This is a genomic window from Enterobacter sp. BIDMC 30, from assembly GCF_000534355.1.
In the GTDB taxonomy this organism is placed as follows: Bacteria; Pseudomonadota; Gammaproteobacteria; order Enterobacterales; family Enterobacteriaceae; genus Enterobacter; species Enterobacter ludwigii.
Genome location: NZ_KI973169.1, coordinates 3,272,215 through 3,329,885, shown reverse-complemented (window position 1 = coordinate 3,329,885; position 57,671 = coordinate 3,272,215). Strand labels below are relative to the sequence as shown.

The 57,671-nt window shown below is 52.0% G+C and carries 50 protein-coding genes and 2 tRNA genes (1 of these 52 running past the window's edge); 39 read left to right on the top strand and 13 right to left on the bottom strand.

The features are described from left to right. The 5 genes from L466_RS06635 to rmf form a co-directional block, all read left to right on the top strand. Nucleotides 1-548, top strand: the 3' portion of a protein-coding gene (locus L466_RS06635) for an ABC transporter ATP-binding protein (RefSeq protein ID WP_014169423.1). It extends 1,360 nt beyond the left edge of the window; the window shows 548 of its 1,908 coding nt (coding positions 1,361-1,908); its start codon lies off the left edge, out of view; the stop codon is at nt 546-548. A 13-nt stretch (nt 549-561) separates the two neighbouring features. Next, nucleotides 562-1,815, top strand: a complete 1,254-nt coding sequence (gene pqiA / locus L466_RS06640; protein ID WP_020884797.1) for a membrane integrity-associated transporter subunit PqiA — start codon at nt 562-564, stop codon at nt 1,813-1,815. 4 nt (nt 1,816-1,819) lie between these two features. Next, a complete protein-coding gene (gene pqiB / locus L466_RS06645) occupies nt 1,820-3,460 on the top strand; it encodes an intermembrane transport protein PqiB (protein ID WP_020884796.1) in 1,641 nt (546 codons plus the stop codon). Beyond that, nucleotides 3,457-4,023, top strand: a complete 567-nt coding sequence (pqiC, locus tag L466_RS06650; protein ID WP_025204538.1) for a membrane integrity-associated transporter subunit PqiC — start codon at nt 3,457-3,459, stop codon at nt 4,021-4,023. The genes pqiB and pqiC overlap by 4 nt, the downstream gene beginning before the upstream one ends. A 257-nt stretch (nt 4,024-4,280) precedes the next feature. Continuing rightward, complete coding sequence (gene rmf / locus L466_RS0122630) at nt 4,281-4,448, top strand: ribosome modulation factor (RefSeq protein WP_013097261.1); 168 nt, start codon at nt 4,281-4,283, stop codon at nt 4,446-4,448. A gap of 72 nt (nt 4,449-4,520) precedes the next feature. On the opposite strand, the gene fabA is transcribed toward rmf, so the two are convergent. After that, on the bottom strand, nt 4,521-5,039 hold the full coding sequence (gene fabA, locus L466_RS06655; protein ID WP_014169427.1) for a bifunctional 3-hydroxydecanoyl-ACP dehydratase/trans-2-decenoyl-ACP isomerase: 519 nt from the start codon (nt 5,037-5,039) through the stop codon (nt 4,521-4,523). Nucleotides 5,040-5,107: 68 nt separating this feature from the next. Continuing rightward, nucleotides 5,108-6,868 (bottom strand): AAA family ATPase, encoded by a 1,761-nt coding sequence (locus tag L466_RS06660; protein WP_032681323.1) that lies wholly within the window; start codon nt 6,866-6,868, stop codon nt 5,108-5,110. Nucleotides 6,869-7,054: 186 nt separating this feature from the next. Between L466_RS06660 and matP the strand changes: the two genes are divergently transcribed. Beyond that, a complete protein-coding gene (matP, locus tag L466_RS06665) occupies nt 7,055-7,507 on the top strand; it encodes a macrodomain Ter protein MatP (protein WP_014169429.1) in 453 nt (150 codons plus the stop codon). Between the two features lie 69 nt (nt 7,508-7,576). Here the strand turns inward: matP and ompA are convergent, their stop codons facing one another. Together ompA and sulA are read right to left on the bottom strand one after the other, a co-directional pair. Beyond that, nucleotides 7,577-8,632: a porin OmpA gene (gene ompA, locus L466_RS06670; RefSeq protein ID WP_020884794.1), complete on the bottom strand. Its 1,056-nt coding sequence runs from the start codon at nt 8,630-8,632 to the stop codon at nt 7,577-7,579. Between the two features lie 354 nt (nt 8,633-8,986). Beyond that, complete coding sequence (sulA, locus tag L466_RS06675) at nt 8,987-9,496, bottom strand: SOS-induced cell division inhibitor SulA (protein WP_032677816.1); 510 nt, start codon at nt 9,494-9,496, stop codon at nt 8,987-8,989. A gap of 217 nt (nt 9,497-9,713) precedes the next feature. On the opposite strand from sulA, the gene L466_RS06680 reads away from it, so the two are divergent. Continuing rightward, a complete protein-coding gene (locus L466_RS06680; protein WP_020884792.1) occupies nt 9,714-10,340 on the top strand; it encodes a TfoX/Sxy family DNA transformation protein in 627 nt (208 codons plus the stop codon). On the opposite strand, the gene yccS is transcribed toward L466_RS06680, so the two are convergent. Continuing rightward, nucleotides 10,297-12,459, bottom strand: coding sequence for a YccS family putative transporter (yccS, locus tag L466_RS06685; protein WP_020884791.1), 2,163 nt, complete (start codon nt 12,457-12,459; stop codon nt 10,297-10,299). The genes L466_RS06680 and yccS overlap by 44 nt on opposite strands. A gap of 19 nt (nt 12,460-12,478) precedes the next feature. Further along, entirely contained in the window at nt 12,479-12,925 is a 447-nt protein-coding gene (locus L466_RS06690; RefSeq protein ID WP_025204535.1) for a YccF domain-containing protein, read from the bottom strand. Between the two features lie 122 nt (nt 12,926-13,047). On the opposite strand from L466_RS06690, the gene helD reads away from it, so the two are divergent. Further along, nucleotides 13,048-15,102 (top strand): DNA helicase IV, encoded by a 2,055-nt coding sequence (gene helD / locus L466_RS06695; protein ID WP_032681322.1) that lies wholly within the window; start codon nt 13,048-13,050, stop codon nt 15,100-15,102. Nucleotides 15,103-15,161: 59 nt separating this feature from the next. Here helD and mgsA read toward each other — a convergent pair whose 3' ends face one another. Both mgsA and L466_RS06705 read right to left on the bottom strand, forming a co-directional pair. Continuing rightward, nucleotides 15,162-15,620, bottom strand: a complete 459-nt coding sequence (gene mgsA / locus L466_RS06700; protein ID WP_020884788.1) for a methylglyoxal synthase — start codon at nt 15,618-15,620, stop codon at nt 15,162-15,164. Nucleotides 15,621-15,700: 80 nt separating this feature from the next. Beyond that, a complete protein-coding gene (locus L466_RS06705; RefSeq protein WP_032679662.1) occupies nt 15,701-16,363 on the bottom strand; it encodes a curli synthesis inhibitor in 663 nt (220 codons plus the stop codon). 172 nt (nt 16,364-16,535) lie between these two features. On the opposite strand from L466_RS06705, the gene L466_RS06710 reads away from it, so the two are divergent. Further along, entirely contained in the window at nt 16,536-16,952 is a 417-nt protein-coding gene (locus L466_RS06710) for a CoA-binding protein (protein ID WP_025204532.1), read from the top strand. A gap of 34 nt (nt 16,953-16,986) precedes the next feature. Here the strand turns inward: L466_RS06710 and hspQ are convergent, their stop codons facing one another. After that, the gene (hspQ, locus tag L466_RS06715) at nt 16,987-17,304 is read right to left on the bottom strand and encodes a heat shock protein HspQ (RefSeq protein WP_013097248.1); all 318 of its coding nucleotides are present in this window, start codon (nt 17,302-17,304) and stop codon (nt 16,987-16,989) included. Nucleotides 17,305-17,364: 60 nt separating this feature from the next. Next, the gene (gene rlmI, locus L466_RS06720) at nt 17,365-18,555 is read right to left on the bottom strand and encodes a 23S rRNA (cytosine(1962)-C(5))-methyltransferase RlmI (RefSeq protein WP_032677819.1); all 1,191 of its coding nucleotides are present in this window, start codon (nt 18,553-18,555) and stop codon (nt 17,365-17,367) included. Nucleotides 18,556-18,730: 175 nt separating this feature from the next. Here rlmI and L466_RS06725 point away from each other — a divergent pair, with 175 nt between their 5' ends. The 3 genes from L466_RS06725 (at nt 18,731) to yccX (ending at nt 20,380) form a co-directional block, all read left to right on the top strand. Beyond that, complete coding sequence (locus L466_RS06725; protein WP_032681321.1) at nt 18,731-19,288, top strand: kinase inhibitor; 558 nt, start codon at nt 18,731-18,733, stop codon at nt 19,286-19,288. A 70-nt stretch (nt 19,289-19,358) separates the two neighbouring features. After that, nucleotides 19,359-20,087, top strand: coding sequence for a helix-turn-helix transcriptional regulator (locus L466_RS06730; protein ID WP_198922322.1), 729 nt, complete (start codon nt 19,359-19,361; stop codon nt 20,085-20,087). Nucleotides 20,088-20,098: 11 nt separating this feature from the next. Further along, nucleotides 20,099-20,380, top strand: coding sequence for an acylphosphatase (gene yccX / locus L466_RS06735; RefSeq protein WP_020884783.1), 282 nt, complete (start codon nt 20,099-20,101; stop codon nt 20,378-20,380). Here yccX and tusE read toward each other — a convergent pair. Together tusE and yccA are read right to left on the bottom strand one after the other, a co-directional pair. Further along, entirely contained in the window at nt 20,377-20,706 is a 330-nt protein-coding gene (gene tusE, locus L466_RS06740; protein ID WP_020884782.1) for a sulfurtransferase TusE, read from the bottom strand. The genes yccX and tusE overlap by 4 nt on opposite strands. A gap of 88 nt (nt 20,707-20,794) precedes the next feature. Beyond that, nucleotides 20,795-21,454, bottom strand: coding sequence for an FtsH protease modulator YccA (gene yccA, locus L466_RS06745; protein ID WP_014169445.1), 660 nt, complete (start codon nt 21,452-21,454; stop codon nt 20,795-20,797). 269 nt (nt 21,455-21,723) lie between these two features. On the opposite strand from yccA, the gene L466_RS06750 reads away from it, so the two are divergent. From L466_RS06750 to L466_RS06760, 3 genes are all read left to right on the top strand, one after another. Continuing rightward, nucleotides 21,724-23,352, top strand: a complete 1,629-nt coding sequence (locus L466_RS06750) for an ABC transporter substrate-binding protein (RefSeq protein ID WP_025204529.1) — start codon at nt 21,724-21,726, stop codon at nt 23,350-23,352. 144 nt (nt 23,353-23,496) lie between these two features. Then, nucleotides 23,497-23,584 (top strand) — tRNA-Ser (locus tag L466_RS06755). Nucleotides 23,585-23,717: 133 nt separating this feature from the next. Continuing rightward, nucleotides 23,718-23,805: transfer RNA gene (locus L466_RS06760), tRNA-Ser, on the top strand. A gap of 109 nt (nt 23,806-23,914) precedes the next feature. Here L466_RS06760 and L466_RS06765 read toward each other — a convergent pair. Beyond that, nucleotides 23,915-24,166: a DUF4942 domain-containing protein gene (locus L466_RS06765; RefSeq protein WP_311776240.1), complete on the bottom strand. Its 252-nt coding sequence runs from the start codon at nt 24,164-24,166 to the stop codon at nt 23,915-23,917. A 728-nt stretch (nt 24,167-24,894) separates the two neighbouring features. On the opposite strand from L466_RS06765, the gene tssB reads away from it, so the two are divergent. From tssB to L466_RS06870, 24 genes are all read left to right on the top strand, one after another. Further along, on the top strand, nt 24,895-25,395 hold the full coding sequence (gene tssB / locus L466_RS06770; protein ID WP_032681318.1) for a type VI secretion system contractile sheath small subunit: 501 nt from the start codon (nt 24,895-24,897) through the stop codon (nt 25,393-25,395). Nucleotides 25,396-25,428: 33 nt separating this feature from the next. Continuing rightward, a complete protein-coding gene (gene tssC / locus L466_RS06775; RefSeq protein ID WP_032681317.1) occupies nt 25,429-26,976 on the top strand; it encodes a type VI secretion system contractile sheath large subunit in 1,548 nt (515 codons plus the stop codon). Nucleotides 26,977-26,989: 13 nt separating this feature from the next. Then, the gene (tssK, locus tag L466_RS06780) at nt 26,990-28,339 is read left to right on the top strand and encodes a type VI secretion system baseplate subunit TssK (RefSeq protein WP_025204525.1); all 1,350 of its coding nucleotides are present in this window, start codon (nt 26,990-26,992) and stop codon (nt 28,337-28,339) included. Next, nucleotides 28,336-29,025, top strand: coding sequence for a type VI secretion system protein TssL, short form (gene tssL / locus L466_RS06785; RefSeq protein WP_032681316.1), 690 nt, complete (start codon nt 28,336-28,338; stop codon nt 29,023-29,025). Before tssK ends, tssL begins: the two co-directional genes overlap by 4 nt. Then, complete coding sequence (locus L466_RS06790; RefSeq protein ID WP_032681315.1) at nt 29,025-30,704, top strand: OmpA family protein; 1,680 nt, start codon at nt 29,025-29,027, stop codon at nt 30,702-30,704. Before tssL ends, L466_RS06790 begins: the two co-directional genes overlap by 1 nt. A gap of 2 nt (nt 30,705-30,706) precedes the next feature. Further along, the gene (locus tag L466_RS06795; RefSeq protein ID WP_001007312.1) at nt 30,707-31,198 is read left to right on the top strand and encodes an Hcp family type VI secretion system effector; all 492 of its coding nucleotides are present in this window, start codon (nt 30,707-30,709) and stop codon (nt 31,196-31,198) included. Between the two features lie 162 nt (nt 31,199-31,360). Then, the gene (tssH, locus tag L466_RS06800; RefSeq protein WP_032681314.1) at nt 31,361-34,033 is read left to right on the top strand and encodes a type VI secretion system ATPase TssH; all 2,673 of its coding nucleotides are present in this window, start codon (nt 31,361-31,363) and stop codon (nt 34,031-34,033) included. Further along, entirely contained in the window at nt 34,030-36,387 is a 2,358-nt protein-coding gene (locus tag L466_RS06805) for a type VI secretion system Vgr family protein (protein WP_032681313.1), read from the top strand. Before tssH ends, L466_RS06805 begins: the two co-directional genes overlap by 4 nt. 15 nt (nt 36,388-36,402) lie before the next feature. Then, entirely contained in the window at nt 36,403-39,102 is a 2,700-nt protein-coding gene (locus tag L466_RS06810; RefSeq protein WP_032681312.1) for a glycoside hydrolase family 19 protein, read from the top strand. Beyond that, a complete protein-coding gene (locus tag L466_RS06815) occupies nt 39,089-39,949 on the top strand; it encodes a hypothetical protein (protein WP_032681311.1) in 861 nt (286 codons plus the stop codon). Before L466_RS06810 ends, L466_RS06815 begins: the two co-directional genes overlap by 14 nt. 6 nt (nt 39,950-39,955) lie before the next feature. Next, complete coding sequence (locus L466_RS23835) at nt 39,956-40,828, top strand: pesticin C-terminus-like muramidase (protein ID WP_254695867.1); 873 nt, start codon at nt 39,956-39,958, stop codon at nt 40,826-40,828. A 1-nt stretch (nt 40,829) separates the two neighbouring features. Further along, entirely contained in the window at nt 40,830-41,225 is a 396-nt protein-coding gene (locus L466_RS23725) for a lysozyme inhibitor LprI family protein (protein ID WP_138613697.1), read from the top strand. 83 nt (nt 41,226-41,308) lie between these two features. After that, a complete protein-coding gene (locus tag L466_RS06820) occupies nt 41,309-41,785 on the top strand; it encodes a hypothetical protein (RefSeq protein ID WP_081750650.1) in 477 nt (158 codons plus the stop codon). A gap of 309 nt (nt 41,786-42,094) precedes the next feature. Further along, nucleotides 42,095-42,805 carry a hypothetical protein gene (locus L466_RS06825; RefSeq protein WP_050594881.1) on the top strand — a complete coding sequence of 237 codons (711 nt, stop codon included), beginning with the start codon at nt 42,095-42,097 and terminating at the stop codon, nt 42,803-42,805. Between the two features lie 141 nt (nt 42,806-42,946). Continuing rightward, a complete protein-coding gene (locus L466_RS23265) occupies nt 42,947-43,210 on the top strand; it encodes a PAAR domain-containing protein (RefSeq protein ID WP_071993110.1) in 264 nt (87 codons plus the stop codon). A 2-nt stretch (nt 43,211-43,212) separates the two neighbouring features. Continuing rightward, nucleotides 43,213-44,421, top strand: a complete 1,209-nt coding sequence (locus L466_RS06830) for a hypothetical protein (protein ID WP_032681310.1) — start codon at nt 43,213-43,215, stop codon at nt 44,419-44,421. Next, complete coding sequence (locus L466_RS06835) at nt 44,414-47,785, top strand: ImcF-related family protein (RefSeq protein ID WP_032681309.1); 3,372 nt, start codon at nt 44,414-44,416, stop codon at nt 47,783-47,785. Before L466_RS06830 ends, L466_RS06835 begins: the two co-directional genes overlap by 8 nt. 400 nt (nt 47,786-48,185) lie before the next feature. Next, nucleotides 48,186-49,793, top strand: coding sequence for a type VI secretion system protein TssA (gene tssA / locus L466_RS06840; protein WP_032681308.1), 1,608 nt, complete (start codon nt 48,186-48,188; stop codon nt 49,791-49,793). A gap of 33 nt (nt 49,794-49,826) precedes the next feature. Further along, complete coding sequence (gene tssF, locus L466_RS06845) at nt 49,827-51,596, top strand: type VI secretion system baseplate subunit TssF (protein ID WP_032681307.1); 1,770 nt, start codon at nt 49,827-49,829, stop codon at nt 51,594-51,596. Then, nucleotides 51,560-52,642, top strand: a complete 1,083-nt coding sequence (gene tssG, locus L466_RS06850; RefSeq protein WP_032681306.1) for a type VI secretion system baseplate subunit TssG — start codon at nt 51,560-51,562, stop codon at nt 52,640-52,642. Before tssF ends, tssG begins: the two co-directional genes overlap by 37 nt. 35 nt (nt 52,643-52,677) lie before the next feature. After that, nucleotides 52,678-53,202: a type VI secretion system lipoprotein TssJ gene (gene tssJ / locus L466_RS06855; RefSeq protein ID WP_032681305.1), complete on the top strand. Its 525-nt coding sequence runs from the start codon at nt 52,678-52,680 to the stop codon at nt 53,200-53,202. 4 nt (nt 53,203-53,206) lie between these two features. After that, the gene (locus L466_RS06860) at nt 53,207-55,618 is read left to right on the top strand and encodes a type VI secretion system Vgr family protein (protein WP_032681304.1); all 2,412 of its coding nucleotides are present in this window, start codon (nt 53,207-53,209) and stop codon (nt 55,616-55,618) included. Nucleotides 55,619-55,629: 11 nt separating this feature from the next. Beyond that, nucleotides 55,630-56,424: a hypothetical protein gene (locus L466_RS06865; protein ID WP_050594880.1), complete on the top strand. Its 795-nt coding sequence runs from the start codon at nt 55,630-55,632 to the stop codon at nt 56,422-56,424. A gap of 704 nt (nt 56,425-57,128) precedes the next feature. Further along, on the top strand, nt 57,129-57,671 hold a 543-nt coding region (locus tag L466_RS06870; RefSeq protein WP_032681303.1), incomplete at its 3' end, for a contractile injection system protein, VgrG/Pvc8 family.

The window sequence follows — 57,671 nt, the reverse complement described above, 5'->3', positions numbered from 1 at the left end:
TGTTCCTGAAGCCAAGTAACCTGCTGATCCTCGATGAACCAACAAACGACCTGGACGTGGAAACGCTCGAACTGCTGGAAGAGCTGATCGACGGCTATCAGGGAACCGTGATGCTGGTAAGCCACGACCGTCAGTTCGTCGATAACACCGTGACCGAGTGCTGGATCTTCGAAGGTGAAGGGCGAATCGGACAGTATGTGGGCGGCTATCACGATGCGAAAGGACAGCAGTCGCAGTCTCAGGCGCTAAAACAGGCTAAATCCAGAACCAGTTCCGAACCTGCTGTAACAAAAGCAGAAACTGTCAAGAAAACCTCGGTTAAACTAAGCTATAACCTGCAGCGCGAACTGGAAGGACTCCCTCAGCGTCTTGAAGAGCTGGAAGCCGCACTTGAAGATCTGCAGGCGCAGGTCGCTGATGCGTCATTCTTTACCCAATCGCATGACTATACTCAAAAAGTACTGGCAGAACTGTCCGCGGCTGAAAAAGCCCTGGAAGAAGCATTTGAGCGCTGGGAGTACCTTGAGTCTCTGAAGAACGGCGCATAAACAGGGATACAATATGTGTGACCAGCACCATGCCGACAGGCATATATTATGCTCTCAATGCGATATGCTCGTGGCGTTGCCAGAGCTTGGTCACGGACATAAAGCCCTGTGTCCCCGTTGCGGTACGACGTTGACAACCGAGTGGGACGCACCAAGGCAGCGTCCCACTGCTTATGCGCTGGCGGCGTTGTTCATGCTGCTGCTTTCCAATCTCTTCCCCTTCATTTATATGAAGGTGGGAGGGATGACCAGCCAGGTCGATTTGCTTGAAATTCCGGGGGTTATGTTCTCGGAAGACTATGCCAGCCTCGGCACCTTTTTCCTCCTGTTCGTACAGATCGTCCCGGCTTTTTGTCTGGTCGTCATTCTGTTGCTGGTGAACCGCGTCGCGATGCCCCTCGCGCTTAAAATCTGGCTCGCGCGTATCCTGTTCCAGTTAAAAAGCTGGGGTATGGCCGAAATCTTTCTGGCAGGTATCCTGGTCAGTTTCGTCAAACTGATGGCGTATGGCGATGTGGGTATCGGCAGCAGCTTTGTACCCTGGTGTCTGTACTGCGTGCTGCAACTGCGCGCCTTCCAGTGTGTGGACAGACGTTGGGCGTGGGACGATATCGCGCCGGCACCGACGCTGGTACAGACGGTAAAGGTGGGGGTGCCAGGCATTCGTCAGGGGCTTCGTTCTTGCCCATGCTGCACCGCTGTGCTGCCAGCCGATCTGGATGTGTGCCCGCGCTGCGAAACAAAAGGATACGTGCGACGTAAAAATAGCCTGCAGTGGACAATGGCGCTGCTGGTGACTTCCATCATGTTGTACCTGCCGGCCAATATCCTGCCGATTATGATCACCGATTTGCTCGGTGACAAAATGCCCTCGACAATCCTTGCCGGGGTAATACTGCTGTGGGGTGAAGGCTCCTATCCCGTTGCGGGGGTGATCTTTATTGCCAGTATTATGGTACCCACGTTAAAAATGATCGCTATTGCCTGGCTCTGCTGGGATGCGAAAGGCCATGGCAAACGCGACAGCGAACGCATGCACCTGATTTATGAAGTCGTCGAGTTTGTTGGACGCTGGTCAATGATTGATGTGTTTGTTATTGCCGTTCTCTCTGCACTGGTGCGGATGGGCGGATTGATGAGTATTTATCCCGCGATGGGGGCATTAATGTTTGCGCTGGTCGTTATTATGACCATGTTCGCGGCCATGACCTTCGACCCTCGTTTATCGTGGGATCGTGAGCCTGAATCAAGCCATGAGGAACAGTAAGAGCATGGAAAATAAGAGTGGAGAGGCGAAAGTGCAGAAGGTCAAAAACTGGTCGCCGGTGTGGATTTTCCCCATCGTGACCGCGCTGATCGGTGCATGGATCCTGTTTTATCATTACAGCCATCAGGGACCGGAAGTGACGCTCATCACCACCAATGCCGAGGGGATTGAGGGCGGTAAAACGACCATCAAAAGCCGTAGCGTCGATGTGGGCGTGGTTGAAAGCGCAACCCTGACCGACGATTTAACCCATGTGGAAATCAAGGCACGCCTGAACGCGGGCATGGAAAAACTGCTGCACGGTGATTCAGCTTTCTGGGTGGTCAAGCCGCAGGTAGGACGTGAAGGGATCAGCGGTTTGGGTACGCTGCTCTCCGGTGCCTACATTGAACTGCAGCCGGGTAAAAAAGGAAGCCAGCCGGCGCAATACCAGCTGCTTGACTCGCCACCGCTTGCGCCGCCAGATGCGAAAGGCATCCGCGTGATCCTGGACAGTAAAAAAGCGGGCCAGTTAACGGCGGGCGATCCCGTGCTGTTCCGCGGTTATCGCGTGGGATCGGTTGAAACAAGTACCTTTGATCCGCAAAAGCGCACCATCAGCTATCAGCTGTTCATCAACGCGCCAAACGATCGGCTGGTCACCAGCAACGTCCGTTTCTGGAAGGACAGCGGGATCGCGGTTGATCTGACGTCAGCGGGAATGCGCGTGGAGATGGGCTCCCTGACCACGCTGTTTGGTGGCGGTGTAAGCTTTGATGTGCCGGAAGGGCAAGATTTGGGACAGCCAGTTGCAGAGAAAACGGCGTTCAGGCTCTTTGACGATCAACGCAGCATTCAGGACGCACTCTATACCGATCACATCGACTTCCTGATGTTCTTTAAAGATTCCGTCCGTGGCCTTCAGCCGGGCGCGCCTGTCGAATTCCGCGGCATTCGCCTGGGTACGGTGGGGCAAGTTCCGTTCTTTGTACCGGGTCTACAGCAGGTACTGGATGACGATTACCGCATTCCGGTGCTGATTCGCATTGAGCCGGAACGTCTGCTCAACCAGATTGGCGAGAATCAGGATATTGGTACGCATATTACCGAACTGATGAACCGGGGTCTGCGTGGGTCGCTGAAGACGGGTAACCTGGTGACCGGTGCGCTGTATGTGGATATGGACTTCTATCCAAAAGCCCCGCCGATTACCGGTATCCGGGAGTTCGGTGGTTATAAGATCATCCCAACGGTGAGCAGCGGCCTGGCACAGATCCAGCAGCGTCTGATGGAGACACTGGATAAGATTAACAATCTGCCACTGAATCCGATGATTGAAGCCGCGACCAGTTCGCTCAGCGAAAGTCAGGCAACGATGCGTCGCCTGCAAACTACGCTGGATAACATCAACAAGATCACCGCAAGCCAGAGTATGCAGCAGTTGCCGCAGGATATGCAGAAAACGCTGCGTGAGCTTAACCGCAGTATGCAGGGCTTCCAGCCTGGCTCGGCGGCGTACAACAAGATGGTGGCAGATATGCAACGTCTTGATCAGGTCTTGCGTGAACTGCAGCCGGTTCTGAAAACGCTCAATGAGAAGAGCAACGCGCTGGTGTTCGAAGCGAAAGATAAAAAGGATCCTGAGCCTAAGAGGGCAAAAGAATGAATAAATGGCTATTAATGGTTGGCGCTCTGCTGTTAACGGCGTGCAGTTCAGGCGTGGAGAACAAGAGCTACTATCAGTTGCCTCTTGCCGCGCAAAACGGGGTACAAAGTACCGCCAGTCAGGGAAACCGTCTGCTGTGGGTTGAGCAGGTTGCCGTGCCGGATTATCTGGCAGGCAACGGCGTGGTCTACCAGACCAGCGACGTAAAATACGTGATTGCGACAAACAACCTGTGGGCCAGCCCGCTGGATCAGCAGCTGCGCAACACGCTGGTGGCCAATCTGGGCAGCCAGCTTCCGGGTTGGGTTGTCGCGTCGCAGCCGCTGGGTAACGACCAGGATACGCTGAACGTCACGGTTACGGGTTTCCATGGCCGTTATGACGGTGCGGTGGTGATTAGCGGAGAGTGGTTGCTGAACCATCAGGGCCAGATGATTAAGCGTCCTTTCCATCTTGAGCTGAAACAGCAGAAAGATGGCTACGATGAAATGGTGAAAGTGCTGGCCCAGGGGTGGGCGCAAGAGTCGGCCAGCATCGCCAGGGAGATTTCCCGGCTGCCATAAGTAAAATTCATCGGTAAAAACCGCAGTCGGCCTGTTGCTGATTGCGGTTTTTTTTTCAGTTTCACTTCAGACCGTTACTTGTGCCGGGTCACAATTTTTGTACAAATGATCTTCCAGGTAGCTCACAAATATGACACCCGTATGAATTTTGAACATTGACGCTGCGACTAATTCGGGGTATTCGTTATCTGTGCCTGCGCAAGTTTGTGCAGACACTGTTTTCTTTCCACCAGACAAAAGAATGAGGGAAACGAGGCATGAAGAGACAGAAACGAGATCGCCTGGAACGGGCTCATCAACGTGGTTATCAGGCCGGCATCGCTGGACGATCTAAAGAAATGTGTCCTTATCAGACGATAAATCAAAGGTCACAATGGCTTGGAGGCTGGCGAGAAGCCATCGGCGACAGGGCACTCATAGCCTGATAACGTCTCTTTCAAAAAAAGAAACCTCCGCACTGCGGAGGTTTCGCCTTTATGGGGTCGCTCAACGCGAAATCAGAACGCGGAAGTGTCCTGGAACAGACCCACTTTCAGGTCGTTTGCGGTATAAATCTGACGACCGTCTACCAGCACTTCGCCATCTGCCAGGCCCATAATCAGGCGGCGGTTAACGATGCGTTTGAAGTGAATACGATAGGTCACTTTCTTCGCAGTAGGCAGAACCTGTCCGGTAAATTTCACTTCGCCCACACCCAGCGCACGGCCTTTACCTTCACCACCCAGCCAACCCAGATAGAAGCCAACCAGCTGCCACATTGCATCCAGACCCAGACACCCAGGCATTACCGGATCGCCAATAAAGTGGCAACCGAAGAACCACAGGTCCGGGTTGATATCGAGTTCTGCTTCTACGTAACCCTTATCGAAGTTGCCGCCGGTTTCGGTCATTTTCACGACACGGTCCATCATCAGCATGTTCGGGGCCGGTAACTGTGGGCCGTTAGCGCCAAACAGTTCACCGCGACCAGAGGCAAGAAGGTCTTCTTTTGTATAGGATTCGCGTTTATCTACCATGTTCTCAGTAAGCCTTATTTTAGTGAAGGACGCAGGATAGCTAACACGTGTACGCTGAACAAGTCCGATCAGTTTGAACTAAACCAGCCTAACCAGCGTAACGGCCAGGGATAACGATGACGAGCATCCTGCTGCGTCGCCTGAGCAATGCGCTCCTGGATAGTCTGCATCAGGGTTGTTTGCCCTTCGCCGTCCCATACCAGGTTTGTCAGTAAGGGTAGTGCATCATCAATGCCTTCGATGGCCCAGATGGTGAATTGTTCCTGTTCCACGGCATCCAGAATGTCCTGGCTGAGGCTCAAATGGCGCGCGTTAGGGGCAGGAATAATCACCCCCTGTTTGCCGTTTAACCCACGCTGCTGACAAATCGAGAAGAAGCCTTCAATCTTTTCGTTCAGACCACCCACTGGCTGCGCACGACCAAACTGATCGACCGAGCCGGTGATCGCGATGTTCTGATTAACTGGCACTTCTGCCAGGGCGCTGATTAAGGCGCACAGCTCCGCCATAGAGGCGCTATCACCGTCGACTTCACTGTATGATTGCTCAAACGTCAGCGAGGCGGAGAAGGGGATTTGCTGCTCAAGCTGCAGCTCTGACATCAGGAACGCCTGCATGATCATCATGCCTTTAGCGTGAATGTTGCCGCCCAACTCGGCTTTGCGTTCGATATCAGTGAACTCACCGTCACCGACATGCACAACGCAGCTGATACGGGAAGGCTCTCCGAAGGCGCGCGGGTGGCCGGGGAATTCAATCACCGACAGGGCATTGATCTGCCCGATACGTTCGCCTTCGGTCTCAACCAGAATTTGTTCCAGCAGAATTTCATCCTGCATACGGTCAGCAAGATAGCCTTCACGCCACTCACGCTGCGCCAGCATCTGGGTAAGCTGCTCACCGGTGAATGCGCCGTTACCGCTGACGACACCCACTTCACGTAACTGCTTGCCGATCCACAGCGGGCAGAGCGGCAGCGTCTCCTGGTCACCGGTATAGCGAACCGCTTCGCGGATCAAACCAGGCCAGGCGTCGGCGGCCGGCGTTGGCAGTGCGAAACGTTCCGCAACGCTCAATACCCACTGGCACCACTGTGCCATATCATCGGCATCGGTAATCTGGATGTTATCTTCGTATTCGCTGTAGACCGCCTGCTCAGCCAGTTCGGGCTCCATCTCCTGGAAGTCAGCCAGCGATTCACGATCACCCGTCAGCACCACGGTCAGCGACAGCGGCATTGAAGGAACTGAGACAGGCAGGGGACGAGACTCGTCGTAGCCAACCCAGTCAAAACGCTGCTGATTAACCACCGTTTTCAGGCGCATCCACAGCAGAGGTTGTGAGAGAAGGGTGCGCAACGAGATGATCAATACGCCGCCATTCGCGCGGTGCACCAGCCCAGGTTGCAGCGAGAGCTCACCGTTAAACTGGCGCAGACAACCAAAGAGTTGTTCAGCCTCGACCCAGTTAGCGGTAATCACTTCACCCCTGGCAGCAAAGCGGTCGTCGGGCTGCTCTGCCGGTTCGAATGTGACATCATGTCCCGCGATACGATATTGGCCGCCAAAGACGGCGTTCGCTTGCGGTCGCAACTGGCGCATGGCATCACCCAGAAGCGTCAGATATTCCGCTTCTTCCGGGGCCTTGAGCATCATGAAGGGTGATGTTGCCCAGGGGCTTAACACCTGCTCCAGCGCATAATGCAAACGGGGTTGCGTATCGCTAAGGATGAATTCGTGTTCTTTTGCGAGATCGGGTCGTGCAAACAGTTCCTGATAGCTCTCGGTATCCGGAACGAGGTCACGCCATGCAAGTTTCGTAATGGTCAAAGTTGATGTTTTTTAGTTAGATGTAAAAGCGTGGAGTATACCGTAAGCGGGGGGCTCTACCCAAGCAGGATTGGGCATTTCGGCAGGGTGATTGGCTGCATTCACTCACAGGATATGATTTCTTTTCAGCAGATTGCCAAAAAACTGATATTCTGAACAGAGTTACGTGGTAACACTGAGATCGCAATGAAATATCAACAACTGGAAAATCTCGAAAGCGGCTGGAAATGGAAGTACCTGGTCAAAAAGCACCGTGAAGGGGAGCTGATCACCTGCTACATCGAAGCCAGCGCAGCGCAAGAAGCCGTGGATATTTTGCTGACCCTCGAAAATGAACCGGTACAGGTTAACGGCTGGATTGAGAAACACATTAATCCTGCGTTGTTAAACCGGATGAAGCAAACTATTCGTGCGCGTCGCAAGCGGCATTTTAATGCGGAGCATCAGCACACTCGCAAAAAATCCATCGACCTGGAGTTTATGGTCTGGCAACGTCTGGCAGGGCTTGCGCAACGGCGTGGGAAAACGCTGTCAGAAACGATAGTGCAGTTGATTGAAGATGCCGAGCATAAAGAGAAGTACGCCAACCAGATGTCGACGCTGAAGAATGATCTTCAGGCTCTGTTGGGTAAGAAATAGATTTTTGTTTTCTTCAGATTCAGATAATAAAAAACCCCGCAATGCGGGGTTTTTTTATAAGACGATAACTTATGCCGCTGGCTGAGTTACAACGTCTTTGATGCCTTTAACTTCGATCTCTACGCGACGATCTGGAGCCAGGCAGTCGATCAGTGCAGCGCGAGCTTTAACGTTGTCACAGGTGTTGCCAGTAACTGGGTTAGCTTCGCCCATACCACGTGGGGAGATCTTGTTAGCTGGGATACCTTTAGAGATCAGGTAATCAACAACAGACTGAGCACGTTTCTCAGACAGTTTCTGGTTGTAAGCGTCAGAACCGATACGGTCGGTGAAGCCCAGAACCACTACAGAACCGTCTTTAGGATCCAGGTTGCTCAGCTGGGTGTACAGCTGATCCAGTGCCTGCTGACCTTCTGGTTTCAGGGTAGCTTTGTTGAAGTTGAACAGAACGTCAGACTTCAGAGTGAAGTGCTTGGTCTGTACTTCTGGAGCTGGAGCCGGCGCTGGAGCAACGATTGGCGCTGCATCTTCCTGCTGGCCGAAACGGTAGGAAACACCTACGCTCAGCATGCCGTTGTCCGGACGAACACCAACGGTGTTGCCGTCGCCGATGTTGTTAACCCACTGGTATTCCAGACGGGTAGCGATATCACGGGTCATAGCCCACTCAACGCCACCAGCGAATACTGGGGAAACACCGGTGTCATGGTCGTCGCCAGCGATGCTGTTGCTGGAGTCAGCGCGCCATACCATGCCGCCCAGACGAGTGTACACGTCCAGATCGTCAGTTACTGGGTAACCCAGTTTAGCGGTCAGCTGTACGCCCTGAGCTTTAAAAGCGCCGTTTACGTTGTCGCCTTTGTATGGCATACGACCTAACCAGTCGTAACCCATTTCAAAACCAACATACGGGTTAACCTGATAGCCACCGAACGCACCTGCACCAAGCTGGCTCTCGTGAGTAGGGCCATCGTTGTTCAGGCTGCTGTTGTACCAGCCGGTGTCATGGAACTGAGACCAGCCCAGTTTACCACCTGCATACCAGGTATTATCTTTCGGAGCGGCCTGCGCTACGGTAGCGAAGCCAGCCAGTGCCACTGCAATCGCGATAGCTGTCTTTTTCATTTTTTGCGCCTCGTTATCATCCAAAATTCGCCATGAAGGTCTCAATAGAGATTCACGGTTAAATCCTTCACCGGGGGGCGTGGTCAAATATAAATCTACCGATATCTTCGGCTTAGGCCGAGCACCCCTGGCGATGTAAAGTCTACAACGTAGCTGAAAACTTACAAGTGTGAAGTCCGTCAGGCATATGAAAAAAAAAGTTCCGTATACCGATTATTTAACATTTTTCGAACGAGTTTTGTGCAATAAAATTAAGGAGAACCGCACCAGACAAGCCTTGCCGCAGTTTTGGCGCCTGGAACTAAAATCGCATCTTGTGGTCAAAAAAAATTCCAGGAATAATCTTAATTTTCCTCAATGATACAAATTTGAGTGAATTTTTAGGCCAGAAAGTTGTCCTCTGCGATAAGAATCTGGTCGAACCGGACGCATGATCAACCCGATCGCACTACCTTCTTCAGCCGCTTCCGTCAGTCGAAAATGTTCCTCATCGGTCAATTCGTCTGATAACCATCCAATCACCACGCTATAATTCCCCGTACGTAACGCCCGGATCATCGATTCCACAGTATCGCAGGGAGAGAGTTGGTTAATTTGCATGACCTTTGTCAGCGGCAGGCCCGCGGACTGCACCCATTCACGGCTCAGTTTTTGTTGAGGCGTCAGCCAAAGCTGCCAGCGCGACTGCTGACCAAGCTGTTGTAATAACGGCAACAGCAGAAGTTGAGTGAGCAGGGGCTGGTCTTCACGATAAACCACTTCACTGATAAGCCCTGTCGAAACACGCCCGGTGGAATTCTGCGTGACATTGCCAGCGGAAGAAGAGAGAGAGGTTGAGCGATTTGCATAGCCTGAAGTGTACATATTCATTCCAGCCCTGTAGTTACTGTATGGATATACAGTAACCCCTGTATGCATAAAGATCAACCTCATTTTCGGAAAGCGACTCGCAAATTTCATTCATTATTGATGCGCCTGGAAAAATCATCTTGCTCAACGACGATAAGTTGCCTATTTTCCTGCTAACGGATCCGCTAGTAAGAAATTTCGTTGTTACTTTATGATTTTGAAGGGAAATATCATGAAAAAGATATCTTATGAACGGATTTATAAATCCCAGGAATACCTTTCACCCTTAGGTGAAATCCACCATCGTGCGCTGTTCGGTGGGTATACCCTGGCCGTAGATGATGCCGTCTTCGCTATGGTCTCCGACGGGGAGCTGTATCTCCGGGCCTGTGAGGAAAGTGCAAAATACTGTGTAAAAAATGCCTCATCATTCTTAACCCTGATGAAACGGGGTCGCCCGGTGCTGCTCAATTATTATCGTGTCGATGACGGACTGTGGCAGGACAGAGAACGGCTGCTTCAGCTCTCCTCGTTCGCGCTCAATGCGGCACGAAAAGAGCGTTCGCAGCGTGATCGGCGAAACCGCCTCAAGGACTTGCCCAATCTCACCTTTCAGCTTGAAGTGCTGCTCTTTGAAGCCGGAATCACTGATGAAGAGACGCTGCGGGAGCTGGGGGCCCGTGCGAGCTGGCTGAAGATGCGGGCGAAGAATAAAGCGCTCAGCATTAAAGTGCTCTTCGCACTGGAAGGGGCCATCGCCGGACTTCATGAAGCGGCACTCCCGGCGGGAATTCGCCGGGAGTTAACGGAGTGGTTTAATGCGCTGCCTGAGCCACAGGAGAATCACTCCTCCAGGTAGCGATCTGCAATTGCAGTCGGCAAATTTCTGGCAGCAGAGCGATAAGGAGGCCAATCTGCTGAAGAACCAGCGGTGCTTTGCTGTCGCTTCCCGGGTCAATATGCGTAATACGCTGAGCCAGTTCATCCAGCGCGTGTTGAACGCGAGGCTCATCGGCTGGTCGGTGATGAAGCGCGTCATCGACATAGCATACGGCGTCATCCAGCAGGGCGAGGATGGCCGGGTGAGTCAATTTCTCACGGTGCGCACCCAGCGTCGAAATATAACTGGTGAAGGTATGGTTCAGGCAGAGCAGGCGGAAAGCCGTTTCCCGAATTTCTGCCGTGGCGCGAGGCTCCGTGGACATGTTAGAGACCACCGAAGCCAGTTCAGCATCACAGTTATGCGCATCGCGACGCGCGATACGATAAGCCAGACGGTTATCGCGACCCTGATGATACTGCTCAAGGATGGCATCAAGGTATCGACAGTTCGCATTCATCGCCCTGTCTACCACACGCGGTAAATTACGGAACCGCCAGTCCGGCCAGATAAAACTGACCGCCGCCCAGGCGATTGCGCAGCCAATCAGCGTATCTATCACGCGGGGCAGGGCCACTTCAAATCCTTCACCCAGCAGGTTAAAGCAGAGTAGCACCAGCAGCGTGATGAACATTGTGGCATGCGCATACTGCACATTACGAAAGGCGAAGAACAACACACCGGTGATCACGATCAGGATCAGCTGGCCTTCGACAGAGGGCACGAAATAGAGCACCGGCAGCCCAATAGCGACGCCCACCAGCGTACCAATAATACGTAGCGCAAGGCGGTGGCGGGTGGCGTTATAGTTTGGCTGGCAAACAAACAGGCTGGTCAGCAGGATCCAGTAACCGTGATGTAACCCGGTTATCTGAATGATGGCATAACCCACGCACAGCACCAGTGACATCCTCACCGCATGGCGAAACAGTGCCGATTCCGGCGTAAAGTTGCGGCTCAGTCGCAGCCACATATCGCTGAAGCTATGCACGCTGTCATCAGCAAGCTGATTCTCCACATCTTTATCGGGGAGCGCCATCGCCTGCTCGGATTCAATGGTAGCCAGTTGAGCATCTATCGCCCGCAGGTTATTCAGCAAAAATCCCAATGCTTTAATATGTTCCGGCGATGTTCCACTGGCCTGAACGCGATCGAGCGCCGCATCAAGATGGCTAAATACGCGTTCGAAGCGCGGGTCATGTTGATAGGGCGTACGCAGCAAAATGGAGCGTGCCAGCTGCTGGCACGCCTGAGACTGCATCGACAGCAGGCGCTGGAAGCGGAACATCACGTCGCTGTAGCGGAACTTCTCACGCAGGGCAGCATACTGAACGTGCGAGGAGCTGGCACGCTCATGAATATCCTGCGCCGCGAAATAGTAGTGCAAGGTTCTTCGCGTTCCGCGCTGACCGCGATCGCCCCGCAGACGGGTAAGCAGTGAGGCTTTCGTCTGGTTAAGTGTGGCGACCAGTTGACCGTTGGCCAGAGCCAAATCGTAGAGCGGAGACTGGCTCTCCTCCTCGATATCCGGATCGAAGAGCCGGGATTTTAGCTCAAGGTAGTGGGCCAGTTGCTCAAAGCTGCGGGCAAGGTTGTCCTGAAGAGGGCGAACCGGAAAAATAAGATGCCCGGTTAACGTCAGCAGGTTATACCAGATGGCCCCCAGCAACAGCAGTATGGGTTGCTGGTACCATTGATCGTAAAGGGAAACACCCAGCATGGTGTAAATGGCGATCAGCAGGGCACCAAAGGCGATAGTGGCATAGCGCTGCCCAAGGCCGCCAAGCAAAATAAACCCGCTGGTAGAGAGCGTAAGGCCAATGGCAAACAGCCAGGGCCAGGGGAAGAGCAGCTCCACGGAGGCTGACGCGATAAAAAAACAGACCAGCGTAATCACAAGATTACGCAGGCGCCCGGCAAGGCGATCGTCCAGATCCGCCAGCGCCCCCGCAACCACTCCCAGCGTGAGCGGGATGGTGAGTTTTACGTCATTCAGCCACCACGGCAGGGCAACCGTGCCGCAAAGGGCGATAAATATTCTGACGTTATAAAGCCAGATGCTGTTCCAGGTATAACGGCGAAGCAGTGGGCTTAGCATAAGCACGGCCAGTCCTTATTTACTGAAAACGACGACGCGCGTTTGCTTCACGTGCCGCCTGTGCCACTTCTACCGGAACGACCCTGCGCCCGACTGGCCAAAGCGCGATGGCGGCAATCTTAAAGTTCGCGATCCCTACCGGAATACCAATAATGGATATGCACTGGGCAATACCGGCAAAGATATGCATCACACACAGCCACCAGCCGAAGAAAACCAGCCACAGAATATTGAGGACCGTGCCTCCCGTGTTCAGCAGTGCGTTTTTGCTCTCCGGGTTCAGTTCGTCAACGTGGACGGCTTCATTCCCGTACGGGATGAAAGAGAGTTTGGTGATTTCCCAGCAGGAGCGGGTCAGGGGGAGCGTAAAAATAAGGACGATGCTCACCAGCGTGGCAAAAAGCCAGGCAAGAGTGGTGGCAAAACCGCCTAACACAAAATTCAAAACATTCAGAACAGTACGCATAAACCCTCAGTTCCTTTCGATATGATTAACGCCCAGTGATTGTAACGTTTTTTAGGCTGGAGCACCTTAAAACTGGCAGTTAAACTGTCAGGTAAATTATCTCTTCGTGGATTCGGCTGGACATGGAACTGAAAGCAACATCATTAGGCAAACGCCTGGCGCAACACCCCTACGACAGGGTTGTCCTCCTTAATGCCGGAGTGAAAGTCTCCGGAGAACGCCACGAATACCTCATTCCGTTTAATCAACTGCTGGCTATCCACTGTAAACGCGGGTTGGTCTGGGGCGAACTGGAGTTTGTCCTGCCTGACGATAAAGTCGTGCGCCTTCACGGTACCGAGTGGGCTGAGACCCAGCGCTTCCATCATCATCTGAATATGCTCTGGCAGCAGTGGAGCCAGGATATGAGCGTGATTGCCGCTCAGGTACTGCAGCAGGTACTGGATGATATTGCACAAAGTAACGAGCAACAAACGTGGCTCACCCGCCAGCAGACGGCCGGGTTGCAGCAAAAGATCAGGCAGGCGCTGGCGGCACTGCCGTTATCCGTGACGCGTCTTGACGAGTTCGACAATTGCCGTGACGCCTGGCGTCAGTGTCAGGCCTGGCTTGGCGATACAGACAAGAGCCGGCTGGCGCACAACCAGGCGTGGACAGATGCCATGCTGACCCGTTATGCCGACTTTTTCAGCACGGTTGAATCTTCACCGCTTAACCCTGCACAGGCGCGCGCTGTGGTTAACGGCGAGCAGTCCCTGCTGGTGCTGGCGGGTGCCGGAAGCGGCAAAACGTCGGTGCTGGTGGCCCGTGCGGGTTGGCTACTGACAACGGGTGAGGCTGTTGCCGACCAGATACTGTTGCTGGCGTTTGGCCGTAAGGCGGCCGAGGAGATGGACGAACGCATACAGGAACGCCTGCATACCCGGGATATTACCGCCAGAACCTTCCATGCCCTGGCGCTGCATATTATTCAGCAGGGCAGTAAAAAAGTGCCTGCCATCAGCAAGCTGGAAAACGACACGCAGGCGCGTCAGGCGCTGTTCATCAAGACGTGGCGTCAGCAGTGCAGTGAGAAAAAGGCGCAGGCTAAAGGGTGGCGTCAGTGGCTGAAAGAAGAACTCAACTGGGACGTACCGGAAGGCAATTTCTGGCAGGATGAAAAACTGGCTCGTCGCCTGGGCTCTCGCCTCGACCGCTGGGTTAGCCTGATGCGGATGCACGGCGGATCGCAAGCCGAGATGATTGAAAGCGCGCCGGAGACGATCCGCGCCCTGTTTTCGAAGCGGGTTAAGCTGATGGCCCCGATGCTGAAAGCCTGGAAAACCGCGCTGAAAGAGGAAAATGCCGTCGATTTCTCCGGTTTGATCCATCAGGCCATTATCATTCTTGAGAAGGGCCGTTTTGTCAGCCCGTGGAAGCATATCCTGGTGGATGAATTCCAGGATATCTCGCCGCAACGTGCCGCGCTGCTCTCGGCGTTAAGGGCGCAAAATAAACATACCTCGCTGTTTGCGGTGGGCGATGACTGGCAGGCTATCTATCGCTTCAGCGGGGCACAGCTCTCCCTGACGACTGCATTCCATCACTATTTTGGCGAAGGCGATCGCAGCGATCTGGATACCACCTACCGCTTCAATTCCCGGATTGGTGAAGTTGCCAACCGCTTTATCCAGCAGAACCCGCATCAGCTGGCAAAACCCCTAAATAGCCTCCGGGCCGGGGACAAAAAAGCCGTTACCCTGCTGGCGGACGATCAGCTGGAGCCGCTGCTGGACAAACTGAGCGGCTATGCGAAGCCGGATGAACGTATTCTGGTGCTGGCACGCTATCACCATCTTAAGCCTGCGGCGCTGGAAAAAGCCGCGACCCGCTGGCCGAAGCTGCAGCTCGATTTTATGACCATCCACGCCAGCAAAGGACAGCAGGCCGACTATGTGATAGTGATGGGGCTTAAAGAGGGGAGCGATGGTTTCCCGGCTCCGGCACGAGAGTCGGTAATGGAACAGGCATTACTGCCGGTCCCGGAAGATTTTCCGGACGCCGAAGAGCGGCGTTTGCTGTACGTGGCGATGACCCGCGCGCGTCATCGCGTGTGGCTGCTGTTCAACAAAGAGGAGCCGTCGGTGTTTGTCGATATTCTGAAGAGTATTGATGTCCCAGTGGCGAGGAAGCCTTAACGGGATAGCGGAGCGGTAATATTGCAGGCCCGGTAAGCGTGTCGCCACCGGGCAAAAAACTACTTCAGTCTTTCGGAAAGATAGCGCTGATAATCCGGGATCAGGATCTCAACCGGTGAGTTGAAGTGCGGGGATTCAATGATGAAATCTGCCGTCGACAGGTTCGTCGCCACCGGAATATTCCATACCGTTGCCAGACGCAGCAGGGCTTTGACATCCGGGTCGTGCGGAACCGCATTCAGCGGATCCCAGAAGAAAATCAGTACATCAATTTTCCCTTCAGAGATCTGAGCGCCGACCTGCTGGTCGCCGCCCATCGGGCCACTCAGCATGGCATTGACCTCCAGACCCGTTTCGCGGTGGATCAGGTTACCGGTTGTCCCGGTCGCTGAGAGAGCATGCTTTTCCAGCAATGGCTGATGGCGGCGAACCCAGTTAAGCAGCATTTGTTTACAGTGATCGTGCGCAACCAGAGCAATGTGTTTGCGTTCCGGTAGCGTGCGTGTTGTCAGTTCCATAATCTTATCCATCAGGTTAACTGACTACACGATGACGGGAACCGCCTGACGCTGCAAGAGAAAGGCGAAAAAAATGTGGCTTATGATGAAGGTTGTTGCTTTACCCACTGTAAAAAACGCGCCCGTGTCTCAGGATCGGCCTGCTGGAACCAGAATTTAAGACGCTGTTCCGTTAACGTCTGGGACTGTGGCGGAATAACATCCAGCTCTGAGACACCGGACAGCAGCGTACTGTCGTCGGCCATCCTGGTGGCAAACTGTGGAAGGGAAGCGCGTTTGCCCGCCTTGTTATAAATTTCGGTCGCGGCCTCGTAATCGGTGCCTTTCGGGGACGAGGTTAACGCCAGAATATCGAGTTTTACCGGAATCGGCATTGAATCCCCGTCCAGCAGTTCAAGGCGCGGAGAGGCGTCAAAGGCCGCCGACTCTTTTTCGGTTTCAAGACGCGGGAGGGTTATGTTCACCTGACTGACCCGCTGGGTATTAAAACTGACAATCAGCGGCGCAGAGATATACATGCGTTGTTCATGATTAGCGAGGCCGATGGTTTTTTCTACCCGCAATACCAGCTGGTGTGGTCCATTATCAAGTTCGATGCTGTCCGCACCGCGCAACAAGGAACTGGACACTTTTTTTCCGTCCAGCACCAGCAGATCAATATCCGTTGTAAGCCGTAGCGTGGTCGCAAAGACGCAAACTGGCATCACTAACGCAATCACAGCAGTGGCAATGCCGGTTTTCATAGAGGGCTCCTGTTGAAATGACTCGGCCGCGGTAATGTATCCAAATATTTCGATAATCACGTTTACTAACATATAGACATATTCTGCCGTTTTGCCCTCATGCATCTGCATGGGATGCATGGTTGAGATGTGCGCTTTGACGTACACTCATAAAAAAGCCTGGAGGAAAACCATGAAAGAGAACGAAATTGCCGAGATTCTGACATCGACGCGCACGATTGCACTGGTAGGGGCAAGCGATAAACCGGATCGCCCAAGCTACCGGGTGATGAAATACCTTCTCGATCAGGGCTATCACGTCATCCCTGTGTCGCCGAAAGTGGCCGGTAAAACCTTACTGGGTCAGCAGGGATACGCCACGCTGAACGAGGTACCTGAAAAAGTGGACATGGTGGATGTTTTCCGCAATTCCGAGGCAGCGTGGGGAGTGGCACAAGAGGCCATCGCCATCGGCGCGAAAACGCTGTGGATGCAGTTGGGTGTCATTAACGAGCAGGCGGCGGTGCTGGCGCGAGAAGCCGGTCTGACGGTGGTAATGGACCGATGTCCGGCGATTGAGATTCCCCGTCTGGGGCTGGCGAAGTCATAAAAAAAAGCCCGTTTATCGGGCTTTTTTTACACGCTTAGTTCCGCAGGCGCGGGGCCTGTAACTGTTTGCGGATAGTCTGAGCAAGTTCATCCATCGTGGGTTGCTCTGGATGCTCATCCTGCAGTTCGCTACTCAGCTGCGCTTCAGCAAGGTAGGTGTGAACGGGTTGTCCATCATCCCCCTCCATCACCACATGATACCAGGGCGCGGCGCGAAGCTCAGCGTTAACCGCCAGCTCATCCGCTGACGGTTCATCAAGGGAATACTCCGGGTCGATATCCACGACCACACCCAAATACCCTAGCAAAGTGTGGCGGACCTGCTGGCCGATACCGAATTTGCTGGCAATCATAGTCACCTCCCGGGAAACACTCCTTACACGTTATGTGCGGGCAATATTTCTCTTTTCAAGTTACATGACGCGACAGGCAAACCCTTTCAGATACAGCCCTTCCGGGTAGGTAGCGATCACCGGGTGATCGGCTGCCTGACGGAACTGTTCTATAAATTGTACATCACGACCAGCATCTATTGCGGCATCAGCGATGATTTTCTGAAATAAATCTGTGGTCATCAGGCCGGAGCAGGAGAAGGTGAGAAGCACTCCACCCGGGTTCAGCAGCTGGATGGCCAGCATGTTGATATCCTTATAGCCGCGGCAGGCACCCATCAGCTGACTTTTATTCTCCACAAACTTCGGTGGATCCATCACGATGACGTCGAATTTCTCGCCCTGATCGCGATACTTACGCAGCAGCTTGAAGACGTCATCGCGAACAAACTCGGCTTTGCTCAGATCCAGCTTGTTCAGCTCGACGTTTTGTTTCGCCACGTCCAGCGCTTCCTGAGAGGTATCAACGCTGACAACCTGGGCACAGCCGCCCATCAGCGCCGAGACGGCGAAACCGCCGGTATAGGAGAAGCAGTTCAGTACGCGTTTGTCGGCAACATACTGGCGAGTGGCCAGGCGGCTGTCACGCTGGTCCAGGTAGTAACCCGTTTTATGGCCGCCCTGGATATCCACCAGCAGCTTCATACCGTGCTCTTCGATTGGCAGCAGGGCAGGCGGCAGTTCACCGGTGACCGGACCTTGCGTCAGCTCCATGCCCTCTTTTTTGCGCACTGCCACATCGCTGCGGTCATAAATGGCGCATTCCGGGAAAACCGATTGCAACGCGCTGATCAGCGCGGCACGTTGATATTCAGCCCCTGCGCTTAACAGTTGCAGTACCAGGAAGTTACCGAAGCGGTCGATCGTCACGCCAGGCAGACCGTCGGACTCACCGGCAATCACACGGTAGCTGTCCAGACCGTCACGCTTTGCCAGCCACTCACGCCACTGCTGCGCCTGCTGTAAACGACGAACGAAGAAATCAATATCGATCGTTTCATCTTTATCAAAGGTCCAGACGCGAGCGCGGATTTGGGACGCTGGCGAATATGCGCCTCGCGCTAACCATTTCCCCTGATGGTCAACGATATCGATGGTCTCTCCGAGGCTGGCTTTGCCTTCCATACGGGCTACTGCACCGGAAAAGACCCAGGGATGGCGGCGCAATAATGACTTCTCGCGCCCTTTGGCTAACACTAAACGTACACTCATAATTTGCTATTCTGTCGATTCCAGGGAAATGGCGCGTAGAGTAGCACATTCAGCAAGTCGCAATCATCTGCGGATGCCTTTGAGCGTTTCGGCACAAAATCAAATCGCTTAGGCACAATGCTGCTCTGCAGTGGGCTTTACAGTAGGGTTTCCGGTACAGCAAAGGGAAACACAAATGAAAAAGCGCCGTGCGATAGCAGTAACCACCCTGGCGGTGGTCAGTTTTCATGTTTTAGCGGCATCGTCTTTCACCATCAGCAGTCAGGATCTGGCCATTGAACGCCCGTTGTCGCAACAGCAGGTGTTTGAAGGGTTTGGGTGTCACGGTGGGAATCACTCTCCACAACTGGCGTGGAAAAATCCGCCTGTCGGGACGAAAAGTTTCGCAGTCACGGTATTTGATCCTGATGCCCCTACCGGAAGTGGATGGTGGCACTGGACGGTGGTCAATATTCCCCTCCAGACGCTGACGCTTCCCGCCGATGCCGGAAACCCGAAGGGGGAGACATTACCGGCCGGGGTTGTGCAGGGGCGTAATGATTTCGGTTATTCTGGTTTCGGCGGCGCATGTCCGCCCAAAGGGGATAAGCCGCACCGTTATCAGTTTACCGTCTGGGCGCTGGATGTGGATAAATTGCCTGTCGACAGGAATGCCAGCGGCGCGCTGGTGGGTTTTATGCTTAACAGTCACGTCCTGGCAAAGGCCAGCTTAACCGTTACCTACAGCAGATAAGGATGGCACGGTGCAGGGAGTCCAGTTTCAACATAAACATTTGACGGCTGGTGAAGTGAGTGCCAGTAAAATGCATCACCTGCACCAGGTTAAACTCTTTCTTCCTGCCATTTGCCATATCACTCACGGCAGTAAAGTGATTGTTCAGGACGATAACCGCCTGGTGGCGACGAAAGCGTCGCTGATCATTATTCCCGCCAATACGCCGCTGGAGATCATAAATCAACCCGCGAATGGTCTCTTTCGTTCTGACTTATTGATGTTGTCACCGGAGCTTCTGGCGGAGTTTAAAACGCATTACCTGAAATCCTGGCCGCGCACAGAACTGCATTCCCTCTGTGCTCCCCTGAGTGAGGGGCTGGCATTTATGTGGAGTAACCTGCTGCATGCCGTGCGTCAGGATTTACCGGAGGCGTTACAAAAGCATCAGGCTTTCGGCCTTTTGCTGGCATTGCTTCATGACGGCGTCGCAGGGCCTTTGCTTATAGAGCGTAATAGCCACCTGTCCGAGCAGGTGCGGCAGTTCATCATGCTCTCGCCCGCCAGGGCCTGGACTGCACAGGATGTTGCCAGCCGCCTGGCATTGAGCGTGCCGACGCTACGCAGACGGTTACGCGAAGAGTCGCAGAGTTTTCGCCAGATTGTTGAGGAGGTGAGGATGGCCGTTGCGCTGTCACACTTACAGTCAACCCGGTTACCTATTGGTGAAATCGCATTACAATGTGGTTATCTTTCCAGCTCTCGTTTTACTGCCCGTTTCCGGCAACATTATGGCTGTTTGCCGAAAACGCTACGTTAAGGAGTAGAAAAATGTCAAAAATCTGCACAATTGCCTGGGTACACGGCATGGTTCAGGGTGTCGGATTCCGTTACAGCACGCAGCGCGAAGCTATGCAGCTGGGGCTCACGGGATACGCGCGAAACAGGGATGATGGCAGCGTTGAGGTCGTTGCCTGTGGTGATGCGGAGCAGGTTGAAAAGCTGGTTGCATGGCTGAAAGCAGGTGGGCCGCGCAGCGCGCGGGTTGATAAGGTTTTAACCGAACCCCATCAACCCGGCCGGGAATACGTTAACTTCGGTATTCGCTACTAAATGCATTTCACCGGTTTTGGCAGGCCGGCGATTTTGGTGGCCTGTTTTGCCGGGCCTTTCGGGAACAGGCGATACAGGTAACGGCTGTTGCCTTTCTCTTCACCGAATTTATTGGCCATTGCCTTGACCAGCATGCGGATCGCCGGGGAGGTGTTGAATTCGAGATAGAATTCGCGCACAAAACGCACCACTTCCCAGTGTTCCGGGGAGAGGGCGATACCTTCGTTTTCGGCGATTTTTTCCGCCAGCGGCTCGCTCCACTGGCTGCTCTCTTTCAGATAACCGTCGTTATCAGTTTCAATCTCTTTACCTTCAAAACTCAACATAGTCATTCACGCGTCAGTCAAAAACCGCAGCAGTGTACCAAAAAACAAAGCCCCGCATAAGCGGGGCTCTGGTTCACAGCATTGTTGATTAATCGCGGCTGGCGAAGCCCAGGATGCTCAACAGGCTGACGAAGATGTTGTACAGCGATACATACAGGCTCACGGTGGCGCGGATGTAGTTCGTCTCACCGCCGTGAATGATGTTGCTGGTTTCATACAGGATTGCGCCAGATGAAATCAGAATAAACACGGCGCTGATCGCCAGGTGCAGGGCAGGCAACTGCAGGAAGATGTTTGCCACCATACCTACCAGCACCACCACGATACCTGCCATCAGCATACCGCCGAGGAAGGACATATCCTTACGGGTGGTCAGCACGTAGGCCGAACAGCAGAAGAACACCAGCGCGGTACCGCCCAGCGCCATGCCAATCACGTCGCCCATACCGGCGGACAGATAGGCGTTAAGGATGGGCCCCAGGATATAGCCCAGGAAACCCGTAAAGGCGAACGCGGACAGAATACCCACCGGTTTATCAGCAGTTTTGTAGGTCAGGAACATCAGACCATACATCCCCACCAGCGTCAGGATCAGACCCGGTGACGGCAGCATCAGCACGGTGCTGGCCGTTGCGGTCATCGCCGAGAATGCCAGCGTCAGGCTGAGCATGAAATAGGTATTGCGCAGCACCTTGTGGGTACTGAGTAGCGATGTGCGGTCGCGTGAAGAAGTAATTATACGATCCATGAGTCACTCTCTTATGACAGATGTAATTAGCGGAAAGAATAGGAAACGGCGCGCCAGTCTCAAAGTGGTTTTACCCATCTTTACTCAGGACGTTAGCGTTACTGCTGGTTGTTTATTCTTCAGAAAACCTTTTCAGCAGAATGAACAACGGTTTGCTTCATTTATTCAGATCAAGCTCTTATAGGTTACTGAAAAATATTGCGTTATTACACGTTGAGCGCTAAGTGTTATTTCCGGATCGTCAAAAAACAGACAATAAGGCGAAGGAAATGAAACCACAAGCACGCACGCGCTTTACACTCTCTTTGTTAACGGCAGGGATCCTGTGCGCCAGCACGGCGACCTGGGCGGCTAACGTGCCAGCAGGAACACAGCTGGCCGATAAACAGGAACTGGTCAGAAACAACGGTAATGAACCGGCCTCACTCGACCCCCATAAAGTCGAAAGCGATGTCGAATTCAATATTATCAGCGATATCTTCGAAGGGCTGGTTAGCGTTTCTCCAACTGGTGAAATACAGCCACGGCTGGCAGAAAAATGGGAGAACAAAGACAACACCGTTTGGACTTTTCATCTGCGTCCAGGCATCACATGGAGTGACGGCACCGCGATTACCGCGCAGGATGTGGTCTGGAGCTGGCAACGTCTGACAGACCCCAAAACCGCCTCGCCGTATGCCAGCTATCCGGGCAACATGCATATTGTTAACGCCGCTGATATCGCTCAGGGGAAAAAAGCACCGGATACGCTGGGTGTAAAAGCCATTAACGATACTACGCTTGAGGTCACGCTGACTCAACCTAATGCCGCATTCCTTGCCATGCTGGCCCACCCGTCGCTGGTGCCGGTGGATAAGGTGCTGATTGGTCGGTTTGGTGATAAGTGGACCAAACCGGAGCATATCGTCACCAGCGGAGCGTATAAACTGTCGCAGTGGGTGGTTAACGAGCGCATCGTGGCGGAGCGTAACCCTCGCTACTGGGATAACGCACATACCGTTATCAATAAAGTGACCTATCTGCCGATCACCTCCGAGGCCTCGGATGTAAACCGTTTTAAAGCAGGTGAAATCGATATTGTTTATACGGTGCCAATCAACCAGTTTGCCCAGCTCAAGAAAACCCTGGGTAGCCAGCTGGATGTCTCCCCGCAGCTTGCCACTTATTACTATGAATTCAACACCACCCGGCCGCCATTCAACGACGCGCGTGTACGTAAGGCGCTGAACATGGCGCTGGATAAAGAGATCATTGCCGGGAAGGTCTTAGGGCAGGGGCAGCGTCCGGCATGGCTTATCAGCCAGCCAGATATTGGCGGTGTGACGCTCCAGAATCCGGACTATGCCAGCTGGCCGATGGATAAACGTATCGAAGAAGCGAAAAAGCTGCTGGCCGAAGCCGGCTTTAACGCCAGCCATCCGCTGCGTTTTAACCTGCTCTATAACACCTCTGAATCGCACCAGCGCATCGCGATTGCCGCCAGCTCGATGTGGAAGAAAAACCTCGGGGTGGAGGCGAAGCTGCAAAATCAGGAGTGGAAAACGATGCTCGATACGATGCATACCCACGACTTTGACGCAGTGCGCTACGCCTGGATTGCCGATTACGACGATGCTGCCACTTTCCTGAACAACTTCCGTACTGGTGACAGCGAAAACACCAGCCAGTACAGCAATCCGGAGTATGACCAGGCGCTGGTGAACGCCGCGAAAGCCAAAACGCCGGCAGAGCGCGGTAAGTTCTATCAGCAGGCGGAAGATTTGCTGGCGCGCGATGTGCCTGCCATCCCGGTTTATCACTATGTCCGCACGCACCTGGTCAAACCGTGGGTGGGAGGATTCACGCCGGACAAGCTGGGGTACTATTTCACCAGGGACATGTATATCAAAAAACACTGAGCGTGAACGCTGAATTTTGTGCTGATAAAATGGCCGATACGTTGTCTATTCAACCGATTAAACGCGTTTTGGCTATTTTTAAAGCGAACGAATGCGGTCACTCTTTACAGCATGCGGAGAGGTGTTTATAGTTCGCCTCACTTAGGAAGTGTGGCCGAGCGGTTGAAGGCACCGGTCTTGAAAACCGGCGACCCGAAAGGGTTCCAGAGTTCGAATCTCTGCGCTTCCGCCAGACATAAAAGCCCTGCGATAGTCATATCGCGGGGCTTTTTGCTTTTAAGGGGCATGGATAGCACCCGCAGAAAAAAATAGAAAAATTCCTGCTTTACAAGGCGCTAATAGATGTTTATAGTGCGCCTCACTTTGGAAGCGTGGCCGAGCGGTTGAAGGCACCGGTCTTGAAAACCGGCGACCCGAAAGGGTTCTAGAGTTCGAATCTCTACGCTTCCGCCAAATTTGAAACCCAGGTCGTTATGCGACCTGGGTTTTTTGTTTTTGTCGGTTTTTAGTATGCCATTGCCGTCTGGCTTGCGTCGGTGGGGCTAAGAATCCATTGGACGGATTAGTAACCGGCATCTGTTACATCTTGCTCCTGGTGTTCCAGGATAATGCCAGCGATGATGTCATTGGGGTTATCCACCCGATCTGGTCGTTTTATGACGTGAGTCGTTCCCTTCTCAAAATAGTTAATAGCAAACATCTCATCTTCATAACGATCGCAATGCCTGTTTTCATCAATGAGAGCATTCAGTCGTCTGGTTACATTTTCATGGTTATCGGATGTAGCCACACGTTCTAAGGGAATCAGCTTCACAGGTACGCCCTTATGCATATAACTTACGGAACGATCGACACCCTTCCGAATTTTTTCAAGCTACACAGCAAAGGTTGTTGTTCAAGGTCGTACCCACTCCTCGAACGATACCTGAGATGTACATATCACGAGTACTGGGGCGAGGCATGCAAAAATCCCCTGCGATATTTGTTTTTCTGATGAAAATAATAAGACCCATTTAAATAAATAATAAAAATGGTGAAGGCCAGTAAATGTCGCCAATTTTTCACACAGGCAAGCACGTTCTGCCTTTCATTTTTTGATAAAAGTACAAAATCAGATATTTCATGTGATTGATGAGATTTTATACAAAGTTGTCCCTAAATCAAATTGATCACTTACTGTACACCCTTATTTCATAAGGGTTAAAGGGGGATGCAAGAAAATTCTTATAAATCAGAAGGATGATCTTTGGCTATCAGGATTTCTATGGGAAACATTTTGTTACATTTTTTGATTTCCGATCGGGTGGGGAACGTTCCTACACTCCGGCTATTGGGTCTTATCCGAAATTTTTTCATTTCAGACAAATACTCAAAAACACAATGTCGATATGCTGGTGAATGGAATGTGCCCGCTTTAAATTCCGGGGTTTTGATTTTCGTCCGATGACGTGAGCCTGGAAGTTGTTCTGGCTGGGTTTGCCTTTCTTATTAATTTCTCACTGGCATTGACCGTTTTTATAACTCCATAAAACAGGGATAGCCATGTCTAACTCTTCTTTTCAGTCCGAAATACCCAAGGCACGTATTAATTTAAAGCTTGATTTGCATACGGGCGGAGCGAGCAAGAAAACTGAGCTCCCCCTGAAATTACTGGTGGCGGGAGACTTCAGTAATGGTCAGGAGACTGCATCACTATCGGAGCGCAAAAAAGTTAATCTGAATAAAAACAACTTTGACTCTGTACTTTCCGAATATTCCCCAATCGTAAATATTACCGTTAAAAACACGCTTGCTGGTGATGGCAGTGAAGACAACATCAATCTGACATTCCAGAGTATTAATGATTTCTCTCCGGAGCAGGTTTCGCGGCAAATACCTCAGCTGAAGGCCATGCTCTCCATGCGCAACTTGCTTCGCGATTTAAAAGCAAACCTGCTTGATAACCAGGCTTTCCGAAAAGAGCTGGAAAAAATTCTTCTCGATCCTGCATTAAGTGCAGAACTTAGAGCCGAACTCTCAGCCCTGGCTCCGAAACAGCCATAACGGCCATATGCTTTTAACGGATTAATAAGGAATATGTTGATGTCTGTAAAAAATGAGAATGCCGCGGGTAACGAGAGTGTAGTGCTTGAACGTCCTGCAGCAGGCGGGGTATATGCGTCCCTGTTTGAAAAAATCAATCTTAACCCTGTCTCTGAGCTAAGTGCGCTTGATATCTGGCAGGATGCACAGGCGATGTCGGATGCAACAGCAGACGAACGTTTAACTGCCGGCATGAAGGTGTTCCTGGAATGTCTGACAAAAGCGGGCTCAAAAGTTGAGAAACTCGACAAAAACCTGATTGACCACCATATCGCGGAACTGGATTACCAGATCAGCCGTCAGCTTGATGCTGTTATGCATCATGAAGGCTTTCAGGCGGTAGAAAGTCTGTGGCGCGGTGTGAAATCTCTTGTCGACAAAACCGATTTTCGCCAGAACGTGAAAGTTGAACTCCTGGATATGTCTAAAGAAGACCTGCGTCAGGACTTTGAAGACTGCCCGGAAATCGTCCAAAGTGGGCTGTATAAACATACATATATTGATGAGTATGATACCCCGGGTGGCGAGCCGATTGCTGCGCTGATTTCTGCTTACGAATTTGATGCGTCTGCGCAGGATGTAGCCCTGCTGCGCAACATCTCTAAAGTGTCTGCTGCTGCACATATGCCGTTTATCGGTTCTGCCGGCCCGAAATTCTTCCTGAAAGACAATATGGAGGACGTGGCGGCCATTAAAGATATCGGTAATTACTTTGACCGCGCTGAGTACATCAAGTGGAAATCCTTCCGCGAGACGGATGATTCCCGCTATATCGGTCTGGTTATGCCGCGTGTACTGGGGCGCCTGCCTTATGGTCCGGATACCGTACCTGTGCGTAGCTTCAACTACGTCGAAGAAGTGAAAGGTCCGGATCATGACAAATACCTGTGGACCAACGCCTCGTTTGCCTTTGCATCCAACATGGTACGCAGCTTCATTAACAACGGCTGGTGTGTACAAATTCGTGGCCCGCAGGCCGGTGGCGCCGTTCAGGACCTGCCTATTCATCTGTACGACCTCGGTACCGGCAATCAGGTAAAAATCCCGTCTGAAGTGATGATCCCGGAAACCCGCGAATTTGAGTTCGCGAATCTGGGCTTCATTCCACTTTCCTACTACAAGAATCGCGATTACAGCTGTTTCTTCTCGGCGAACTCCACGCAGAAGCCGGCCACGTATGACACCGCTGATGCTACTGCCAACAGCCGCATCAACGCCCGTCTGCCTTACATCTTCCTGCTGTCGCGTATCGCGCACTACCTGAAGCTCATTCAGCGCGAAAACATCGGCACCACTAAGGATCGTCGTCTTCTGGAGCTGGAGCTGAACACTTGGGTTCGCAGTCTGGTGACGGAAATGACCGATCCGGGTGATGAATTACAGGCGTCTCACCCGCTGCGTGATGCGAAAGTGGTGGTAGAAGATATTGAGGACAACCCGGGTTTCTTCCGCGTGAAGCTGTACGCCGTACCGCACTTCCAGGTGGAAGGGATGGACGTCAATCTGTCACTGGTATCCCAGATGCCGAAAGCTAAAGCATAGGGCAGGAGCAGGGATGAAAATATATCGTCCACTGTGGAACGAGGGGGCTTTACTGTCCCCTCAACAGTTCCAGCAGCAGGCTGAATGGGAGTCTTTTCGCGGTGCCGGTGCATCTGCGCTAGCATCCCCATTCCCCTGGGGGGTAGAAAAGATTGAGTTTAATGACAGCCTTCTTCCGTCTGGTCTGATCCAGATTACGCAGCTACGCCTCTGGCTGGACGATGGATCGCTGATTGATGCTCAAAGGAGCGATCTGCCTCCACGTCCACGGGAGTTAGATGCCAGCCAGCTGGCAGGTCTCGATTCCGTAACCGTTGTCATCGCACTGCCTCACATGCAGCCGGGTATTGCCAACGTAGAACAGGAAGGTGTTACCGCAGACCGCCCGCTCCGCTATCGCGAGGAATGGGTGACGTTGCAGGATGCCTTCGGGTCCGAAGAAGAATCCATAGCCGTTGCCCGGTATAATTTCACCATCCGGTTTGCCCATGAAAGCAATGATTCCTGGAAAGTGTGCCCGGTGGCCAGACTGATCCGTGATGGACAAAATGCATGGCGACTGGATCCGTCCTTTATTCCGCCCGTTGCGTCTTTTGCCGCAAGCCCTGTCCTTCGCGAACGTCTGGTGCTACTCAATCGTCAGTTACGCTCCCGGCGCCAGCGTCTGATGACGATGCGTCGTGAAAGCAACGAAAGGCTCGCCGATTTTGCCGTCGCCGATGTTTCCCTTTTCTGGTTGCTGAATGCACTGAATTCTCACGCCAGAGTGCTGACAGAATACGAACGTTTTCCTTCCCGGCCACCTGAACAGGTGTGGGCGGAGCTTGCACGTCTGGCAGGCAGTATGCTGACCTTTTCCCTGAATCATGATCTTGACGCCATTCCGGGTTATGACCACGAGGAACCGGCCAATGCGTTTCCTCCGCTGTTTGACCTGATCACGGGTTTGCTGGAGGCCAGTCTGCCATCCCGGGTCATTGCCCTGGAAATGTCCCGCCCGGACGGACAGACATGGAAAGCCAACCTCCACGATATCCGCCTGCGTGAAGAGGCCGACCTCTGGCTCTCTGTGCGCTCCGATATCCCGGCCTGGCAGGTCGCCGAGAAATTCCCTGCACTCTGTCAGGCAGGTTCACCTGATGATGTTAGCGAGATCTATGGTGCGGCACTTAAGGGTATCCCGTTGATCCCGGTGAGCAGGGTCCCGGCAGCGTTGCCTGTACGCATGGAAAACCAGTACTTCGCACTCGATATGGAAAGCCCCGCTGCGCATGAAATGCAGGAGCAGGGCGTATGCATGTTCTATGTGCCTGAGTTGCTTGGTGCTCTTGAACTTGAACTGTTCGCGGTATTGCGCTCATGAGACAGGATATCGACATCGACCAACTGATGGCGGAGACCTGGCTTACCGTCACTATGCTTAAAAAAGGTGCCGTTACGCTTAATGGCACTGCGCTTTACAACAAATGCGTTAAACAGGTTCAAAGTGTGCGGGAAGCGCTGGAGCGTGCCGGCTATGACGAAGCCAGTGTGGAGCATATTTCCTACGCACAATGTGCCTTGCTGGACGAAACGGTGATGAGCCGTAAGTCTGAAAAAGGCGAGGAAGGAGAGGAGCCGAAAGTTGATGAAGGCCAGGTGGCCTGGCGTAAAGCGCCGCTTCAGGCCCGTTTTTTTGGCTCATTCCGGGCAGGCGAAGCGTTGTGGGATCGGATTGCAGAGGTTCTGCGTCAGCCCTCACCTAACCCGGCCGTTTTAACCTGCTATCACCGTGTGATAGCGCTGGGTTTTCAGGGGTTATACAGCCTGAAAACGGTCAGCCAGTCGGAGCGTGATGAGGTAGTGAAAGCCCTTTCTGAACGGGTTTCTCCGCCTGATGCAGACCTGTCTCTGGTTGTTCACCGGATGGGGAAACATCGCTGGAGTCTGATGCGCTCAGTCTGGTTCTGGATAGCGCTCGCCGTCATTCTTACCGGCGTTATCTGGTGGGGTGGTCACCTCTGGCTCCAGTCACTGTTGTCGGCACAAATACCGGAGCTGCATGGCTAATGCGTAGAACAGTCATCATTCCGGTCGTCCTCCACGCCCTGGTAGCCGTTGCCACGTTGCTGTGGTTGCTGTGGTATTTCATCCCGACAGGCACCGTTTTTAAAGGCCTGGCCACTCTGCTGATCCTCCTTCTGGCAGGCTGGACTGTTTTTAAAAACTGTCTGAGTGAAGAGCACACATCTGACGTTACCCTCCCGGCTGCTGAACTGCCATTACTCGACACCCAGAGCCCCGTTGTACTGGTGTGTGGTGACATGCTGGAAGCGTTGTTCCAGGGAGGCCCTCTGCGTAAAACAGCCCAGGGATGGTGGCTTCGGGCCGGTGACGTCAGCCGGTTAACTGACGTTGTCCGCAGCATACAGAAACAATTCCCTCGGCAGGTTGGTCAGCTTTCGGTGATGTATCGCTGCCTGCCAGATGAACATCAGGATGAAGCGGTACTGCGCTCCACACTGAAAACGCTCCGCCAGCAGTGTAAACAAATTAAATCCCTGACGGGTTTCACACTGCCGGTGGTGGTGAATGCCGAATTTTCCGGGCCCGAAACGCCGTGGATCATCGTTCGCGGTGACAAGCCGATAGTCTGTCCGGTTAATGATTCGCCTCAGGCGTTTATTGACTGGCAGCAGGCGGAAGACAATATCCTGCTACTGCCAACTGTCAGCCAGGCATTTTCCTTTATCCGTAATACGCTGACTGATGAGCTGGAGAAACCGGACCGGCTAACGCCGCCTGTACGTGTTTTTTCCGTGGCCATGCGCCTCGGCGTGGTCAATCCTGAGGCTCAGTCAGTCTGGTCCACCTGGCTTTGTGCCCGGACCTGCTTGCAGTTTTCCCTCCAGCCCGGTCAGTCAGTTCTGGCAACCCTTTTCCCGGATGCCGTTCTGCCACTTCTGGCACCTTTTGCATCAACCGTTCAGGGGGGGCAGCGTACCCGCCGCCTGGTGCTGCTGATGTGGCTGTGCGCGCTGACCGCATTGGGTATTTCCGCGCTCAATAATCGTGACCTCATCCGTCAGGTGAGTGCCGATTTACAGCGCTGGAACGCGATCCCGATGAATCACTACCGTCCTAAAGCGGACTCGCTGGCTGCTCTGAAACAGGATGCACTCCTGCTTGAACGCTGGCAACGGCAGGGAGAGCCTTTACGTTACAGCCTGGGCTATTACCCGGGACAACGCCTGTGGCTGGCCTTGCAGCAGGCCATAGATACCTGGACACCTCCACCTGCCCCTGAACCAAAACCGGTCCCGAAAATAGTTCGTCTCGATAGCATGTCGCTTTTCGATTCCGGCAAATCAGCGCTCAAAGAGGGGTCAACCAAAATACTCGTCAACGCGCTGGTGGGGATCAAAGCCAAACCGGGCTGGCTGATCGTGGTCAGCGGCCACACAGACAATACCGGTAGCATACAGCTCAATCAGACCTTGTCTTTACAACGCGCTGAAGCCGTCCGTAACTGGATGCGTGATACCGGGGACGTCCCGGAGAGTTGCTTTGCCGTTCAGGGCTACGGCAACAGCCGACCGATTGCTTCAAACGATACGCCTGATGGCCGTGCGCATAACCGGCGTGTCGAGATCAGTCTGGTACCGCAGGCTGACGCCTGTCGTCTGCCAGGCTCAAAACATGCGTCACAGGATGTACGTGACGTTTCAACTCAAGAAATGGAGAAGTAAACATGGCAATCCCAGTTTATCTGTGGCTGAAAGACGATGGCGGCGCTGACATTAAGGGCTCTGTAGATGTGAAAGATCGCGAAGGAAGCATCGAAGTTGTTGCTCAGGAACACACACTGTATATCCCGACTGATAACAACACTGGAAAGCTGACCGGAACCCGCATTCACACGCCATTCCTGTTTACCAAGGAAATCGACTCTTCCAGCCCGTATCTGTACAAAGCCGTGACCACGGGCCAGACCCTGAAGTCTGCTGAGTTCAAGTGGTACAAGATCAACGATGCCGGTCAGGAAGTTGAGTATTTCAACACCAAACTGGAAAACGTCAAGCTGGTGAAAGTTGCACCAAAAATGCACGACATCAAGGATGCTTCCTTCGAGAAGCATAACCACCTTGAGCAGATCGAGCTGCGCTACGAAAAAATCACCTGGACCTACAAAGACGGCAACATCATTCATTCCGATTCCTGGAACGAAAGAACCACCGCGTAAAAACCAGGCGGACAGTTTCCCTCTGTCCGCCTTTTATTTTGTTCCGCACAGCGCCTGCCAGACGGACGCTTTGCAGAGCAGTTTCACCATTTATCGGCATGAACCTTATGGGCATCGGTTGACGGCCAGGGGCGGTAGCGTGCCTGAACACGAGGGAACGACATGGAACATCATTCAGCAGTCCTGTTACGACGACTTAACCCTTACTGCGCCAGAGCGCTGGAAGGTGCAGCCTCTTTATGCCAGACCCGTGCGCATGCAGAAATCACACCTGAGCACTGGTTGTTAAAATTACTGGAGCAGGGCGAAGGTGATCTGACCGTTCTCGCCCGCCGTTATGAATGGGATATGGATACCGTCTGGCAGTCACTCCTGAGCTGGCTGGATGCACAGCCACGTTCTGTCCGCACCCGACCGGAGCTCTCAGCGTCTCTCCAGACCCTGCTGAAACAGGCCTGGCTTGCCGCCACGCTTGCCGGAGATGAGCAGATCCGCAGCGTACATTTGCTCGCGGCCATGGTTGAAACGTCCGGGCTGACACGCTGTGATGGCCTCTGGCCTTTGATGACGCTGACCACCAGCCAGCTGGAAAGGTTACGTCCCTTGCTGGAAGCCCAGTCGGATGAGCGGCATGACGTTGCGCTCAGTGAGAAGCCTTGCAATGTCAGCATTATTGGGCGGGCCGCACCGTTACAGCATGAAGCACAACACCAGGCTGAAGGAGGAAGTGCGCAGCCTGCCGTTTCACAGGAAGAGTCCGTTCTTAATCGCTTTACGGTCGATGTGACCGCCCGTGCCCGGGAAGGAAAGATTGACCCGGTCTTTGGACGCGATAACGAAATCCGTCAGATGGTGGACATTCTCTCCAGACGCCGTAAGAACAACCCGATCCTGGTCGGTGAACCCGGCGTGGGTAAAACGGCCCTGGTTGAAGGACTGGCGCTGCGTATCGCTGAAGGTAATGTGCCCGAAAGTCTTAAGCCTGTCATCGTCAGGACCCTGGATCTGGGCTTGCTTCAGGCGGGAGCAGGTGTAAAGGGTGAATTTGAGCAGCGACTGAAGAATATCATCGACGCCGTCCAGCACTCCCCGGTGCCGGTGCTGCTCTTTATCGATGAAGCACACACCATCATTGGTGCCGGTAATCAGGCGGGCGGGGCAGATGCAGCCAACCTGCTGAAACCGGCTCTGGCTCGCGGCGAACTGCGAACCATTGCGGCCACCACCTGGAGTGAGTACAAGCAGTATTTCGAACGTGACGCAGCCCTGGAGCGCCGCTTCCAGATGGTCAAGGTTGATGAGCCCGATGATGACACCGCCTGCCTGATGCTGCGTGGCCTGAAATCACGCTATGCCGAACACCACGGTGTACATATTACCGGCGATGCCGTCCGCGCAGCGGTGACGTTGTCCCGTCGTTATCTGACCGGACGCCAGTTGCCAGATAAAGCAGTGGACCTGCTGGATACCGCAGCGGCCCGGGTGCGGATGAGCCTGGACACGCTGCCGGAACAGCTTACCCGGTTGCAGGCTGAACTGACTGCGCTTGGCATGGAGCAGCAGGAGTTACTGGAAGATATTTCGCTGGGTAACAGTGTTGATGCCAGTCGTCTGCCGCAGATTGAACAACGGACCCAGGCGCTCAGTCAGCAAAAAATGGCCCTTCAGTCACAGTATGAGACCGAGAAGCAGCTCACCGACTCGCTGAAAGCCTGCCGTGAAGACATTAGCCGCCAGGAGGAACTCTCCGCCCTTCAGCACGAGCTTTCTCAGATTCAGAATAACAGTCCACTGCTGGGTCTGGATGTTGATGTCCGCACCGTCGCGACCGTGATCGCCGACTGGACAGGGGTTCCTCTCTCGTCGCTGATGAAGGACGAGCAAACCGAATTACTGACGCTTGAAGAACAGCTGGCAACCCGTGTAGTTGGCCAGAGTCCTGCACTGAATGCCATTGCCCAGCGCCTGAGAGCGTCAAAAACCGGACTGACGCCGGAAAACGGTCCGCAGGGTGTGTTTTTACTGGTGGGTCCAAGCGGAGTGGGTAAAACAGAAACCGCACTGGCGCTGGCTGACGTTATGTATGGCGGTGAAAAATCGCTCATTACTATCAACCTGTCGGAATACCAGGAGTCGCACACCGTTTCGCAACTGAAAGGCTCTCCACCGGGGTATGTAGGATACGGCCAGGGCGGCATTCTCACCGAGGCTGTGCGTAAGCGGCCCTACAGCGTGGTGCTGCTGGATGAAGTGGAGAAAGCACACCGGGATGTGATGAACCTGTTCTATCAGGTGTTTGACCGGGGCTTTATGCGCGACGGGGAAGGGCGTGAAATTGATTTCCGCAATACCGTGATCCTGATGACGTCCAATCTGGGCAGTGACCCGCTGATGCAGTTGCTGGAAGAACAACCAGAAGCCACTGAGAGCGATCTGCACGAGTTGTTACGTCCGATCCTGCGCGATCACTTCCAGCCAGCGCTGCTGGCTCGCTTCCAGACGGTGATATACCGCCCGCTGGCAATAGATGCCATGCGTACCATCGTCGACATGAAACTGGCACAGGTGAGCACGCGGCTGCAACGTCACTATGGCATTTCCACTCACATTGGCGAAAGCCTCATCGACACCCTGACGACTGCCTGTCTGCTGCCGGATACCGGTGCCCGCAACGTGGACAGCCTGCTTAATCAGCAGATTCTGCCGGTTCTGAGCCAGCAGTTACTAAGCCATATGGCAGCAAAACAAAAGCCTTCCTCGCTACAGCTAACCTGGGATGATGAAGAGGGCATTGTGCTGGCCTTCGATGAAAATACAGAAGTGGTGGCGTCATGACCGATTCTTTAATAAGCAAGGCAAACAGCCAGATACAACAACTGCTGGGCCAGTCACGCTACCGCGTTGACGTGCATGGCTGCACTGAGTTTCTGGATGTGGTGAGCTTCAGTGCGGTGGAGTCACTCAGCCAGCCCTGGCAGTATGACGTGGCGGTGACCTGCACCTCTGGGGATATCGCCTGCGACACGTTACTGCTGAAACCGGCGTCATTTACTTTCCAGACACCCGTGTTTGACGGGACACCAGCGCTGCCGGTCCGGACGATATTCGGCGTGGTTAAGTCATTTCGGCGCGTGTCCACCTCGAATGATGAGACCCGTTATGCACTGACGATCGTTCCCCGTATCGCCCTTCTGGACTATACAAAAGGGAGCGAAATCTACCTCAATCAGTCAGTTACAGAAGTGGTTGAACGGGTATTGCGTAAGCACGGACTTGAAGGTCCTGATTTTGAGTTCCATCTGTCTCGTGACTATCCGGCCCGCGAACTCATTACCCAGTGGCGGGAAACCGATCTGGCATTTATCCAGCGCCTGCTGGCGGAGGTGGGCATTTACTGGCGCTATGAAATGGACAGCCGTCTTGAGCAGGACGTGGTGATTTTTCAGGACAGCCAGCAGCAATATGAATTTGGTGTCACGCTGCCATTACGCAACCAGGCCGGGATGAGTGACAGCGGGCAGGAGAGCATCTGGGATATTCAGACCGCATATAACGTGGTAAGCGGAAGTGTGGCCACCCGTGACTACAACTACCGTGATGCACTGACGCCTCAGGACAGCGCCGAAAGTATTTTCAGCAAAGAGGGGATCACCACCGGGGAAACGTATCATTACGCGGAACCCTTCCTGACAGCAGGTGACGCTGAAAGTACAGATACCGGGGCATACTTCGCCCGTCTGCGTCACGAACGCATTCTGAACGCGCAGTATCACGTCAAAGGTCATTCCTCCAGCCCTCATCTGGCACCGGGTCAGGTACTGGAAACGGACGGCTCATTACCCGATGCCGTAAAAGGCGGTATCGTCATCACCACGGTACGCACCAGCGGTTCACGCAAAAGTAGCTTTACGCTGACGTTTGAGGGCATCCCCTACAGCGAAACCGTCTGCTGGCGTCCGGCATTACTTAATCGCCCGGTCATATCCGGCTCGCTTCCGGCCCGAGTGGAAAGCACTCAGAAAGGCGATACCTACTCCTGGCTCGACCCGGAAGGGCGCTACCGGGTGAAACTGGACTTCGACCGCAACAGTCCGGAACAGGGCTATGCCTATTTGTGGCTTCGGCTGGCAAAACCCTATGCCGGTGATACCTACGGATTCCACTTCCCGCTTATCGACGGAACGGAAGTGGCCATCGTATTTGACGGCGGAGACCCGGATCGTCCCTACATTGCTTATGCCCTGCATGATTCAGAACATCCGGACCACGTCACCAGTGACAATCATACGCGGAACGTCTGGCGCACTCCGGCGAACAATAAGCTGCGGATGGAGGATAAGCGCCAGGAAGAGCATATCAAGCTCGCGACGGAATACGGCAAAACGCAGCTGAACATGGGACACCTGGTCAACAGCCAGCGTGAAAAGCGCGGGGCCGGTTTTGAACTGCGAACGGATGAACATGGCGCTGTACGTGCGGCAAAAGGGCTGTTCCTGACGGCGGATGCGCAGTCCAAAGCCCAGGGGCCGGTGCTGGAAATGGCACCTGCGATAAGTCAGATTAACCAGGCCAACAGCCAGATGCAGGCCCTGAACAGCGCCGCTGAAGCAGCCGGTGCCCTGGTATCCGACATCAGCACCCAGATTAGCCTCGTAACCGACAAAATCAAAGACCTCCAGTCTGCGGTCCTGCTGGGGAGTGCTCCACAGGGCGTGGCATTTACCTCAGGTGAACACCTTCAGCTCAGCAGTACCCGCAATACCATGATCAATGCAGGGCAGCATCTTGATGTCGGTGCGATGAAAAATTTGTCCGTGAGCGTTGAAAAAGCGCTTGGTCTGTTTGTGCATAAAGACGGGGCGAAGCTGGTTGCCAACCAGGGTGACATCGAGATTCAGGCTCAGCACAACACGATGGCCCTGTTTTCTGAAAAGCAGCTGACGGTGACCAGTAGTGAAGACGAAATTATTATCAGCACGCCTGAAACACTGACGCTTAACGGTGGTGGTTCTTATCTGCGCCTGAATAAGAACGGTATTGAGCATGGCTCTGAAGGGATGATGATAATGAAAGTGGCTAGTTACCTGGTGCCGGGGACCGGTGCCAGCCAGCAGATGGATACACCGGACTTTAAAGTGACGAACGTCACGGTCACAACTAAAAACTCCGCCAAATGGACGAGTGAATAACAAGGAAGGTTAGTTATGACTGCAAAGATGCCCAAAATCAGCTTTCCCGTGCCCTCAAACAAAAATGGTCATCCCTTTTCCTCTGTGGAAGAGTTGTTATCGATGATCGGAGGGGAAAGCTCAGGATTGTATCTGGTGGGAAGTCAGGGAATGTGGCATGGGGGGATCCATATTACTGATGCCACTATTCCCTGGTGCGCCCTGAGTACTGACAGTGGAGCTGAGAATGAATATTGTCGCGAGCTCTATAAAGGGGAACAATTTATTCGTTGTATGGCGGATGGTGAGATAGTTGCCTGGCGCGTCAGTAAGGACTATGAGAGTGCTGCGATTGAATGGCGCGGTGAAAAACTGTTCCTTTCGACCTCTTTTGTGCTGGTGAAACATTATATCCAGCCGGGTGATACAGAAGAGAGCGGACTGACATTTTTCACTCTGTATATGAATCTGGCGCCTTATGCTGCTTATAAACAACAGGGCAGCCTGGCGGACAGAAAAGTGGCTGGCGTTCAGCGCTATTACTCCAGTGCGGAAGATTTGCAGGCAGGGCGCGCAGCCGGAAAACTGGGGAAAGACACCGTAGTCACGCTGAGTGACACTATTGTGACCCGCAGCAGCGACCAGCGTCAGTTTACCGAAGTAACCATTACCCGTGAGACGAAGAATACAGCAGGAGAAACACTTGCCGCAGGCACCCGAATCTGGACGGTATCAGACCAGGGGTATCTGAAAGCAACAGAATCGGTGCCTGTTCCGTCCTGGTGGGCAAAATGTTCTCCGGCTTACACTAATGAGTCAGAAGGTGTTGTGAACTGCACTTCGCGTACAAACTGGGCGTACTATCTGAGCAGTGACGATGTTCTCCAATATAAAAATGCAGGCAGCCTGGTAGCCGATTTTCCGCTTTCATACGAGCCCGGTAATACCGCACAGCAGGTCATCCGTCCAGGTAAGAATCCAGGCGATGCAGCAAGAACATTCAGTCTGGTCACTCTGGGCCGGGATAAGGATAAGTTGAAAAAGGGCGACCGGGTATGGTTAGTATCAGACGGCGACAGTCTGACGCCTGTTGCACCGGCAGCATCCGGTAGTGGACCCGTTTTTAATGATGTGTATGCACCTTCAGAGCCTGTACCGATCAATGCCGGAGACAGTCTCGGGCATATGGGTTTTTATCAGCTACCGGAAGAAAATGGCAAACGCTCGCGCTACCAGGTACATATAGAATGCCTGAGCATGGATGATATGGAGAAATTCATCACCAATCCAGGAAGGGGGGGGGAAGATAATCCGGTTTATCTGACGTGGCAAGCCGATGCACCGTTGTTTGAAAAGGGTGAGCAGGGGATGGTTGCGGGCAGTCGTAAAACAAAGATATCGGGTATTGTTACGCTTGCAAAAGTGCCGGGTGCCGATGCTGAGGGGAACGCACTGACAAATAACCGGGATGCGGCTTATTTTCAGATACGTCAGGAAGGTGGCTGGCTATCTGCCACCAGTGTTCAGAAAGTGTCGCAGTATGCGTTAGGCGAGCTCGGGTTTGTGACGCTGAATAAGGCACCGGAGAGTTTTGACCTGATTGATGGCATAAAACAACCGGATAACGTGGTGAAGGGGATTCTGGAGCAGTTGTATAAAGCGGCACAGGATGAAACCCGGACCACCCACGCACTCAATAAGTACAACTACAAGCGCCTGCTGGAGTTGATTGACAGTAACCAGGATGGGTATTACTCGGAGCAGGAGTACCTTCAGGCGATTCACAATGTTTCCTACCGTGATCATCTGTACCGGGTGATAGCAAAGCATGCCAGTGAATGGTACTACGGCAAGGACGATCAACTATGGAAGACCTATCTGGATACGTTAACCACGGATGCGCCGTTGTGGAAAACGTATCTGGAAGCGTTTCTGGATAAAATGACGTGGATGAAAGCAGTGTCGGAAAAGGGTGTGGTGCTGGGGCCGGAAGTCTGGCATATGCATCCAATTGTATTTTTAAACGCTATAAAGAAAGGGAAAACCAAAATTACACGAGAGATGCTCAGGAGAATTTGGTCTGACCGGAGAAATGTTTCTGACTCTGTCCTTGATGTTGTTGCTGAAGAATTTTCAAATAAATTTGATATGTGTAATATTAATACTAAAAATAGACTATATCATTTTTTCGCTCAAATATATCAAGAAGTAGGGCCTGCTTTTAATTTGAATGAGGGTTTTAACTACAGGCCACAAGTGCTTATAGATAAATTCGCATATTATCGTAATCACCCTCAAGATGCTCAAGCGGATGGCTTTATTCCGGGAAGGCAAGCAGCAAATAAACAAAGTATTGCGAACAGGGCATATGGTGGGCGAGAGGGGAATGCTGATATTGCAAGTGGAGATGGATGGCGATATCGTGGAAGAGGAATGAAACAGTTAACCTTCAAGAATAACTATAGATCTTTTACAAATTATCACGAAAGAGTTTGGGGTGAAAGTATTGATTTTGAAACCAATCCAGATTTTTTAGTTGAAACTGTTTATGCGGCAAGGTCTGCTTTGTACTTTTGGGTTCAGAATAATTTATACAGTAGAGCTGATAATGGGGTTGGTAGAGCGGTGTCGGATTCAATAACGCGAATTGTTAATCTTCATGATAATCACTATGTGGATAGACATAATAATTTAATAAGATTTCTGCAAGAGGGTGTTTTTGATGAGATATTTTAAAATATTGGCATTGATATTTGTTTTTTCCACAAAATTATCACATGCAACAGATTTCAAATTATCATCATCTGATCAAGTTGAGGATGTGAAATATTTTTTATTGCAAGTGCAAAATGATAATAAAAGTAAAAAAATAGACGTGGGGCTTGAAGGTAATTCCAATAATGCTGAAATAAAACAATACTATACTTTTTCTTGTCAATGGGGAAAGGCTTATGGAGTCAGATTAAACATGGATTCATCCTCTAATGATGGGCCCTTGTTATTTGATAACATATATGTGCTAGATGGAGAATTAAATATCGTTTTTGCAAAATCCTATAGTCGCATGAGTAAAAAATGGGTTGATCCAGTCAGCTTAAATAGTGCGGTTTGTAAACGTTCAGGCGGTCATTTAAAAAATGATTCGACAACTAAAAAGGACTACATTGTAAACTTCGAAGCTATACAGCAGGGGCCTTTTGTTTTAAAAGGTATTAATGATACAGTGATTAAATATATCAGAGATGATTCTTTAAATCTTATTCGTGAAGATGCGGATGGTGAACGTGTTGTCGATACAATAAAAAACCATGACAACAAGTCGCCTTCGGTTCGCACCGTTTTTTTTATGAATATTAGTTCAGAAATGAATGTTATTAGTCTGGTCTCCTGGGGAGGGGGTATAGACGAAGGTGATTATTATAAAATATATGGATATACATATGATGAAACAGGGCATCTACGTCTGAATACTACCTTAGATAAAGATTCTAATTTATCAGGGTGTAATACAAATGAATCTCCATTTAAATATAAAAATGCGAACTCCATAAAAGAATACTTGATTAAAAAATATGGTGCCTAAACTCACGTGATTCACAATGTTTTCTACCGTGACTATCTGTACCGTGTGATTGCGAATCATGCCAGTGAATGGTACTACGGCAAGGACGATCAACTATGGAAGACCTATCTGGATACGTTAACCACGGATGCGCCGTTGTGGAAAACGTATCTGGAAGCGTTTCTGGATAAAATGACGTGGATGAAGATTGTGTCGGAGATGGGCGTGGCAGTGGGGCCAGAAGTCTGGCATATGCATCCGGTGGTGTTTTTAGATGCTTTGGGTGAAAGTGAAGACGGAATGGCTCTGAAATGGCTCAAAGTAGATAAGGGACAAGTTACTTTCGATGCTGAAGGTAATGATATTACGGGAAACCGCTACTTCAGCCGCCGAATTCATTGGCCTGGAAATGATCTCTCAGGTGTGACCCTTGGTCGAGGGTATGATATGGGGGGGAGAAGTAAAGATTCGGTGTATAGTGATATGGTTGCATCAGGAATTGATTCAGATAAAGCCAACAAAATTTCGATGGCCGCAGGTTTGAAAGGAAGTGCTGCAATGAATTTTGTCCTTTCTAATCGAGAGTCTATAGGTGAAATTACTAGGATGCAGCAAAATAAATTATTTGGATTGATATATCCAACCTATGTAGATAGAGCCAAACGGAATTATAAAGATAAAACTCACGGAGCACCTGGCGCTCTGCCATGGGATAGTTTAGAGCAAAAAATCCAAGACATACTTGTTGATTTTATATGTCAGGGTTTTAGTGGTGAAAGACCCATGAGGGCTGGAATGTATAATAGACAGCAGGAGTTTATTTCATATATAGAAAATAATGCAACAATTTCCAGTTACGAGAACGGGCGTCATAGAGCAAATTACTTAAGAGGTCAGTAACATGTCATTAATTAAAATGTTAGTGTGTGGTTTGTCATTGCTGGTATCGGTTTCAGTATTAGCAGACGATGTCTGCTCTGCGAAAAGTGAAACTCAATCTATTGATTCTTGTTATGCAAAATTAAAAAATCACTCTGAAAAACGTCTTAATGATGAGTATTCTGCACTTAGAATAAGAATGGCTGAAAATTATTCAACGGATAAAGATCTGTCAGAACGTTACTCGGCGAAACTATTGTCAGCACAAAGGGGTTGGTTGAAATATAGAGATCAGCAGTGCGCTATGGAGTCACTATTTGCTGACTCAGGATCCCAAGCTAATGCAACGTTAGTAAATAAATGTATTTATCGCATTAATGAGCAACGGATCAAGGAAATGCAATCCTTACCTTATTAAGATTAGCTATGCAAAAAGTCGTGAGTAATTTTAAGAAATCACCAACGGCAAGAGGTTTTTTCATTATATGAAACGGCATTTCAATGAGAAAATATATAGTATTTTTAGCGGGAGTGCTTTGCTTTTTTTTGTCGGCAGGTGCGATGGCAACAAAGCAGAATGTGACTAATATTATCACTTGCTCATTACCTGGAGAAGGAGTCAAAGAAGCTTTATTTTTCATTGATAATATTACAAAAGAAATAAATTATAATTTTAAAAGAGATGGAAAAGTAGAGCTAAATGTTATTTTTAACGAAGCGAATAAACTAAGGCGCACCAGAGATAACGAAATGGGGGTTACTTATTATGGATTCAAGCGCGGTAAATATAGTTATGTTATTAATGTAATTGATGGTTCTGAAAATAATGAATATACGATGTCATTTGACATCCTAAAGAATAAACGAATTATTCAATCAAGGGATTGTTTACCTAGTTCATTCAGAAGTGATGATATTGTAAGTGATTATATTGTTGACATTCCTTATGTGAATAAAAATGGGTGCTTTTTCCCATGAGTCGCCTTAAATGCTATTTTTTTGTTGCAGGGCTTAATATAAACTCACCCGCCTCAAACCTGTAAGTGTGAGTGTGTTTCAAATGAAATTAAATGGCTGGAGGAGTACAAACTAACAAGAAGAATGACCGATTCTACACTCCGTTATAATTCATTAAAGGCTAAATTATGATTTATCGCATATCTATATTTATTGTGTTATTCACCAGTTTTTTTTCCGTAAGCTATGCAGATGTCGTAATCAGTTCTCCAACTGAAGGGAGTTTGACTTTTTCACAGAAAAAAATGGTGAACATTATGAGGATAATTCATGGGGCAAAATTTTTTTTCCAATAAAAATTACTCTGCTGATCTCAGTCGGGATGACCGTTTTTACATTGAGGATGGCTCTTCAAAAGTCTCACCCTCAGGAAAATACCTGATTGTTAATAGTGTCTCAGGTGGAACTGTTGAGTTCGGAGATGGAACGTCGAAGTATACAGAAAGGGCTTATTGTAGTGTTATTGATATGAGCAATGGTTGTATTGTAAGTGACTGGGATGGAGAAGCATGCGGATATACCTGGACTGAAGGGAAAGATGTACTGGCCAGTTCTGAAGAAGTTGGTGCTGATATTTTTGATTTCAATACTATGCGGCCTTCAATTATTAAAATGAAAGACAAACTTTCTTCGCTTGATGCCAGAGGTGCAAGTAACTTGCTCCGTTGTGATGCCCCCTCCATAGAAAATATAGATAAATACCAACAATTAGCAAGGGAGAATAAAATTAATAAAAAACTTGCATTAGATGCAATATTATCATTTTTGCACACCCGTAAAGAAGAATTATCAATTACTGAAAGGGCAAATTTATTTTCCGCCCCGAACAATAACAGCCAAACTAAAAATTACCTGATCCCAGGTGATAAAATAAAAATCATACAGTACTCATCAGATAGGAAATGGGTGAATGTAGGTTACATTAATCACAAAAACATACCCCTAATCACTTGGATCAAGTCCGATACTATAGCCAAATGATTTTATAGCGAGGGAGTGACAGCAAAATTATCACCCCTTCGCTTAATTAAAAAGAAATTTCGCATTTTATCATTTGTTCGAGATCAGGCCACTCAATAATTTCGAAAAATCACATACAACCTAACAATGAGACCTTAAATAATGCTCCAGATTATCCGAAAAGGCGATCAAACCACTCACGGTGGTTCAGTCATGACCTGTTCTGCCACAATGATATTTGGCGGGGTTGGCGTGGCGCGTAAAGGTGACATGGTTTCCTGCCCGATACCAGGTCATGGTCTTACAACGATCATAGAAGGTAACCCGGATTACCTTGATAACGGGATCCCTGTAGCCTTTCACGGCCACAAGTGCGGTTGCGGTTGCACATTGATCAGTTCTTTTGTACCAGCTAAGGTTGCCTGAGTATGCCCGTGTTGCTGGATGCTATCCCCGATAAAGCGGCGAAAGTGCCGCGACCCGATACCCGCCGTTGGCTACTGTTCCTGGCATTTGTCATGTCAGGGGGGATTGCGTTAGCGCTCTGGAACTGGACGACGGAGCGAACAGGTTTTATTTTCTGGTTTACCGCGCTGGGATTACCCTTCTGCACATGGGGACTTTTTTTCTCCGTTCGACGGTTCGCATATAAAGCAGGGCAGGTTGGGTCTGAGTCCAGGAATGTGGAACGGGAGAAACTGATTGAACGTGAAACGCGCCGGGGTCAACGCTGCGCGTGGATACTCGGTACTTGCATTCAACATATTTCCGGAAATAAACCAGGGATGCTTAGTAATGCGGTTATGCATCCCACACCGACAACCGGGATATCCACGCCACGTGGAGGTACCGCTGCCGTCAGATATGCAGCCCTCACGGCCTTTCAGACCGACTTAGAGAACGAAATTATTTCCACCGCGTCAACGCTCGTTGCCCATGTACAAAAAATTACCGACACCCTGCCTAAGGATATTCCCTGTTGTGTGATGCTGGACTGCGACGACGATATCCTGGAACCGGTGGAGAAACACCTCAAAAATGAACTCGCTGCAAAAACAGGGCGAGTTTTCAGGCTTCTTGCGGGAAAAGGTCTTGTTGCGTTTGATGCCTGGCTGGATAACCGATGGGAGCATCCGGGCATTCTTGTCGCAGTGACGTTTTCATTGCCAGCGCAGCCTAATGTAAATGACGCTGATGCAATTACTCTTGTGGTGCTCAGCAACCGTAAGGCTATTGGTTATCCAGATGCGGTATGCCTTCATCGTCCTGAAAAGGGCCTTGAACACACGCTGGGAAAAACACTGCAACGGGCAATATTATGGGCTGGGAAAAGTTCTGAAGCACTAAATGCTGGTTGGCATACCGGACCAATCACATCCAGGGGGAGCGCGTGGAATAAAGCCTGCGAAGATAACGGAGTAATGTTCAGCTTGTCAGAAGACAATCGCAGTATTGATCCGGCACTGGGATATGCCGGTCGTGCCGCCCCCTGGCTTGCCATAATTCTTGCCTCGGCTGTCTGTAACGAGAATGGCCCCCAGGTTATCGCCGCACAACCCGCCGCTGACAAAGACGACATCTGGGTAGCGGTCATCACCAAAGAAGAAGTTCGCAAGGGAACGCCCAAAAATGTCTAAGGTAAAAGTAAAAACACTCATCGGCTCCGTTGTGACTGTCGCCTTTTTTCTGACGGTTATCGTGGCATTTCTCTTTTATGCCTTTCCGGAAAATGTCGCCTTGGCCACGGGGTTTGGGCCGTATGACGGGCTACGGATCCTCACGTTCAGTGCCATCCTGGTTGCCGCGATGCTTTTATTCGGCTGGCTGATTGAGAAGGCCTTCGACTTCGCAGGTAAATCGGGGCTGTATTTCCACTGGGGTCAGAAAAAGGCGCAGATGGTCGCCCCGGCAACAGGCACCATTGCGAGCGAAGATGATGAAGAAGAACCTGTCTTCAGCGAAGACGCCGTGTCCGAACACCTGCGCTTTCGCTATGGACGCCGCTGGCAGCGTAAGGTGCGAATCCTGCTGGTGATGGGTAATCCGGACGACGTCCAGAAAGCGGCCCCAGGCCTGTCTCATGACCTCTGGCAGGAAGGCGACGGCAACGTGCTGATTTATGGCGGTGATGCGCAGTCACTCCCGGATGAGATCTTCCTTTCAAAACTGGTACACCTGCGATCCGGGCAACCGATTGATGGCATCATTCAGGTGATGAGTACCTCAGCGCTCCCGACGGACAGCGAGCGGGATGCCTTCTTGCGTTGCCGCCAGAAAGCCGACCATCAGCTTGGCTGGCAGGCGCCTGTCTGGCTGTGGCTGACTGATAAGGCTACCGGTGTTCATCAGGACGCGGAAACGACTGCGACAGGGGTCATATTCGGGCCGGAAGGCACCGTGAAAGGTGCGGGTGAAGGGTTTTCTACACTGGCGCTACACCTGCAAAAAGCAGGTATGGCACAGATAATGAATAATCCGGCTGACTTTGGTCTTCTTCAGTTGTCCCTCCGACTGCGGCAGGAGCTGAAAGCCAGTCTGGCTGTTTTACTCAGCGGGCTGATGCAGGGATCTGCGGCCTGGCGTTTACGTGGTGTCATGTTCAGCCCCGAACTGGCCGTTGCCGGAACGGTACCAAATACACGCCTCGACACACCGACCTGGAAAGCCGTCATTGATGACTGTGATGCCGTCAGCGGCAGAAAGCTGGGCTTCGACTGGCTGAAGATGCTGCGGTTAATTCTGCTTTCCCTGATTGTTCTGTGGGGGGCCGGTACACTGCTGTCCCTGATCGTTAACCGTACCCAGATTTATCAGGCACAGGAAACAGCGAGTCAGGCAGCGGATACCACAAAACCCCTGGCAGAACGCCTGCACAACCAGCTCGTACTCCAGCAAGCCATTGCCCGTCTGCAACACCGTGAGGCGACCAGCGCTCCATGGTACACCCGATTTGGTCTTAATCAGGACAGCGACACGCTGGCCGCACTCTGGCCGCTGTATGCGAAAAACAACGCACAGCTGATGAGGGATGCCACCGCAGATAGTCTCAGGCACCAGCTGAATGCCTTTGTGCAACTTCCTCCTGCCAGTGATGCCCGAATGCAGGGTACACAGCATACCTACGACGCGCTCAAAAGTTATCTGATGCTGGCCCGTCCGGACAAAGCGGACGCAGGCTGGCTGGCAAAAAACGTGCTGAAAGCCTTACCGAAACGCCAGAATGTGCCGGATGGCATATGGCAGGACATTGCACCTAAACTGCTGGGCTTTTATGCGCAAAACCTCCCGGCACATCCGGAATGGAAAATTAAGCCTGACGCGGAATTAATCAGCACGATCCGTCAGATCCTGCTTAAGCAGGTAGGTCAGCGTAACGCTGAATCTGGCCTGTATCAGGACATGCTAAAGCGCGTGGCCAGCAACTGGCCTGATTTAACGCTTGCCGATATGACAGGCGACACCGATGCCTCAACGGTATTCAGCACTGACGAAGTCGTCCCCGGTATGTTTACGCGTCAGGCCTGGGAAGAGCAGGTTCAGGATGCGATTAACGAGGTCGTCAAGACACGCCGTGATGAAATTGACTGGGTACTGACGGATAAGACGCACCAGACAGGGAGCGATATCTCCCCGGAGGCGCTGAAAGCCCGCCTGACTGAACGCTATTTTACCGATTTTGGCAATGCCTGGCTGAACATGGTCAACAGCATTCAGTGGCAGGAAGCCACGTCACTTTCTGAGGCGATTGCCCAGCTCAACCTGATCGGCGATGTCCGTCAGTCGCCGCTGGTGGCACTGATGAACACGCTGGCCTGGCAGGGCAAAACAGGGCAAAAGGGCGAGGCACTGGCCGATTCGATTGTCGATTCGGCGAAAAAGCTAATCGGTCAGAAAAAAAATGCCAGACAGTTTATTGAACAGGCACAGGGCCCAAAAGGGCCGCTCGATGAGGTGTTTGGACCGCTGATGGGGCTGATGGAAGGTAAAGAGGGCACCGGTGCCAACGGTAACCTCAGTTTCCAGTCCTGGCTTGCCCGCGTCACGCAGGTACGCCTGAAACTCCAGCAGGTTACCAGCGCCCCGGATCCGCAGGCCATGTCGCAGATGCTGGCCCAGACAGTATTCCAGGGCAAAGCCATCGATCTGACCGAGACCCGCGACTATGGCAGTCTGGTTGCGGCGAGTCTGGGGCAGGAGTGGAATGGATTTGGCCAGTCGTTATTTGTGCAACCGCTTGATCTGGCCTGGCGGCAGGTACTTGCCCCGGCTGCGGGAAGCCTCAATGCCCGCTGGCAGTCGACCATTGTCGAACAGTGGAATAAGGCCTTTGCGGGACGCTATCCGTTTAAAGCCACCGGCAGCGATGCCTCGTTGCCGTTGCTGGCTCAGTTCCTGCGTAGCGACTCAGGTCGAATCACGACCTTCCTGAAAACGAATCTTGGCGGGATCCTCCACCAGGAGGGAAATCGCTGGGTCGTTGACCTTTCCGCAAGTCAGGGGATGGTTGTCAGCCCGGATTTCCTCCGGGCGATTAATCAGCTGGCGGAACTGTCAGATATCGTGTTTTCGCAGGGCGATGCGGGTGTTCACTTCGAACTGATGACGCGTCCTTCACGGGATGTTGCCAGAGTGCAGTTTACCCTCGATGAGCAGAACCTGGATTACTTCAATCAGATGGAAAGCTGGCAAAGCTTCACCTGGCCTGGAAACACTTACTATCCTGGCGTGTCGCTCAGCTGGCGTAGTGTGAACAGCGGCATGCAGCTGTATGCCAGTAACCAGGGCAACTGGGGTTTCATTCGCCTGCTGGACAAGGCTCTCATCACTCCGCTTGACGCCAGCCGTACACAACTGGTGTGGATCACCGCCGATGGCAACCCGCTGAAGTTTGTGATGCGTAGCGAGCTCGGTACAGGTCCCCTGGCATTGCTGAAACTTCAGGGATTCACGCTGCCCGACACTATCTTTAGCGTCGCAGCTGGCGGAGAAGAGCGCCAGTAATGATGGGCGGGAAAATTTACCCGGCATTGGCTTTCGCAAAACAGGTTGAAGGCTGGTCTCAGGGTATTTGCAGCAAAGTGAACCGATGGCACGAAACTGAATCCTCATCCCCATGCCAGTTTATGACCTTTCGGCAGTGTCGCGCATGGCTCAGCGACTGGCTGAAGCATAATCCAGCGCCAGGTACACCAGGGGACAGCACCTCCGCGCCCCATCGGCGCCTTCGTCCCCATGTCAGAAAAGCCCACAGGTAAAGCTACTGGAAGGCCAAACCCACTCAGGGGGAGGAGAAAAGTAAGCTGCTGAAATGGAAGCTACCGCAAATCGTCAATGGTAAGGACGACGATTCTCTGGAAGCGGTCGTGAGGTTTATGAAAGAGACAAACAAACGGGAAAAAGAATGAGCTCACCGGAAGAACTGTTAACCGCCTGCGCCACCAGGCAGGAAGAAAGGCAGCGCCTCATCTCGCGGGCAAATGATGCCCTGTCGCTCTGGGATAACTGGCTGCACCCGTTCACCTCCGGGGCAGAAACCGGGGACGATCCCGCATATGATGATAATTTTCAGCTGATGCGTGAGGAGATCAACAAGCTTTCAGGTACCGATTCAGCGTTATTGTGTGAGCTGGCCCAGAAGTGTCTTTGCGAATGCGCCAAAGACATTCGTGTCGTGACCTGGTACGTGCAGGCCCGACTCAGCCGCGACGGTGAAAAAGGGTTGTCCGAAGGCTTACTGCTTCTTGTCGCGATGCTGGCCCGCTACGGGCAGGCATGCCATCCCCGGCGTCCCGTAGCCCGAAAAGCTGCGCTGGAGTGGCTGAACAGTGCAAAAGTGATTGATGCACTGCTGTTATGGCCCGAGGTGGACAGCAATGATGCCGGTCTGACGGCTGGCGTCATCAGCCTGCTTGAATCCACAGTGGCTGACTGGCCGGAAGCCGAGAAACCGTCTTTTGCAGGCCTTTGTACCGCTCTTGAAAACCGTCTGGCACGTTCGGGTGGCATGGAAGCGCTGGTCCCCCAGAACAGCAGTACCAATGAGCACGGGCGTGAACCTGCCCATTCTGATTCTCCGCAGCTGTCAGCCGTGAAATCTGGCCGCGATTTACTCGACCAGGCAAAGTTACTTTCCCGCTGGCTGAGCGAGCAGCCGCAGGGCTGGCTGGCTTCTCATCGACTGATAAAGACCGTGCGGTGGGATACGGTCGATCAGATCCCTCCGCTGGACAGTAGCGGGCGCACCCGCCTGGTACCGCCTAAACCCGAGTATCGAGCTCAGTTGAAGCGCCTTTACCTTCAGAAAAACTGGGTCGAGCTGGTTGAGCAGGCCAGCCAGATGTATTGCGAAGGCGTGAATCATTTCTGGCTCGATCTCCAGTGGTATCTCTGGCAGGGGCTCAGCCATGCGGGTCAGCCCTGGGATACCTGGTCAGACTCCGTCCTGTTCGATCTGCGGTTGCTGCTTAAACGCCTCCCGGGCCTTGAAGGGCTGGCATGGAATGACGGCACTCCCTTTGCCGACGAAGTCACTACTGCCTGGATTGCTGAAAAAGTGAATGAAGAGGGCCTGATGTACGGCGATGAATCCGCTACCGTCGTTAATGGTCAGGCGGACGATGTGCTGCTTCTTGAGTCCGAAGCCATGGAAAAGGGAGACACCGAAGGGCCTGAAGCAGCGCTTGCCTGGCTCCAGTCCCGACCGGGGATGGATACCCCGCGCCATCGCTGGCTGATACGCCTGCTCATGGCCCGGGTGGCAGAGCAGTATGGCCGAAACGATATGGCGCTTCATCTGCTTGGTGAACTCACTACCCGTGCGCCACTGCTGACGCTGGAAGACTGGGAGCCCGCTCTGTTGTTTGAAGTCCAGGCCCGACGCCTGAAGCTGCTACGCATGAAAGCCGGTCGCAGCGAATCTGATAAAGCCCGTCTGATGCCTGAGATGGATACGCTACTGGCGGGTCTGATCGCCATTGACCCGGCCCGTGCCATGGTGCTCTGTGGCTAATGTTCTCTTTAATAATTTTCAGGAATGCCGTGCATGGATGATTTAACCCTGCGCTATTACGAAGCTGAGATGCGCTACCTGCGAGAAGCCGGTAAAGAGTTTGCCCGGGCTCATCCGGATCGTGCTGCGATGCTTAATCTGGATAAATCCGGCGCCCGCGATCCTTATGTGGAACGCCTGTTCGAAGGCTTTGCTTTCCTGATGGGCCGTCTGCGTGAAAAGCTTGATGACGACCTGCCAGAGCTGACCGAAGGTCTGGTGAGCCTGCTGTGGCCACACTATATGCGGACCATCCCGTCGCTGGCCATCGTCGAGTTCTCGCCTGACTGGCGTAGTCTGCGTCAGGCCGAAATGCTGGCTGAAGGCTTCTCCGTTCTGTCTCGTCCTGTCGGGCCGCACAAGACCGCCTGTCAGTACCGGACGACTCGCGATGTGCCGCTACAACCGCTGCACCTTGCAGATGCCCGCCTCCATACTGAAACCGATGGCCGCTCTGCTATCCGTCTGCGCTTCGAATGCCCTGAAAAAGTGGACTGGAGTAAAGCCGGGATCGACAAAGTCGCCATCTTCCTCAATGCAGAAAGTCCAGTTAGCTATGCGCTGCATCTGGCAATGACCCGTCGTGTTCACGCCATGTATGCCCGTCACGCCGGGACCTACATCGAACGCCATCAGTTCGATGGCTGGTGCAAACCCATGGGCTTCGATGACAATGATGGACTGTGGAAGAAAGCCGATACCGCCTTTAGCGGTTACCAGCTGCTGCTGGAATATTTCAGCTTCCGTCCGAAGTTTATGTTTGTTGAGTTACGTGGACTCGACAGCATCGGGCTTTCTGCCACAAGCACCTGGTTTGAAATCGACATTGTGCTCAGTGAAGCCTGGCCATCCGATCTGCCTTTTGAGACAGAAAACTTCCGTCTGCACTGTGCACCGGTCATTAATCTCTTCACTCTGGAAGCCGACCCGCTGACCCTGGATCCGCTCGATAATGAATATCTGCTCAGGCCGCTGCGTCTTCAGGATGGTCACACCGAGATTTACAGCGTCGATAACATCCACGGTGCGGTGAAGAATGGCAAACACCCCTATGTACCGTTCACCAGTTTCCGCCACCGGGGCGGTATGATGCGCCACGATGCCCCTGAGCGTTACTTCCATACCCGCGTGAAACGCGGCCCCTCTGGTCTGTATGACACCTGGTTAATTCTCGGGGGCCGCGCGTTCGAGCTGGAGCAGTTGTCCGATAAACCAGAATCCCTTTCGATGCGAATAACCGGTACCAACGGGCAGCTTCCGCGTAAGGCACTGGAAAGCACACTACTGGACAGGGCCGTGAAAGCAGGCAAAGTGCCCGTCAGGGTACTGAACCTCTCGGCCCCCACCATGCCACTGTATCCCCCGGCAAACGACCGTTTCCACTGGCGGGTGATGAGTCACCTCGGATCAAACTTCCTCAGTATGATGGATAACCCTGAAGTCCTGCGGGGGACGCTGGCGCTCTATGACTGGACTGACGATGAAATGAACCGCCGTCGGCTTGAAGCAATCGTCGCCGTGAAGCACACCCTGATCCGTCGTTTTGAGAAGGGTTTTATGCTCCGGGGCGTGGACATTGAGGTCACGCTGAATATGGATAATTTTGCAGGCGAGGGTGATGTGAATCTCTTCGGGGAGATGCTGCACCGGTTCTTCGCGCTCTATGCCGATATTCACCTCTTTAATCAGCTCACGCTGGTGCTGCAACCGACAGGGAAACGACTGAGATGGCGCGAGAATCACAGCCAGCACGTACCGGGCTGACGCTGGCCCTTAACAAAGATATCTGGCGGGCCAATTTCTATCGTTTCTGCCAACTGCTGGAGCAGGAAAATCCGGACGCCCCGAAACTGGGTACCACCAGCCATCCGGGCGACGATCCGGTGCGTTTCAGGCCCTGGCCTGGTATGGGTTTTCCGGTCAGTACCCTGAAAGCGGTTGAAACCGATGAAGACCATCCGGAATTGCCGCCGACCGTCCGCACCACATTCCTCGGCATGTATGGCGTGGATTCGCCTCTGCCGACGTCCTACCTGGACGACATTGCGCAGCGCCGTGAAGGACACGAGGCGATCACCTCATTTCTGGATATTTTCAGCCACCGGATCACCACGCAATATTACCGGATCTGGCGAAAATACGCCTATCCGGCGACCTTTGAGGCAGGTGGCCGCGATGCCATATCACAGTGTCTGCTGGGGCTGGTCGGCCTTGGTATACCGGGCACGGCTGAGCAGGTGGCAACGCCGGTTTCACGCTTCCTGGCCCTGCTGGGCACCATGCGATTACCCACCCGCAATACTGAAGGCATCCGGGCTCTGGTGAGCCTGCTGGCACCGAATACCCGGACAATTATCACCGAACCCGATCCGGTTAAGGTGCATATCGATAACCGTAGCGGGCTGGGTATCGGGAACCAGATCCGTCTTTCGCAGCGAGCCACGCTGGGTAAAACCGCAAAAGAAGCATGCAGCCGGGTCCTGGTGTCACTGGAGACAGCGGATCCTGACGAGGCGGAAGGCTGGTTACCCGGTGGTGTCCTTCATACCGATTTGATGGTCCTGCTGCGTGTCTACCTCGGCTATCGCAGTGACGCCCGAGTGCGCCTCACCGTGCCTGTGCGATTGCTCCCTGAGCCTCGTCTGGGCAAGGGCAGGCGTATACAGCTGGGCAGAACCGGTTTACTGGGTCTGAAGGAAGGCAAACTCAATACGCCACGGGAAAGTCTGACCGTCAATCTGGGTTGCTATGAAGGGCTTCACTATTCGGTACTGCAACCCGCAGAAGACGGACATTACCGCTTCGACTAATCACGTATTCCCTCTCTCAATAAAGGAACTTTTGAATGGCAACAGTAACCCGCTGGTGGGCGCTGACGCTTATTGCCTGTGGTCTGCTCGCAGGCTGCGGTCTGACGCAGACCGTCACGGACGGTACGGTCAGCATCACGAAATCCATCTTCTATAAGAAAATTAAAACGCTGCATCTGGATTTTACCCCACGCACGGCCATTAACGCCGATGCCGCGCAGACACCGCTGGCAACAATGGTGCGGGTTTATCTCCTCAGGGATCGGAAAGCGGTTGATGCCGCTGATTACCAGACGCTGCTGCGCAATGCCGATACGGTACTTAAGGACGATGTTCTGGCATCAAAAGAGCTGCTGGTGATGCCCAACGGCAGCGTTTCTCTGAATATGCCCATGGATGAAGAAGCACAGTTCGTGGCGGTGGTGGGATTGTTCAATCGTCCCGATCAGAAAAACAACCGCTGGCGTCTGGTACTGACCCGTGACGACCTCGATCCGGACAAACCCCGGACCATCGAGTTGGGTGACGGCTGGCTCAGCCTCGAGCCGGTAAAGGAGTGACATAATGGATAACTGGCTTGCGCTTTTTGACGGGCAGACTCGCTATTTTCTGGATATCAACGACAGCCAGGTAAAACCGGATGTTCTGCGATTTCGGGGCAGGGAAGCACTGAGCGAACCGTTCAAATGGGATATTGAGTTCACGACCCAACAGGCGAATATCCCCCCTGAACAGGTCCTGATGAAATATGCCTCTTTCCGGATGCGGAGCGGTAAAAATGTCCACGGCATTATCACCCGCCTTGAATGGCTTTCCACTTCAAAGGATCAGTCCCATTACCGTCTTACGCTCAGTTCCCGCCTGGCGCTCCTGGGATACACCCGGCAGTGTGCGGTATATCAGAACCAGTCCGTTCCTGAGGTGGTGGAGCAGGTGCTGCGCAAACACGGGCTGGAGGGACCTGATTTTGAATTCCGCCTGGAGCGCACGTACCCGCCGCGTGAAATTATCACCCAGTGGCGGGAAACGGACCTTGAGTTTATCCAGCGCATTCTGTCTGAAGTGGGGATTTACTGGCGTACGGTGATGGACGACGTGCGCGGTCTGGATACGTACTTACTGGCCGACAGCCAGCTTAACTACCAGTTTGATGTGCGCCTGCCCTACAGCGAGCCGTCGGGTCTGTTTGACGGTGCGGCAGAGTCGGTCTGGGATGTACGAACCTGGCACACCCTTGCCACCGGCACGGTCGCCACGCGGGATTACAACTACCGGACAGCCTTCACGCCGATGGATGCGACGGTCAGTGTGCGTAACGATGCGGTCACCACCGGAAAGCATTACCGCTACGCAGCGCCTTATCGTGAAGCAGGTGATGACACCAGCCCGGAGCCGGAGACCGAATCCGGCGCGTTCTGGGCCCGGCTCCATCATGAGCGGGAGCTGAACAGAACGACCCGCATTCACCTGTTCAGCAACGCTGCCCACCTTGCGCCGGGACAGGTGCTTGAGCCGCAGGGCGATGTCATAACTGCCCTGAAAGAGGGCGTTATCCTCACCCTGGTGACCTACCGGGGGGCCCGTGATTCCCGTCTGCATGTGTCGGTCTGGGGGATGCCTTATACCGAACGCTACTGTTTCCGCCCAACTGAAATCCCGCGCCCTGAAATCCACGGCACACTTCCGGCCCGCGTCGAGAGCCGGGAGAAAAATGATATCTACGCGCACCTGGATGAGCAGGGTCGCTACCGGGTAAAGCCGGACTTCGACCTCGAAGGAACAGAGCAGGGCTTTGGGTATCTGTGGCTGCGTATGGCGAAGCCGACTGTCGGTGACACGCTGGGCTGGCATACGCCGCTCATTGACGGCACTGAAGTGGCCATTGCGTATAGCAATGGCGATATTGACCTGCCGTACATCGCGTACGCACTGCACGACTCCGAACATCCGGACCTCGTGAACCGGGATAATCACACCCGAAATATCCTCAGAACACCCGCTAACTCAAAATTGCGGATGGAGGACAAACGTGGCGAGGAGCATATCAAGCTCGCCACGGAATACGGCAGGACGCAGCTCAACAGCGGGCACCTGGTGGACAATCAGGGCAAATCCCGCGGCACCGGTAGCGAACTGCGCACTGATGAACACGGGGTTATCCGCGCCGGAAAGGGGCTGTTCATCAGTGCAGATGCACAGGCGAAAGCGCAGGGCGAAGCCCTGGACATGGATGCCGCGCTGAAGGAAATCGACAGGCTTAATCAGCAACTGCAACAGCTGGAAATGGCCGCCGAAAAAGCGCAGGCCCTGAAAGCGGACGTCGACAGCCAGGTACAAATGTTTGAGCAGCGGCTGAAACCGCTTAACGAGGCGTTGCAGTTCTCAGCCCCGGAAGGCATGGCCCTGACCAGTGGTGAAGATATGCAACTGGCCGCAGCACGAAACGTGGTCGTCAACGCCGGGGGCGATATCAGCGTCGGAACAATGGGCAATCTGACCGCACTGGCCGGAGAAAAACTGGGGCTCTTTGCCCGCACCGGCCAACTGAGCGTCAAATCCGGAGAAGGACCAATAGATGTCCAGGCGCAAAACGCCAGCCTGCGGTTTTTCGCTGAGAAGAAGCTGACGCTGAGCTCGGCGAATGACATCTCCCTGGCCGGAAAAAAACGTATCACGCTGATCGGCGGCGGAAGCTATCTGCGACTTGAGGCCGGGAAGGTCGAGTATGGTACGACGGCGTCTTATTTGCGGAAGGTGAAGCGGACGATGTTTGCTGGTGCAACCAATCTACCAATTGAGTCATTGAAGCAGATGGTAATGATCACTCAGTATTACGACAGAAAGTTAAATTTCTCTTCAAATGTCAATTATCGTGTTGAAACAATGGAGGGAGAGGAAATACTTTCAGGCTCTGGCGCAGATGGATATATCGACAAGAAAGACAGTGAATCTGAGTATTGGGTATTTTTAAGCTGAGTAATAATTCAATGAAAAAAATAAATATTGAAGTCGATGGTACACCCTATTTTATCGTTACAAAAAATGAAAAAACGGAATTAGGAGTAAAAGGTAATACCACGCCTGAAAAAGATGAAGAAGTCCATAAAATTGAAGTGCCAAACATTTTGATAATCACAAGAAAAAACGCTGATGTTTTGTTCGTTTTGAGAGGGGGTGAAAAGGATTCTTTTAAAATCATGACAGCTCAAGAGTTGTATGATAAATTCCAGTATCAATGGTTTGAACCATTGGCAGATAACTATCGGAAATTGTTGTATGTTAACGAAGCTGATTACGCAAAAGAAGCTTACAAAATATTCACTTGGGATGATATTGCAGAATTTTCAGTTATCGATAGAACGCCTTTGGCTTTTCGTCCAAAAGGTGAGGGCGACTGGAAAAATAATAGTGTGGGTGGTGCCAGCTATCTCCTCGTAATGATAAATAAAATTCCATACTGGACTGATGCCGTTGGGCAAATACCTTTCGCCATAGACACATATAGAATGGAAAAAAATATACCATCAACAGTTGAAACCGGTATGATATGGGGAACTGGTAAACGTACTGATGTTGCCGATAGAACTAATACGTATGATAATTTCTTTGTGCTCCGAGGGGCGTTATATGCAAGCCAAAGATTTACATATAGCATTAAATCTGGTGGTAGCACTTACCCTGCTGTGAATGTTGTCGAGCAAGATAATGGAGCGTCAACTGATGCATTAGGTAACTCTATAACCTCAGAAGAGTATGATAACTATGCGGCATGGAATAAATAAAAACATTAATTCATTTAATAGTAAACTACTGATCGGCTTGTTAGCATGTATGATCTATAGAATCATCACCATTTCGATTTCTTTACTTTACGCCCAGTTTTTTATTCCACATAAAATCCACATATCAACAAACCTATATGGTTTTTATGTATATTTAATTCTTGTGTTTTGCATATTTATATCAGCATTTGTTCCCAGGCAAGCAATAGGTATCATCGTAGCAATAAGTTCAACTCTGCTATTGGGGATTGAAATCTTTGAAGCTGATTTTCCATATAGGGCCTTATTGTTTATTCTCTCTTCTTCTTTGTCTTATCTATTTGTTTTCTCATTAAATGGTCAATTGAGAAAAGTACCTTCTGAGTCGCACACATCCAAAACAGCAAGGCGACTTAAATATATTCTGTTAATTGTTTATCCAGCATACCTCTTCTTTGAAGTGGAAATGTTCAGGAATGTTTCATTATTCATTGCCTGCGTTATATTTCTGGCCTTTTCTATATCTTGGTTGAATAGAAATTTACAATAAAGGCATAAGCAATATATAAATTCTCACCGGCAATTTTACAGGTAATCTTCTTCTTGAGCTTACAAATGAGGAAGATCCCAGAGTACAGTTAACATTTATGAGTGTCTCAATATATGGGGAATGGCTCCAACGCTTTTCCAAATAGTCGATATCTGCAAGGCAAGAAGTCAACAAAATGTTAGCGCTTTTTGACGGACAGACCCGTTACTTTCTGGATATCAACGACAGCCTGGTAAAACCGGATGTTCTGCGATTTCGGGGCAGGGAAGTACTGAGCGAACCGTTCAAATGGGATATTGAGTTCACGACCCAACAGGCGAATATCCCCCCTGAACAGGTCCTGATGAAATATGCCTCTTTCCGGATGCGGAGCGGTAAAAATGTCCACGGTATTATCACCCGCCTTGAATGGCTTTCCACCTCAAAGGATCAGTCCCACTACCGTCTTACGCTCAGTTCCCGCCTGTCGCTCCTGGGATACACCCGACAGTGCGCGTTATATCAGAACCAGTCCGTTCCTGAGGTGGTTGAGCAGGTGCTGCGTAAACACGGGCTGGAGGGACCCGATTTCGAATTCCGCCTGGAGCGCACCTACCCGCCGCGTGAAATTATCACCCAGTGGCGTGAAACGGACCTTGAATTTATCCGGCGCATTCTGTCTGAAGTGGGGATTTACTGGCGTACGGTGATGGACGACGTGCGCGGTCTGGATACGTAC

What these genes read in the sequence shown, in the direction of transcription:
- L466_RS06705 (WP_032679662.1), bottom strand. Translation starts at nt 16,363, where the DNA reads ATGAAAACCGGCATTGCCACTGCTGTGATTGCGTTAGTGATGCCAGTT.
- yccS (WP_020884791.1), bottom strand. Translation starts at nt 12,459, where the DNA reads ATGCTAAGCCCACTGCTTCGCCGTTATACCTGGAACAGCATCTGGCTT.
- L466_RS06820 (WP_081750650.1), top strand. Translation starts at nt 41,309, where the DNA reads ATGAGAAAATATATAGTATTTTTAGCGGGAGTGCTTTGCTTTTTTTTG.
- L466_RS06795 (WP_001007312.1), top strand. Translation starts at nt 30,707, where the DNA reads ATGGCAATCCCAGTTTATCTGTGGCTGAAAGACGATGGCGGCGCTGAC.
- L466_RS23265 (WP_071993110.1), top strand. Translation starts at nt 42,947, where the DNA reads ATGCTCCAGATTATCCGAAAAGGCGATCAAACCACTCACGGTGGTTCA.
- tssF (WP_032681307.1), top strand. Translation starts at nt 49,827, where the DNA reads ATGGATGATTTAACCCTGCGCTATTACGAAGCTGAGATGCGCTACCTG.
- tssC (WP_032681317.1), top strand. Translation starts at nt 25,429, where the DNA reads ATGTTGATGTCTGTAAAAAATGAGAATGCCGCGGGTAACGAGAGTGTA.
- tssH (WP_032681314.1), top strand. Translation starts at nt 31,361, where the DNA reads ATGGAACATCATTCAGCAGTCCTGTTACGACGACTTAACCCTTACTGC.
- L466_RS06815 (WP_032681311.1), top strand. Translation starts at nt 39,089, where the DNA reads ATGAGATATTTTAAAATATTGGCATTGATATTTGTTTTTTCCACAAAA.
- rlmI (WP_032677819.1), bottom strand. Translation starts at nt 18,555, where the DNA reads ATGAGTGTACGTTTAGTGTTAGCCAAAGGGCGCGAGAAGTCATTATTG.
- pqiC (WP_025204538.1), top strand. Translation starts at nt 3,457, where the DNA reads ATGAATAAATGGCTATTAATGGTTGGCGCTCTGCTGTTAACGGCGTGC.
- L466_RS06830 (WP_032681310.1), top strand. Translation starts at nt 43,213, where the DNA reads ATGCCCGTGTTGCTGGATGCTATCCCCGATAAAGCGGCGAAAGTGCCG.
- L466_RS06690 (WP_025204535.1), bottom strand. Translation starts at nt 12,925, where the DNA reads ATGCGTACTGTTCTGAATGTTTTGAATTTTGTGTTAGGCGGTTTTGCC.
- tusE (WP_020884782.1), bottom strand. Translation starts at nt 20,706, where the DNA reads ATGTTGAGTTTTGAAGGTAAAGAGATTGAAACTGATAACGACGGTTAT.
- yccA (WP_014169445.1), bottom strand. Translation starts at nt 21,454, where the DNA reads ATGGATCGTATAATTACTTCTTCACGCGACCGCACATCGCTACTCAGT.
- tssK (WP_025204525.1), top strand. Translation starts at nt 26,990, where the DNA reads ATGAAAATATATCGTCCACTGTGGAACGAGGGGGCTTTACTGTCCCCT.
- L466_RS06835 (WP_032681309.1), top strand. Translation starts at nt 44,414, where the DNA reads ATGTCTAAGGTAAAAGTAAAAACACTCATCGGCTCCGTTGTGACTGTC.
- L466_RS06750 (WP_025204529.1), top strand. Translation starts at nt 21,724, where the DNA reads ATGAAACCACAAGCACGCACGCGCTTTACACTCTCTTTGTTAACGGCA.
- tssJ (WP_032681305.1), top strand. Translation starts at nt 52,678, where the DNA reads ATGGCAACAGTAACCCGCTGGTGGGCGCTGACGCTTATTGCCTGTGGT.
- helD (WP_032681322.1), top strand. Translation starts at nt 13,048, where the DNA reads ATGGAACTGAAAGCAACATCATTAGGCAAACGCCTGGCGCAACACCCC.
- sulA (WP_032677816.1), bottom strand. Translation starts at nt 9,496, where the DNA reads ATGTACACTTCAGGCTATGCAAATCGCTCAACCTCTCTCTCTTCTTCC.
- L466_RS06860 (WP_032681304.1), top strand. Translation starts at nt 53,207, where the DNA reads ATGGATAACTGGCTTGCGCTTTTTGACGGGCAGACTCGCTATTTTCTG.
- L466_RS06825 (WP_050594881.1), top strand. Translation starts at nt 42,095, where the DNA reads ATGGGGCAAAATTTTTTTTCCAATAAAAATTACTCTGCTGATCTCAGT.
- L466_RS23725 (WP_138613697.1), top strand. Translation starts at nt 40,830, where the DNA reads ATGTCATTAATTAAAATGTTAGTGTGTGGTTTGTCATTGCTGGTATCG.
- tssG (WP_032681306.1), top strand. Translation starts at nt 51,560, where the DNA reads ATGGCGCGAGAATCACAGCCAGCACGTACCGGGCTGACGCTGGCCCTT.
- L466_RS06680 (WP_020884792.1), top strand. Translation starts at nt 9,714, where the DNA reads ATGAAAAAGATATCTTATGAACGGATTTATAAATCCCAGGAATACCTT.
- pqiA (WP_020884797.1), top strand. Translation starts at nt 562, where the DNA reads ATGTGTGACCAGCACCATGCCGACAGGCATATATTATGCTCTCAATGC.
- L466_RS06810 (WP_032681312.1), top strand. Translation starts at nt 36,403, where the DNA reads ATGACTGCAAAGATGCCCAAAATCAGCTTTCCCGTGCCCTCAAACAAA.
- tssB (WP_032681318.1), top strand. Translation starts at nt 24,895, where the DNA reads ATGTCTAACTCTTCTTTTCAGTCCGAAATACCCAAGGCACGTATTAAT.
- L466_RS06710 (WP_025204532.1), top strand. Translation starts at nt 16,536, where the DNA reads ATGAAAGAGAACGAAATTGCCGAGATTCTGACATCGACGCGCACGATT.
- L466_RS06865 (WP_050594880.1), top strand. Translation starts at nt 55,630, where the DNA reads ATGAAAAAAATAAATATTGAAGTCGATGGTACACCCTATTTTATCGTT.
- tssL (WP_032681316.1), top strand. Translation starts at nt 28,336, where the DNA reads ATGAGACAGGATATCGACATCGACCAACTGATGGCGGAGACCTGGCTT.
- tssA (WP_032681308.1), top strand. Translation starts at nt 48,186, where the DNA reads ATGAGCTCACCGGAAGAACTGTTAACCGCCTGCGCCACCAGGCAGGAA.
- fabA (WP_014169427.1), bottom strand. Translation starts at nt 5,039, where the DNA reads ATGGTAGATAAACGCGAATCCTATACAAAAGAAGACCTTCTTGCCTCT.
- mgsA (WP_020884788.1), bottom strand. Translation starts at nt 15,620, where the DNA reads ATGGAACTGACAACACGCACGCTACCGGAACGCAAACACATTGCTCTG.
- L466_RS06730 (WP_198922322.1), top strand. Translation starts at nt 19,359, where the DNA reads ATGCATCACCTGCACCAGGTTAAACTCTTTCTTCCTGCCATTTGCCAT.
- hspQ (WP_013097248.1), bottom strand. Translation starts at nt 17,304, where the DNA reads ATGATTGCCAGCAAATTCGGTATCGGCCAGCAGGTCCGCCACACTTTG.
- L466_RS06790 (WP_032681315.1), top strand. Translation starts at nt 29,025, where the DNA reads ATGCGTAGAACAGTCATCATTCCGGTCGTCCTCCACGCCCTGGTAGCC.
- pqiB (WP_020884796.1), top strand. Translation starts at nt 1,820, where the DNA reads ATGGAAAATAAGAGTGGAGAGGCGAAAGTGCAGAAGGTCAAAAACTGG.
- yccX (WP_020884783.1), top strand. Translation starts at nt 20,099, where the DNA reads ATGTCAAAAATCTGCACAATTGCCTGGGTACACGGCATGGTTCAGGGT.
- L466_RS06725 (WP_032681321.1), top strand. Translation starts at nt 18,731, where the DNA reads ATGAAAAAGCGCCGTGCGATAGCAGTAACCACCCTGGCGGTGGTCAGT.
- ompA (WP_020884794.1), bottom strand. Translation starts at nt 8,632, where the DNA reads ATGAAAAAGACAGCTATCGCGATTGCAGTGGCACTGGCTGGCTTCGCT.
- matP (WP_014169429.1), top strand. Translation starts at nt 7,055, where the DNA reads ATGAAATATCAACAACTGGAAAATCTCGAAAGCGGCTGGAAATGGAAG.
- L466_RS06805 (WP_032681313.1), top strand. Translation starts at nt 34,030, where the DNA reads ATGACCGATTCTTTAATAAGCAAGGCAAACAGCCAGATACAACAACTG.
- rmf (WP_013097261.1), top strand. Translation starts at nt 4,281, where the DNA reads ATGAAGAGACAGAAACGAGATCGCCTGGAACGGGCTCATCAACGTGGT.